52 protein-coding genes and 2 pseudogenes (2 of these 54 running past the window's edge) are annotated in these 55,397 nt (G+C 64.9%); 24 read left to right on the top strand and 30 right to left on the bottom strand.

Going from position 1 to position 55,397, the window contains the following annotated elements; genetic code table 11:
• The 3 genes in view from AC5RUM_RS20075 to AC5RUM_RS20065 are tightly spaced (at most 7 nt apart) and all read right to left on the bottom strand, a layout consistent with a single transcriptional unit that may run on beyond the window.
• Nucleotides 1-232, bottom strand: partial view of an aspartate ammonia-lyase gene (locus tag AC5RUM_RS20075; protein ID WP_494036597.1) — the 5' end (the start) only. The gene continues 1,148 nt to the left of window position 1, outside the view; 232 of the gene's 1,380 nt are visible here — the first part of the coding sequence; the start codon lies at nt 230-232; its stop codon lies beyond the left edge, outside the window.
• Nucleotides 229-1,629, bottom strand: coding sequence for an aldehyde dehydrogenase family protein (locus AC5RUM_RS20070; RefSeq protein WP_494036610.1), 1,401 nt, complete (start codon nt 1,627-1,629; stop codon nt 229-231). Before AC5RUM_RS20070 ends, AC5RUM_RS20075 begins: the two co-directional genes overlap by 4 nt.
• 7 nt (nt 1,630-1,636) lie before the next feature.
• Nucleotides 1,637-2,683: a homoserine dehydrogenase gene (locus AC5RUM_RS20065; protein ID WP_494036596.1), complete on the bottom strand. Its 1,047-nt coding sequence runs from the start codon at nt 2,681-2,683 to the stop codon at nt 1,637-1,639.
• A 465-nt stretch (nt 2,684-3,148) separates the two neighbouring features.
• On the opposite strand from AC5RUM_RS20065, the gene AC5RUM_RS20060 reads away from it, so the two are divergent.
• Nucleotides 3,149-5,311 carry an amylo-alpha-1,6-glucosidase gene (locus AC5RUM_RS20060; RefSeq protein WP_494036595.1) on the top strand — a complete coding sequence of 721 codons (2,163 nt, stop codon included), beginning with the start codon at nt 3,149-3,151 and terminating at the stop codon, nt 5,309-5,311.
• A gap of 141 nt (nt 5,312-5,452) precedes the next feature.
• Nucleotides 5,453-6,376, top strand: coding sequence for an ABC transporter substrate-binding protein (locus AC5RUM_RS20055; protein WP_494036594.1), 924 nt, complete (start codon nt 5,453-5,455; stop codon nt 6,374-6,376).
• 472 nt (nt 6,377-6,848) lie between these two features.
• Here the strand turns inward: AC5RUM_RS20055 and AC5RUM_RS20050 are convergent.
• Nucleotides 6,849-7,010 (bottom strand): annotated as a pseudogene (locus AC5RUM_RS20050) (helix-turn-helix domain-containing protein); the annotation flags it as partial.
• A gap of 75 nt (nt 7,011-7,085) precedes the next feature.
• On the opposite strand from AC5RUM_RS20050, the gene AC5RUM_RS20045 reads away from it, so the two are divergent.
• Both AC5RUM_RS20045 and metH read left to right on the top strand, forming a co-directional pair.
• Nucleotides 7,086-7,328, top strand: coding sequence for a hypothetical protein (locus AC5RUM_RS20045; protein WP_494036593.1), 243 nt, complete (start codon nt 7,086-7,088; stop codon nt 7,326-7,328).
• A 176-nt stretch (nt 7,329-7,504) separates the two neighbouring features.
• The gene (gene metH / locus AC5RUM_RS20040; protein WP_494036592.1) at nt 7,505-11,158 is read left to right on the top strand and encodes a methionine synthase; all 3,654 of its coding nucleotides are present in this window, start codon (nt 7,505-7,507) and stop codon (nt 11,156-11,158) included.
• Here metH and AC5RUM_RS20035 read toward each other — a convergent pair.
• Together AC5RUM_RS20035 and AC5RUM_RS20030 are read right to left on the bottom strand one after the other, a co-directional pair.
• Nucleotides 11,148-14,063 carry an ATP-binding cassette domain-containing protein gene (locus AC5RUM_RS20035; RefSeq protein ID WP_494036591.1) on the bottom strand — a complete coding sequence of 972 codons (2,916 nt, stop codon included), beginning with the start codon at nt 14,061-14,063 and terminating at the stop codon, nt 11,148-11,150. The two genes, metH and AC5RUM_RS20035, sit on opposite strands and share 11 nt — an antisense overlap.
• A complete protein-coding gene (locus AC5RUM_RS20030; RefSeq protein WP_494036590.1) occupies nt 14,060-14,617 on the bottom strand; it encodes a hypothetical protein in 558 nt (185 codons plus the stop codon). Before AC5RUM_RS20030 ends, AC5RUM_RS20035 begins: the two co-directional genes overlap by 4 nt.
• A gap of 396 nt (nt 14,618-15,013) precedes the next feature.
• Between AC5RUM_RS20030 and AC5RUM_RS20025 the strand changes: the two genes are divergently transcribed.
• Nucleotides 15,014-15,499 (top strand): phosphotransferase, encoded by a 486-nt coding sequence (locus tag AC5RUM_RS20025; protein ID WP_494036589.1) that lies wholly within the window; start codon nt 15,014-15,016, stop codon nt 15,497-15,499.
• 58 nt (nt 15,500-15,557) lie between these two features.
• Nucleotides 15,558-17,036 carry an HNH endonuclease signature motif containing protein gene (locus AC5RUM_RS20020; RefSeq protein ID WP_494036588.1) on the top strand — a complete coding sequence of 493 codons (1,479 nt, stop codon included), beginning with the start codon at nt 15,558-15,560 and terminating at the stop codon, nt 17,034-17,036.
• 157 nt (nt 17,037-17,193) lie between these two features.
• Here the strand turns inward: AC5RUM_RS20020 and AC5RUM_RS20015 are convergent, their stop codons facing one another.
• Nucleotides 17,194-18,117: a LysR family transcriptional regulator gene (locus AC5RUM_RS20015; RefSeq protein ID WP_494036587.1), complete on the bottom strand. Its 924-nt coding sequence runs from the start codon at nt 18,115-18,117 to the stop codon at nt 17,194-17,196.
• A 269-nt stretch (nt 18,118-18,386) separates the two neighbouring features.
• Between AC5RUM_RS20015 and AC5RUM_RS20010 the strand changes: the two genes are divergently transcribed.
• A complete protein-coding gene (locus tag AC5RUM_RS20010; protein ID WP_494036586.1) occupies nt 18,387-18,734 on the top strand; it encodes a CBU_0592 family membrane protein in 348 nt (115 codons plus the stop codon).
• 85 nt (nt 18,735-18,819) lie between these two features.
• Nucleotides 18,820-19,605, top strand: a complete 786-nt coding sequence (locus AC5RUM_RS20005; protein WP_494036585.1) for a GOLPH3/VPS74 family protein — start codon at nt 18,820-18,822, stop codon at nt 19,603-19,605.
• Nucleotides 19,606-19,828: 223 nt separating this feature from the next.
• Here AC5RUM_RS20005 and AC5RUM_RS20000 read toward each other — a convergent pair whose 3' ends face one another.
• The 5 genes from AC5RUM_RS20000 to AC5RUM_RS19980 all read right to left on the bottom strand — a co-directional run bounded on the left by AC5RUM_RS20000 (nt 19,829) and on the right by AC5RUM_RS19980 (nt 25,006).
• A complete protein-coding gene (locus tag AC5RUM_RS20000) occupies nt 19,829-20,725 on the bottom strand; it encodes a diacylglycerol/lipid kinase family protein (RefSeq protein ID WP_494036584.1) in 897 nt (298 codons plus the stop codon).
• 125 nt (nt 20,726-20,850) lie between these two features.
• Entirely contained in the window at nt 20,851-22,245 is a 1,395-nt protein-coding gene (locus tag AC5RUM_RS19995; RefSeq protein WP_494036583.1) for an LLM class flavin-dependent oxidoreductase, read from the bottom strand.
• A 24-nt stretch (nt 22,246-22,269) separates the two neighbouring features.
• Entirely contained in the window at nt 22,270-23,049 is a 780-nt protein-coding gene (locus AC5RUM_RS19990) for an ABC transporter ATP-binding protein (protein ID WP_494036582.1), read from the bottom strand.
• On the bottom strand, nt 23,025-23,888 hold the full coding sequence (locus AC5RUM_RS19985; protein ID WP_494036581.1) for an ABC transporter permease: 864 nt from the start codon (nt 23,886-23,888) through the stop codon (nt 23,025-23,027). Before AC5RUM_RS19985 ends, AC5RUM_RS19990 begins: the two co-directional genes overlap by 25 nt.
• Nucleotides 23,885-25,006 (bottom strand): ABC transporter substrate-binding protein, encoded by a 1,122-nt coding sequence (locus AC5RUM_RS19980; protein ID WP_494036580.1) that lies wholly within the window; start codon nt 25,004-25,006, stop codon nt 23,885-23,887. The genes AC5RUM_RS19985 and AC5RUM_RS19980 overlap by 4 nt, the downstream gene beginning before the upstream one ends.
• Before the next feature lie 548 nt (nt 25,007-25,554).
• On the opposite strand from AC5RUM_RS19980, the gene AC5RUM_RS19975 reads away from it, so the two are divergent.
• From AC5RUM_RS19975 to AC5RUM_RS19960, 4 genes are all read left to right on the top strand, one after another.
• Nucleotides 25,555-25,896 carry an ArsR/SmtB family transcription factor gene (locus tag AC5RUM_RS19975; protein WP_494036579.1) on the top strand — a complete coding sequence of 114 codons (342 nt, stop codon included), beginning with the start codon at nt 25,555-25,557 and terminating at the stop codon, nt 25,894-25,896.
• Nucleotides 25,897-25,906: 10 nt separating this feature from the next.
• Nucleotides 25,907-26,449 carry an SRPBCC family protein gene (locus AC5RUM_RS19970; RefSeq protein ID WP_494036578.1) on the top strand — a complete coding sequence of 181 codons (543 nt, stop codon included), beginning with the start codon at nt 25,907-25,909 and terminating at the stop codon, nt 26,447-26,449.
• A 95-nt stretch (nt 26,450-26,544) separates the two neighbouring features.
• Nucleotides 26,545-26,697: a hypothetical protein gene (locus AC5RUM_RS19965; RefSeq protein ID WP_494036577.1), complete on the top strand. Its 153-nt coding sequence runs from the start codon at nt 26,545-26,547 to the stop codon at nt 26,695-26,697.
• Nucleotides 26,685-26,963, top strand: coding sequence for an MFS transporter (locus AC5RUM_RS19960; protein ID WP_494036576.1), 279 nt, complete (start codon nt 26,685-26,687; stop codon nt 26,961-26,963). The genes AC5RUM_RS19965 and AC5RUM_RS19960 overlap by 13 nt, the downstream gene beginning before the upstream one ends.
• 78 nt (nt 26,964-27,041) lie before the next feature.
• On the opposite strand, the gene AC5RUM_RS19955 is transcribed toward AC5RUM_RS19960, so the two are convergent.
• Nucleotides 27,042-28,304, bottom strand: coding sequence for an amidohydrolase family protein (locus AC5RUM_RS19955; RefSeq protein ID WP_494036575.1), 1,263 nt, complete (start codon nt 28,302-28,304; stop codon nt 27,042-27,044).
• A gap of 148 nt (nt 28,305-28,452) precedes the next feature.
• Nucleotides 28,453-29,928 (bottom strand): DUF3100 domain-containing protein, encoded by a 1,476-nt coding sequence (locus AC5RUM_RS19950; RefSeq protein ID WP_494036574.1) that lies wholly within the window; start codon nt 29,926-29,928, stop codon nt 28,453-28,455.
• Between the two features lie 135 nt (nt 29,929-30,063).
• Here AC5RUM_RS19950 and AC5RUM_RS19945 point away from each other — a divergent pair, with 135 nt between their 5' ends.
• From AC5RUM_RS19945 to AC5RUM_RS19930, 4 genes are all read left to right on the top strand, one after another.
• Complete coding sequence (locus AC5RUM_RS19945; protein WP_494036573.1) at nt 30,064-31,551, top strand: amidohydrolase family protein; 1,488 nt, start codon at nt 30,064-30,066, stop codon at nt 31,549-31,551.
• Nucleotides 31,552-31,673: 122 nt separating this feature from the next.
• Nucleotides 31,674-33,011 (top strand): amidohydrolase family protein, encoded by a 1,338-nt coding sequence (locus AC5RUM_RS19940; RefSeq protein ID WP_494036572.1) that lies wholly within the window; start codon nt 31,674-31,676, stop codon nt 33,009-33,011.
• A gap of 88 nt (nt 33,012-33,099) precedes the next feature.
• Nucleotides 33,100-34,086, top strand: coding sequence for an ornithine cyclodeaminase family protein (locus tag AC5RUM_RS19935; RefSeq protein ID WP_494036571.1), 987 nt, complete (start codon nt 33,100-33,102; stop codon nt 34,084-34,086).
• A gap of 39 nt (nt 34,087-34,125) precedes the next feature.
• The gene (locus AC5RUM_RS19930; protein ID WP_494036570.1) at nt 34,126-34,794 is read left to right on the top strand and encodes a GntR family transcriptional regulator; all 669 of its coding nucleotides are present in this window, start codon (nt 34,126-34,128) and stop codon (nt 34,792-34,794) included.
• A gap of 103 nt (nt 34,795-34,897) precedes the next feature.
• Here AC5RUM_RS19930 and AC5RUM_RS19925 read toward each other — a convergent pair.
• The 4 genes and pseudogenes from AC5RUM_RS19925 to AC5RUM_RS19910 form a co-directional block, all read right to left on the bottom strand.
• Nucleotides 34,898-36,612, bottom strand: a pseudogene (locus tag AC5RUM_RS19925) (amidohydrolase).
• Nucleotides 36,613-36,897: 285 nt separating this feature from the next.
• Nucleotides 36,898-37,365: a carboxymuconolactone decarboxylase family protein gene (locus AC5RUM_RS19920; RefSeq protein WP_494036569.1), complete on the bottom strand. Its 468-nt coding sequence runs from the start codon at nt 37,363-37,365 to the stop codon at nt 36,898-36,900.
• A 166-nt stretch (nt 37,366-37,531) separates the two neighbouring features.
• Complete coding sequence (locus AC5RUM_RS19915) at nt 37,532-38,170, bottom strand: TetR/AcrR family transcriptional regulator (RefSeq protein ID WP_494036568.1); 639 nt, start codon at nt 38,168-38,170, stop codon at nt 37,532-37,534.
• Between the two features lie 10 nt (nt 38,171-38,180).
• Complete coding sequence (locus AC5RUM_RS19910; RefSeq protein WP_494036567.1) at nt 38,181-38,573, bottom strand: VOC family protein; 393 nt, start codon at nt 38,571-38,573, stop codon at nt 38,181-38,183.
• A gap of 158 nt (nt 38,574-38,731) precedes the next feature.
• Between AC5RUM_RS19910 and AC5RUM_RS19905 the strand changes: the two genes are divergently transcribed.
• The gene (locus tag AC5RUM_RS19905) at nt 38,732-39,538 is read left to right on the top strand and encodes a GOLPH3/VPS74 family protein (protein WP_494036566.1); all 807 of its coding nucleotides are present in this window, start codon (nt 38,732-38,734) and stop codon (nt 39,536-39,538) included.
• Between the two features lie 69 nt (nt 39,539-39,607).
• Nucleotides 39,608-40,393, top strand: coding sequence for an alpha/beta fold hydrolase (locus AC5RUM_RS19900; RefSeq protein WP_494036565.1), 786 nt, complete (start codon nt 39,608-39,610; stop codon nt 40,391-40,393).
• 98 nt (nt 40,394-40,491) lie between these two features.
• Here the strand turns inward: AC5RUM_RS19900 and AC5RUM_RS19895 are convergent, their stop codons facing one another.
• The 7 genes from AC5RUM_RS19895 to AC5RUM_RS19865 all read right to left on the bottom strand — a co-directional run bounded on the left by AC5RUM_RS19895 (nt 40,492) and on the right by AC5RUM_RS19865 (nt 47,094).
• Nucleotides 40,492-41,022, bottom strand: coding sequence for a gluconokinase (locus AC5RUM_RS19895; protein ID WP_494036564.1), 531 nt, complete (start codon nt 41,020-41,022; stop codon nt 40,492-40,494).
• Nucleotides 41,022-41,333, bottom strand: a complete 312-nt coding sequence (locus AC5RUM_RS19890) for a putative quinol monooxygenase (protein ID WP_494036563.1) — start codon at nt 41,331-41,333, stop codon at nt 41,022-41,024. Before AC5RUM_RS19890 ends, AC5RUM_RS19895 begins: the two co-directional genes overlap by 1 nt.
• 66 nt (nt 41,334-41,399) lie before the next feature.
• Entirely contained in the window at nt 41,400-42,596 is a 1,197-nt protein-coding gene (locus AC5RUM_RS19885; protein ID WP_494036562.1) for an ABC transporter ATP-binding protein, read from the bottom strand.
• Between the two features lie 2 nt (nt 42,597-42,598).
• The gene (locus AC5RUM_RS19880) at nt 42,599-43,492 is read right to left on the bottom strand and encodes a carbohydrate ABC transporter permease (RefSeq protein WP_494036561.1); all 894 of its coding nucleotides are present in this window, start codon (nt 43,490-43,492) and stop codon (nt 42,599-42,601) included.
• Nucleotides 43,493-43,496: 4 nt separating this feature from the next.
• Nucleotides 43,497-44,444 (bottom strand): carbohydrate ABC transporter permease, encoded by a 948-nt coding sequence (locus AC5RUM_RS19875; protein WP_494036560.1) that lies wholly within the window; start codon nt 44,442-44,444, stop codon nt 43,497-43,499.
• 26 nt (nt 44,445-44,470) lie between these two features.
• On the bottom strand, nt 44,471-45,745 hold the full coding sequence (locus AC5RUM_RS19870; protein ID WP_494036559.1) for an extracellular solute-binding protein: 1,275 nt from the start codon (nt 45,743-45,745) through the stop codon (nt 44,471-44,473).
• On the bottom strand, nt 45,742-47,094 hold the full coding sequence (locus AC5RUM_RS19865; protein ID WP_494036558.1) for an NAD(P)H-dependent oxidoreductase: 1,353 nt from the start codon (nt 47,092-47,094) through the stop codon (nt 45,742-45,744). Before AC5RUM_RS19865 ends, AC5RUM_RS19870 begins: the two co-directional genes overlap by 4 nt.
• A gap of 276 nt (nt 47,095-47,370) precedes the next feature.
• On the opposite strand from AC5RUM_RS19865, the gene AC5RUM_RS19860 reads away from it, so the two are divergent.
• Together AC5RUM_RS19860 and AC5RUM_RS19855 are read left to right on the top strand one after the other, a co-directional pair.
• Nucleotides 47,371-48,399 (top strand): substrate-binding domain-containing protein, encoded by a 1,029-nt coding sequence (locus AC5RUM_RS19860; protein ID WP_494036557.1) that lies wholly within the window; start codon nt 47,371-47,373, stop codon nt 48,397-48,399.
• A 213-nt stretch (nt 48,400-48,612) separates the two neighbouring features.
• Nucleotides 48,613-49,518 (top strand): NAD(P)-dependent oxidoreductase, encoded by a 906-nt coding sequence (locus AC5RUM_RS19855; protein ID WP_494036556.1) that lies wholly within the window; start codon nt 48,613-48,615, stop codon nt 49,516-49,518.
• Here AC5RUM_RS19855 and AC5RUM_RS19850 read toward each other — a convergent pair.
• Nucleotides 49,503-50,258: an SDR family NAD(P)-dependent oxidoreductase gene (locus AC5RUM_RS19850; RefSeq protein WP_494036609.1), complete on the bottom strand. Its 756-nt coding sequence runs from the start codon at nt 50,256-50,258 to the stop codon at nt 49,503-49,505. The two genes, AC5RUM_RS19855 and AC5RUM_RS19850, sit on opposite strands and share 16 nt — an antisense overlap.
• A gap of 251 nt (nt 50,259-50,509) precedes the next feature.
• On the opposite strand from AC5RUM_RS19850, the gene AC5RUM_RS19845 reads away from it, so the two are divergent.
• Nucleotides 50,510-50,917 carry a RidA family protein gene (locus AC5RUM_RS19845; protein WP_494036555.1) on the top strand — a complete coding sequence of 136 codons (408 nt, stop codon included), beginning with the start codon at nt 50,510-50,512 and terminating at the stop codon, nt 50,915-50,917.
• On the opposite strand, the gene AC5RUM_RS19840 is transcribed toward AC5RUM_RS19845, so the two are convergent.
• Nucleotides 50,914-51,180, bottom strand: a complete 267-nt coding sequence (locus AC5RUM_RS19840; RefSeq protein WP_494036554.1) for a hypothetical protein — start codon at nt 51,178-51,180, stop codon at nt 50,914-50,916. The genes AC5RUM_RS19845 and AC5RUM_RS19840 overlap by 4 nt on opposite strands.
• A 193-nt stretch (nt 51,181-51,373) precedes the next feature.
• Here AC5RUM_RS19840 and AC5RUM_RS19835 point away from each other — a divergent pair, with 193 nt between their 5' ends.
• Both AC5RUM_RS19835 and AC5RUM_RS19830 read left to right on the top strand, forming a co-directional pair.
• On the top strand, nt 51,374-51,967 hold the full coding sequence (locus AC5RUM_RS19835) for a DM13 domain-containing protein (RefSeq protein WP_494036553.1): 594 nt from the start codon (nt 51,374-51,376) through the stop codon (nt 51,965-51,967).
• Nucleotides 51,968-52,025: 58 nt separating this feature from the next.
• Nucleotides 52,026-52,397 carry a VOC family protein gene (locus AC5RUM_RS19830; protein WP_494036552.1) on the top strand — a complete coding sequence of 124 codons (372 nt, stop codon included), beginning with the start codon at nt 52,026-52,028 and terminating at the stop codon, nt 52,395-52,397.
• Nucleotides 52,398-52,415: 18 nt separating this feature from the next.
• On the opposite strand, the gene AC5RUM_RS19825 is transcribed toward AC5RUM_RS19830, so the two are convergent.
• Nucleotides 52,416-52,760: a DUF202 domain-containing protein gene (locus tag AC5RUM_RS19825; RefSeq protein WP_494036551.1), complete on the bottom strand. Its 345-nt coding sequence runs from the start codon at nt 52,758-52,760 to the stop codon at nt 52,416-52,418.
• A 3-nt stretch (nt 52,761-52,763) separates the two neighbouring features.
• A complete protein-coding gene (locus tag AC5RUM_RS19820; RefSeq protein ID WP_494036608.1) occupies nt 52,764-53,180 on the bottom strand; it encodes a YidH family protein in 417 nt (138 codons plus the stop codon).
• A 189-nt stretch (nt 53,181-53,369) separates the two neighbouring features.
• Here AC5RUM_RS19820 and AC5RUM_RS19815 point away from each other — a divergent pair, with 189 nt between their 5' ends.
• Entirely contained in the window at nt 53,370-54,293 is a 924-nt protein-coding gene (locus AC5RUM_RS19815; protein ID WP_494036550.1) for a DUF817 domain-containing protein, read from the top strand.
• A 62-nt stretch (nt 54,294-54,355) separates the two neighbouring features.
• On the opposite strand, the gene AC5RUM_RS19810 is transcribed toward AC5RUM_RS19815, so the two are convergent.
• On the bottom strand, nt 54,356-55,397 hold the 3' portion of the coding sequence (locus AC5RUM_RS19810; protein ID WP_494036549.1) for a winged helix DNA-binding domain-containing protein. It continues 149 nt past the right edge of the window; 1,042 of the gene's 1,191 nt are visible here — the last part of the coding sequence; its start codon lies off the right edge, out of view; its stop codon occupies nt 54,356-54,358.

The raw sequence follows: 55,397 nt of genomic DNA, 5'->3' as shown, positions 1-55,397 counted from the left end.
AGGCAATGGCTTGCCCGACGTCGGCAGGGATGAGTCCCAGTTCCGCATTTGTCAATGCGGCGGCCTTCTTGACGTAGGCAAGGGCGCGGACCAAGTGGCTGTGGGTTCCCAAATGTATCCCGCTGATGGGAAAATTCAGGATCGCTCGCTCTGTGTGGATCCCCCAGAGCGCCGATGCCGGCACGGCGACAGCTCCTAAGCTGTCCCTTTCGATACGAACACCGGCGTTCATGACGCGAGTGCAATGACTTTGGGCTGTGTCATCTCCTCGTAGGCGAACCTGACTCCCTCACGGCCCATGCTTCCGTACTTTGAACCGCCGAATGGCATGGCATCATGCCGATAATCCGAGGAGTCATTGATCATGACGCCGCCGGCGTCAATGGCCTTGGCGGTATCCAAAGCACGAGCGAGATCCCTGGTGAATACACCGGCCTGAAGGGCATACTCGCTGTCGTTGGCCAAGCCGATGGCCTCATCTTGCGTATCGAAGGGTTCGACCAAGACCACCGGAGCAAAGAGTTCCTCGCTCCATGCCTCGCATGAGCGGGGGACCCCGGTGAGCACGGCCGGAGTCAGGACTGAGCCGTTCAGAGTGCCACCGGTAAGCAGACGCCCACCTTGCGCCACCGCCTGGTCGATCTTCCTTTTGGCTTCTTCTGCCGCGGCCCGACTGATCATTGGTCCCAAATCGGTGCTTTCATTTGTCGGATCGCCTGCAACCAGCGCGCTTGTTTGGGCGACAAAAGAATCGAGGAAATCGTCGAAGATGGTGCGCTGCACCAGAATCCGCTGCGCGCCGATGCAGTTTTGTCCAGCCGCCCAGAACGCCCCCGAGACGCTCGCCTCCACCGCGGTAGGAATATCCGCGTCGTCATACACAATGACGGGGGCGTTACCGCCCAGTTCCATAGAAAGGCGCTTGATGCCAGCGCTGGCTGCAATGGCACTTCCGGTCTCGAAGCCGCCCGTGAAGGAGACCATTCTGACCAGCTTGGACTTGATTATGGTCTGCGCGATCGTACGGTCGCCAAGTACAACGATGACAAAGCCGGCCGGGAGACCGGCTTCCAGAAGCAGGTCTACCAAGAACATCGCCGAAAGGGGCGTCAGTTGGGAGGGCTTGAGAATGACGGTGTTCCCGCCTGCGATTGCAGGCCCAAGCTTGTGGGCGACCAGGTTCAAGGGATCGTTGTAGGGGGTTATCGCCGCTATAAGCCCAAGTGGCTCCCGGCTGAACCAGCCCAGCCGGTTCTCAGAACCGGCAAACGAATCGAAGGGCACAACTTCACCGGCATTCCGGCGCGTTTCGGCTGCGGAAAGCTTGAGGGTGTTGATTGCCCGGGAGATCTCCTTGCGGGCCTGCTGAATGGTTTTGCCGGCTTCAAGGACGATGAGGTCCGCGGCCTTGTCCGCCCGCTGCGTGAGCAGATCCGCCGCGGTATCCAGGATCCGGCCGCGCTCATGCCGCGGCATCGCAGCGGCGGATTTGGCAGCCGCTGCGGCGCGTTTGAGCTCCTGCTGCACCTCTTCCGTGGTTGATTGGGAAAGGCGGGCCAGAACCGTTCCGTCGAACTTGTTGTAAACGGACAGGTCGCCGGGAGCTTCCTCCGTCTCGGTACGGGTCATGGTGGTTTCAGACACGGACGCCTCCTTTGATGTATTCGTGAATCGCGATGATGTCGGAAACAAGGGCGTAAGCGGTTTCCGTGCGGCCCGCGCCAGGGCCAGAGACAGTGACGGCTCCGAGAAGGTCCGTGTTGAACGAGACCGCGTTGGTGGCTCCTGAAATGCCCGCGAGCGGGTGGTCCGCGGGGAGTGCGGCCGGTCGGACATTTGCCGTGATGTGGCCGTCTTTGCCGCGGCTGGCTTCGCCTATGAGCTTCCAGCGCTGGCCGTTGGCCAGTGCCTGCGCGACTTCGTCACTGGTAATGTCCTGGATCCCCGTGGTGTCGACTTCATCGGGGTGCAAGCTGGCGCCTAGAAGTTCGTTTGCCAGGATGGTGACTTTCAGCCGTACGTCGGAGCCGCCGATGTCTGCAGTCGGGTCCGCTTCGGCATAACCGCGTTCCTGAGCCTCTGCAATGGCCTCTTCCAGGCGCAATCCTGCTTCCATCCTGCCCAGCACGTAGTTGCTGGTTCCGTTGAGAATGCCTTGGACTCCGTTAAGTTCAAGTCCGTTAAGCATTTTTTGCGCCAGGCGCAGCACGGGCGTGCCGCTCATGACCGAGCCTTCGTACTCGAATTTGGTTTCATTTTCCCGGGCCAAAGCGTTGAGTTCGTGCCCGTAAAGAGCGACTGGTCCCTTGTTTGTGGTCACGACGTGCTTGCCTGAAGCGAGTGCCCAGCGTACGTGGGAGACGGCCGGCTCCCCGTCCACAGGGCTCGTGAAGGTCGCCTCGACGACGATGTCAGCAGAGCTGTTCTTGATGACTTCTTCGTTACGCGGTTCACGAGATCCGCCCTGGAGGCCTTCGAAGGAAGAACCTCGCGGCATGGCCAGTACGGCTGCCAGATCAATTCCGTCATCTTGAACAAGTGAACCGAACGCAAGATCCGTAATTGCAACTACGCGGAGCTCGAATCCAAGAGATGCGAAGCGGTGTGGTTCGTCTCGGATGAGCGCGGCCAGAGCTCGGTTGACTCCCCCGAAACCGATCAGGGCCAGGTTATACGTCGTCACTTGTTCTCCCTTGTTTGCTGTAAAACCTTGTCATTACAGCATCCGGCCGTGGAGTGTCAGCCAGCTATGGACACATCGCCCGCTGATCATGATGAAACGACCAAAACTGCAGATCCTTTAGAGCAAATGTTCCGATGAGATGGTGGGCCGGGGGATTTGGTCGAATTGGTCGCGACATCGCTTCGCGCGGACTGCGGGAGAGCGTCGCCATCGTGTTCGGCATCGAAAATGGATGGTCTTAGGGATAGCGGCCCGCCAGGCAGTTGTCCTGTTTGCGGGGGCTGGCGGTCGTTGCCGCGCTCTTTTTGGGGCAACGTATGCCCCTTCGCGAGGCTCTCCTGTGAGTCAACGAGACGTATGGCATACGAAGTCATTTGGGCGTAGCGTCGATTGGAGAATGGCTGCCGACCCGGAGTCTGTTGTCTACGGCCGGGCGGGCCAGTCTTGGTTTTCAAAGGGGCCGGGATGGCTGGATGGAATGCTGATACTGCGGCGGGCCCATTAGGAGGCGGAGCCGTCACTTTGGTGGAGGGCTCGTCCTTCTGTATTTCCATGCCAAACGGGGATATTCATCCAGCCCATCCACACGGTGTGTTCTTTCAGGACACCCGTATCCTGTCTGGTTGGAACCTGACCGTTAACGGGCAGCCACTGGAGCCCTTAGCGGCGCAAATGCTGGAACCATATCGGGCGCTGTTCGCGTGCCGCGTTACCCGCTCTGACGGGTATGCGGACAGCCCACTGATCGTGGAGCGGCTGCGCGAAGTGGGGGCTGGCATCCAGGAGCAAGTAACCGTTCGAAATTATTCGGCGGAGCCCGCGGAATGCATCCTATCTGTGCGGATTGAGGCCGATTTCGCCGATCTATTCGAAGTGAAGGAAGCGCGAATCCCGCGGCATTGGGACCAGACGCGCCAGGCTGAAGGGGGATCGCTGACTATCAGGGCTTCTTGGCAGGATGTCCGGAAGGGGATTATTGCCCAGGCCCCCGGCGGCGAGGTCGCCGTGGACGCTATTACATACAGGGTGTCAATCGCAGCGCACGGCGAGTGGAGCAGCCTTCTCACAGTGGTGCCGAGCATGGACAGAGCAGGAGCGGATACTACGTTTGTCCATACTGGAGGGGATGGGTTGTCTCCCCGGGACGTGCGGCGACGGGAGTGGGTGGCCAAAATTCCTGCGCTGCACATGGGCAACCGCTCCATCGAACGGACACTGCGCCGCAGCTACGACGACTTGGGTGCGCTACGCATCGAGGACCCCAATCACGCCGAGCGTGTCGTGGTAGCAGCCGGGGCTCCATGGTTCATGACACTGTTTGGTCGCGACGCGTTGTGGGCATCGGAGATGGCGATGCCCGTGGATCCGTCGCTGGCGTTGGGAACGCTGCAGACCCTGGCGGATCGCCAGGGCCGCGTGGTGGATGCGATGAGCGAAGAGGAGCCGGGCAAGATCCTGCACGAAGTCAGGCTCGATGTTTCCAGCGGGTTGTCTTTGGGAGGAAAGTCCGTTTACTACGGCAGCGTCGACGCAACGCCATTGTTTGTCTGCTGGCTCGGTGATGTCAGCCGTTGGGGGTTCGCACCGGAAACCATAGCCAGCCTGCTGCCTCATGCAGACCGTGCCATGGATTGGATACGTGATTACGGGGACAAGGACAGGGACGGTTTTGTTGAGTACGAGCGCCTCAACCCGCAGGGGTTGATCAATCAGGGCTGGAAGGACTCTTGGGATGGGATCAACTTCGCCGATGGGAAGCTGGCCGAGCCACCGATAGCCCTCTGCGAAGTACAAGCCTATGTCTACTCCGCGTACATGGCCCGTTCGTGGATGGCTTACGACACCGGCGATACGCCTTTAGCCAAGGAGCTCGCTGATCGTGCAGCGCAATTGAAAAAACGGTTCAATGAGCAGTTTTGGATGCCCGAGCGCGGGTACTACGCCATTGCGTTGGACGGAAAGAAGCGTCAGGTGGACGCGTGCGCTTCCAACATGGGCCAGTGCCTCTGGTTCGGCCTGGTGGATGAAGACAAGGCGCCGTTGGTGGCCGAACGGTTGATGTCCCCGGAGATGTTCAGTGGTTGGGGAGTACGGACCCTGGCTAACGACATGGGCGCCTACAACCCCGCCAGCTACCACAACGGATCAGTCTGGCCCCACGACAATGCGATTATAGCGGCTGGCTTGCTCCGCTACGGCTTCGTGGCAGAGGCGCAGCGGATTTCAACGGCTCTCTTCGAGGCGGCCGAGTTCTCTGACGGTCGCCTGCCCGAGCTGTTCTGCGGCTTCAGCAGGAAGCAGTTCCCCGAGCCAGTGCCGTACCCAACAGCCTGTTCGCCTCAGGCCTGGGCAGCGACCACACCAATCCTGCTGGTGACCAGCCTGATGAGATATGACGCCGATGTCTCCAAAGGGGGCCTCTGGATGGATCCTGTACTACCTAAGTCCTACGGGGACATGCACATCAGCAACGCCCCTATGGCAGGAGGCCGCATCACCATCGATATCGCCAATTCAGTACCAAGAGTACAAGGACTGCCTATAGGAATGACGCTCCATCGCGGGCATCGGCCGTGGTTTACGGAACTTGTAGAGAAAGCCGGTCGAGGCCAAGGACGGCAAGGCTAGGCAGGACTGTCCTGACACACCCTGATTTCCACACATTCCTGCCTTAGACCATCCAGTGGCTTGGAAATGTGTCAATAAAGAAGGTGTGTCCTCTCTTGCCAATAACCCCATCCCCTGCCGAAACCATTCCAAGGAAGCACCATGAAGACACGACGCAAGGTTTATGCGACCGCAGCTGCACTGGCCCTCCTCTTGACCTTGAGCGCTTGCGGCAATGAGGCCGCCGAGGCGCCGGCAACGGAGAGCGGCACAAACAACACGAGGGACATCTCCGAGGGCGTCCAGCCCGACCCCAAGGCCCTCAGTCTCCTGCCTCAGTCCTACAAAGACAGGGGCGAGCTCACGATCGCGATGGACCTGCACTCCCCGCCGACGAGCTTCCTCGCCGAGGACAACCAGACCCCGATCGGCCTTAATCCGGACATCGCGCGGCTCGTCGCGAAGAAGCTCGACTTGAAGCTGAAGTTCTTGGACACGAAGTTCGACACGATCATCCCGGGCCTCGACGGTGGCCGCTATGACTTCACAGTCTCGACCATGGCCGCCACCGAAGAGCGGCGCAAGGTCCTAGACATGATCGACTACTTCAAGGTCGGCAACTCCATCGCCGTGAACGCCGGGAACCCGCAGAATCTGACCAACGAGAGCCTGTGCGGCAAGAACATCGCCGTCGCCCAAGGCTCCACCGGTCAGCTGTTGCGACTCCCAGCCCTCAGCGAGCAGACCTGCACCTCCAAGGGAAAGCCGGCGATCAACCCCGTGACGCTGCCCAACATCCAGGAGGCCCTGGTCCAACTGCACTCCAAGCGCCTCGACGGCATCCTCTACGACACGACTGCGCTCTCATGGGCAAAGAAGCAGCAGCCGGGTTCCTTCGACATCCTTACACCCCAGCTCAACGTCGGCGGGACTGGCCTGACCAGCGTCGCACTGAAGAAGGGCTCGCGGCTGACCCCGGCCATGCAGGCTGCCATCCAGTCGGTCCTCGACAGCCCGGAGTACAAAGAGTCCCTTGAGACCTGGGGACTCGAATGGGGGGCCATCACCGAAGCCAAGCTCAACTAGCGGGGCTCCTCCATGGTCACGGCTATGAACAAAGGACGTAAAGCAACGATGGATAGCATTAATGCGGTCCCTGAAGCCACGGCTTCGGTTTCCGACTCCCTCCGAGTGGGAGCCGCGAAGCTGTGCCCGGGGAGTGGTTTCACAGCTCACGCGCACGTAGCCCTTACGAACCAAGCTTTACGTAACGGACTGTCTGCCCTATATCCAGTCGTGCGCGTGCTTGCTTTAGGAGTTCCGCTCCCAGGAAGCCCTGTCAGCAGTCGCTGACAGGCTTCCTAATTTTTGCCACCTGTTGCGTTCCATCGCCATTTGCGTTGTGGGATCCGTGCTCGGCAGAACGTTCCTGCCGAGCACGCAGAGGCCCGTTTTCGGCTAAGCTCGGCTGATTCCTTAAACGCCGATCTCCGTGATTCCGTCAACCTGCGCCTTTCCAGCTATGGCTAGCGGCTGGCCGGGTTGGCAGGGGAGGGCTTTAGGAAAGTTTGGCCTGGCGCAGGTACTGGTACACCGTCTCCCGGCTGATGCCGTAGTCGGTCGCGAGGACGGACTTGGGAGTTCCACTGGCGGCCCGCTGCACTAGCTCGGCCGCCCGTTCCGGCGTGAGGGTCTTTTTCCGTCCCTTGTAGGCGCCGCGGGGCGCCGGAGCCGCAGCCTACTGTATCCAGGCCTCACTGCCGTTCGACGCCGGCATCGGCTCCGGGGTCCAATATTGCCTCCGGGGCGCCTGCGCGGTTCCGCCGCCGACGCCGCCGACGCCGCCTACACAGCGTCCCAGCACGCCGTCGTCGGGCTGACCAAGTACTTGGCCGTGATGGTACGGGGCCACGGGCCTGCCTTTGTAGGCAGTGGCACCCGGCTCCCTCTATCACCTTCTTCCTTCCTCCGCAGTGACGACCGGCACCACATCAGCTGGGCCATCTTGGCCTCCGACGGTGGCTGGTCGGCGCTGTAAAGCACCCCACCAAAACGCCAGCGGACGACGGCGGGAGGTCCCGCCGTCGTCCATTCGGGCTTGCGCCTTAGCAGTTACCGCTGAGAGTCCCGGGCAGAACTGCACATCACCCCGCCGCCGTCGTAGTACACAGAAATACGAAGCAACATTTCGGGCCGCACCCGTAATCTGTTTAGATGCCTCGTTTTGCGCTTGATATTGAGTCCGTCCCCCGCCCTGCCCGTTCGCAGGAGCTGTTGGACGCGGTGAACCACCGCGTCGTCATTGCCGATGGCGCGATGGGCACCATGCTGCAGGGGCGGGAACTTTCACTCGAGAAGGACTTCCTGGGGCTCGAAGGCTGCAACGAGATCCTGAACGACACCCGCCCGGATGTGCTCGCGGACATCCACGACGCCTACTTCGCCACAGGCATCGATGCCGTGGAAACCAACACCTTCGGCGCCAACTGGTCCAACCTCTCTGACTACGGCATCGACGACCGGATCGAAGAGCTCGCCCGGAAGGGTGCGAAGATCGCCCGCGACCGCGCCGAAGCGGCCGAAAAAACAGACGGACGGATGCGCTGGGTCCTGGGCTCGATGGGACCGGGCACCAAGCTCCCCAGCCTCGGGCACACCAGCTACGACTACCTCAAGCAGACCTTCGCCCTGCAGGCCGAGGGCCTCATCGACGGGGGAGCGGATGCCTTCCTCATCGAGACCAGCCAGGACCTCCTGCAGACCAAAGCCGCGGTCAACGGCTGCAAGCATGCCATCGTGTCCCGCGGCGTAAGGCTCCCCATCTTCGTCGAGGTGACCGTCGAGACCACCGGAACCATGCTGATGGGCTCAGAGATCGGCGCGGCGCTCACCGCACTCGAGCCGCTCGGCGTCGACGCCATCGGCCTGAACTGCGCCACGGGGCCGGACGAGATGAGCGAGCACCTGCGCCACCTGTCCAAGCAGTCCTCCGTGGCGATCGCCTGCATGCCCAACGCCGGCCTGCCGGTGCTTGGTCCCAACGGCGCGCACTATCCGCTGTCACCCTCCGAACTCGCCACCGCACACGAGCAGTTCGTGCGGGAATTCGGCCTGGGCCTGGTGGGCGGATGCTGCGGTACGACGCCGGAACACATGGCCGCCGTCGTCGAACGGCTTGCGCCCTTCCGCAACGGGGCCTCGGTGGCCAGCGGCGGGAGGGCCGCCGATGGTTCCCGCGTTCCCACCGAGAGGGAAGCCGGTGTCGCCTCCCTCTACCACCATGTGAATTTCGACCAGGAGTTGTCCTACCTCGCCATCGGTGAGCGCACCAACGCGAACGGTTCGAAGGCATTCCGCCAGGCGATGCTCGAAGAGCGTTGGGACGACTGCGTCGATATCGCTCGCGAGCAGGTCCGTGTTGGCGCGCACCTGCTGGACGTTTGCATCGACTATGTGGGGCGCGACGGCGTGGCCGACATGAAGGAGATCGTCTCGCGTTTCGCGTCGGCCTCCACGCTCCCACTGGTCATGGACTCGACCGAACCGGCCGTACTCCAGGCCGGGCTCGAACTCATCGGCGGGCGTCCGGTGGTCAACTCGGTCAACTATGAGGACGGCGACGGCCCGGCCAGCCGCTTCGCGCGCATCATGCCGCTCGTGAAGGAACACGGTACCGCCGTGATTGCCTTGACCATCGACGAGCAGGGCCAGGCACGCACCACCGAGGGCAAGGTCGCCATCGCCTCCCGACTCGTCGACGCACTGGTGGGCGAATGGGGGATGCGCGTCGAAGACATCATCGTCGACGCCCTGACCTTCCCCATTGCCACCGGCCAGGAAGAAACCCGCCGGGATGGCATCGAAACCATCGAGGCCATCCGCCAGATCACCACGAAGTACCCCGGCATCAACACGACGCTGGGTGTCTCGAACGTGTCTTTCGGCCTGAACCCGGCCGCGCGCATGGTCCTGAACTCGGTGTTCCTGCACGAGGCCGTACAGGCGGGCCTTTCCAGCGGCATCATCGACGCGGCCAAGATCGTGCCGCTCGCGTCGCTCCCGGAGGAACAGCGCAAGGTGGCGCTGGACCTCGTCTGGGACCGCCGCGAGTACGACGCCGACGGCAACGTTACGTACGACCCCCTGGCCATCATGCTGGACATGTTCGCCGGCGTCGACACTGCAGCGCTCAAGGACCAGCGCGCCGCTGAACTTGCGGCCCTGCCAACCGGTCAGCGCCTGGAGCGGCGCATCATCGACGGCGAGGGCAAGGGCCTTGAAGAGGACCTCGACCTGGCGCGAAGCGAAGGCATGACCCCGCTCGGCATCATCAACGACAACCTGCTCGAGGGCATGAAGGTGGTGGGCGAGCGCTTCGGCGCCGGCGAGATGCAGTTGCCGTTCGTGCTGCAGTCCGCCGAGGTGATGAAGAACGCGGTGGCACTGCTCGAGCCGCACATGGAGAAGTCGGATTCGTCGGGCAAGGGCACCATGGTGATCGCCACTGTGCGCGGCGACGTGCACGACATCGGCAAGAACCTGGTGGACATCATCCTCACCAACAACGGCTACAAAGTCGTCAACATCGGCATTAAGCAGGGGATCGCCGAGATTATGGCCGCGGCGGAGGAGCACAACGCCGACGTGATCGGCATGTCTGGCCTGCTGGTGAAGTCCACCGTGGTGATGAAGGAGAACCTCGCCGAGCTGCAGTCCCGTGGCCTGGCGAAGAAGTGGCCGATCATCCTCGGCGGTGCAGCCCTGACCCGCGCCTACGTGGAGCAGGACCTGGCGGAGCAGTTTGATGGCGTGGTGCGCTACGCCAAGGACGCTTTCGAGGGCCTCTCACTCATGGAACCGCTGGTCCGCGTTGCCCGCGGCGAGTCGCCGGACGACGTCGGCCTTCCGCCGCTGAAGAAGCGGATCCATAAGGGAAGCGGCGCAAAGTTTACGGTGACCGAGCCGGAGGCGATGCCCGGGCGGTCCGACGTGGCCGCCGACAACGCCGTGCCTGCGCCGCCGTTCTGGGGCACGCGGATCGTACGCGGCGTGGCGCTGCACGACTACGCGGCTTTGCTCGACGAGCGTGCCACGTTCATGGGGCAGTGGGGGCTCAAGCCCGGCCGCGGCGATGACGGCGCCTCCTACGAGGAACTGGTGGAACTCGAGGGCCGGCCGCGCCTGCGGTACTGGCTTGACCGCATCCTCGCCGAGGGAATGCTTGATGCGTCCGTCGCGTACGGCTATTTCCCCGTGGTCTCCGAGGGCGAACAGGTGGTGGTGCTGCACCACGGAGAGGATCACGACGGCGTCCTCGGCACTGCGGGACTGCTCGCCCCCGACGGCGGTTCAGGCGGTCCGATCGGCACCGAGCGTCTGCGTTTCGACTTCCCGCGCCAGCGCCGGGACCGGCACCTGTGCCTCGCCGACTTCGTGCGCTCGCGCGAATCGGGCCAGATCGACGTGCTGCCGATCCAGCTGGTCACCGCCGGTTCAGCGATCGATGAGGTGACAGCGGAGCTGTTCAAGGGGAACCACTACCGCGACTACTACGAGCTCAATGGCCTGGTCATGCAGCTCACCGAGGCACTCGCGGAGTTTTGGCATGCCCGTATCCGCTCCGAGCTGGGTTTCGCAGCCGAGGAGCCCAAGGACAAGGCAGGGTACTTCAAGCTCGACTACCGCGGTGCGCGCTTCTCGCTCGGATACCCCGCGTGCCCCGACATGGAAGACCGCCGCAAGGTGACGGAGTTGCTGAAACCCGAGCGTATGGGCGTAATCCTCAGCGATGAGCTGATGCTGCACCCCGAACAGTCCACCGACGCGTTCGTGTTCCACCACCCGGAGGCAAAGTACTTCAAGGTGTGAACTGAAGCCGGTCTTTGGTCTGGGCGGATTGAGTCTTCGCGACTTGCCCGCTCCCGCTGGAGACCGGCTTCACCCGTCTGAAAGCGGCGAGAATGGCCCGGCCCACCACGGCGATTCCGACGATGGTGGTGATAGCACGCAGGGTGTCCCAGCCCGCCGTCGACGTCACCAGCGAATAAAGCAGGAAGCTGCTGAGGTTGGTTGCCAACGGCGCGCCGGGCACGTAGGAGATGCCGGTGCCGGCGCCGACCGCGAAGGGCCAGAACCACAGATTGGTCAACAGGCCGAACAGGTAGGACGCCACGGCGCCGTAGCCGCACAGCATCCACAGCTCTGCTTTGCCGCGCACACGGCGGGGCAGCAGGCCGGCCCCGGCGCCCACCCACGCACAGGCGAAGATCTGGAACGGTGTCCAAGGCCCGATGCCACTCCACAAGGCGCTTGAGACGGCGATGGTGGCGGCGCCGAGGAGCAGGCCGAAACGGGCACCGAAGGCCCGGCCGGCCAGGATCAGCAGGATAAAAACTGCCTCTACGCCCCCGACGCCGGTGCTTGCCACCCGGACTGCCGAGCCGACGGCGGCCAGGACGCCGAGCAACGCCACCGTGTGTGCGGAGCGGACCGAGCCGTCGAGGGACACGACGATGGCAACGACGGCGATCGGTGCAATAGACAGGGCCGCGTACGGGAGGGCCGCGGCGGCATCCTCGGGGAGCGCCGCGGCGAGCAAAGGCCAGCAGAATGCAGCGAGGGCCAGGAGGTTTGCTGCGGCGAGAATTGCGAGCTCGACGCCCCGCGGCATCCGGATGTGGTGCTTTCTTTCCGCAGCCGGAATATCTGTTCGTCGCTCGGTGAACCGTGGTGCAACTATGCGGTGCGCTGTGGCGGCACTGGTTGGGACGGCACCGGCTGTGGCGGCACCGGCCGGGACGGCCTCTGACACGGAAGAGGGGGCGACGCCGTCATGCATCGGGAGGATCCGGGCGCCGAGGCCGTGGGCAAAGTCGACATCGTGTGTGGCGATCAGGACTGCCGTGTCGGCGTCCGCTGCGGCCCGCAGCGCCGCCGAGACTGCTGTGCGCGCCGCAGGATCGAGTCCGCGGGTGGGCTCATCGATCAGGAGCACCTGGGGGTCGTCCATGGTCTGCAGCGCGATGGCAAGTATCCTGCGCTCCCCTGCAGAAAGGTCCCGGGGATGCTCGTGTCCAATGGGAATCCGGACGCCTCCCCGCAACCGGGCAAGGCGCGACTCAGCAGACATTGGGACAAGCTGGTCACTGCCTGGGCGGCGGTCTTGGTGGCGCCGGCCTGAGCGAGGCCGGCCCGATTGACGCGCAGCGCGCGCTAGGCGCCGGTCGGCCGCGCGGAGCTCTCCCGCGACCGTATCCCTCGTGAAGAGGTCGTCCGAGGCGTCCGGCACGAGGGCGACGCGGCGGCCGTCGACCGTGCCGCCGTCGACCATTCCTTCACCGCCCGTTCCTTCACCGAGGGCGAGCGCCACGAGGAGGGACGACTTTCCGGCGCCGTTCGGCCCCACCAGGGCGACCACTTCACCGCGGTGCAGGGTCAGGGATGCGTCGCGCACGAGCGGCTTGCCCTTGCGGTGCACCGCGAGCTTGGTCGCAGTCAGTACGGGCACTGGCTCCGCTGGCTGTGCCGGCGTGGGACGGGCAACGAGAGGGGGCAAAGGCGGTGATGGCGCAGCGCTCGGCACCAGGGCGCCGTCGTCGATGGTCCACCACGAGTCGGCAACCGGTGTGAGCGCTTCCGCCCGGTGCTCCGCGACGATGACGCAGACATCGGCATCGCGGGCGAGGGCGCTGAGCACCGCGATGACATGTCCGCGTACTGCGGTGTCAAGATCGGCCAGGGGCTCGTCAACCAGGAGCAGGGCCGGTTGCTCCACCACCGCGGCGGCGATGGCTACGAGCGTTGCCTCACCGGCCGAGAGGGTGCTGACATTCCGGTCCAGCAGCGCCGACACCCCGATGCTCTCGGCGACCTCCAGCACCCGGGCCTTGGCAGCATCGGATGGCACGCCGCGCAGCTCGAGTGCGAGCCCGATTTCGTCCCGGACGCGGGTGCTGGCGAATGCGGCGCGGGGATTCTGCAGGACGACGCCGATGAGGCGGGCGGTGTCGCGCGGCGGTGTGGCGGCACGGTCCGTCCCGGCAATGCGCACGGTGCCGGAAATTTCTCCGCCGTCAACGTGTGAGAGGAGGCCGGCGATACCGCGCAGGATGGTGGACTTGCCCGAGCCTGTCGGCCCGGTAATGACCGCAATTGACCCGCTCGGCGGCGCGAAGCCGGCGACACGCACCTGGGCGTCGCCGATGCGGAAGTGTGCATCCCGGACGACAACCGGTGCTTCCGTGCCGCCGGGCTGCTGTGCTGCCCGGCTCCCAAAGCCGCGCAACTCCAAGGCCGCGGCAACCCGGCCAGCGTGCTCAAGGGTGCGCTCGAGCACGGGAATAAGGGCGCGGGCTCCGAAGCGTTCACCCCGCAACCGGAACGCCAGGCGCACGGAAGTCACGGCGTCGGCAAGCGCCGGAAGCGCCGCCCACGCCACCACAAGCATCCGGGCAATGCCCTGCATGGGCCCGCGTCGGGCCAGGTGAACGAAGCCGCGGGCTATGTCCACCCAGGCGTTGAGGATGCCGAAACCGAGGATTATTCCGGCAATCGGCAAGGCGGACAGGACCGCCTGCCACATGCCGTGTCCGGTTACCGGGCCGAGGAGGACAACATGGGCGTACGGGGCAGGCAGCGGTACCGCCGGCAGGTCGAGCAGAACCGGCTCACCGATGCCCGCCCCGTTAAAGAGGATGCGGTAGATGACCCGCGCCGCGATGAATACGACGGCGAGAGCCGCCGCTGCGCGTAACGGCGCGGGTCGAAAGGTCATGCCGTGGGCGTGGCCGGTGCGCCGTCGACCGTGAAGAGCAGCTCCAGGCTCTGTCCGGGGCTCACCTTCAGGGTGCCGAGGCCTTCCTGGGCATATGCCCAGGCACCGGAGGCCGGCTTAACCCAGAGAGCCCAGTAGGCAAAGGCGGCGGGCATCTTCTTGCACTCTTCCCGGTACGTGCCGCCCTTGTGGGCGATGTCGAAGTCAGCGGCGGGCACACCGTTTACACGGCACACCAGTTCCTTGGGGTATTCGGCGGTGCCCTCGGTTTTCACCTTTGCCTCGTCGAGCACCTTGGAAGCGAGGGTCGGCGCGTCCACGGGCACGCAAACTGACGTATCAGCGGCGGCCTGCTTCAGGGCGCCCGAGTCGACAATGACCTTCACACCGGCGCAGGGCCCGGAAGCGGCGCTGGATGAAGTCGTTGCCGGGGAAACCGGTGCGGAGGTTGTTGGCTGGGTGGCGGCCGGCGCGGAACAGGCGGCGAGAGTAAACAGGAGACCTGCGGCGGCGAGGGAGCTCGCGGCGGCGGTGCGGATCTTAGTCAAAGTCACCTGTCAAGGGTAGGACGTTGTTTATCCGGATCAGGATGGCGCCGCGTTGTGTGACGTTAGTTCTCCACTACATTGCACGTTTTCCGCGGGTATCCAGTGCGCTGGTCGAAGGCCTGGTCCGGGACCATCGGCCCGACCTCGGCGATCGTTCTTTAGCGCGGGGGCCAATGGCTCGGGACAACGCGACCTTCCGGCTCGGCGACGATCTGGCCGTGCGGCTGCCGCGCAGGCCGGAGGCCGTTCCGCTGATCCTGCGTGAGCAGCGCTACCTTCCCGACATAGCCCGCCGCTCCCCGGTTGCGATTCCGGTCCCGTCCATGCCGGCCGGCCGACGTCGGCCCAGCAGATCGCGGGCCAGCCGCGGAAGGCCTCGCCGAGTTCCTGCTGTCCCTCCATGTGCCTGACGAAACCGGCATCCCGGTGAATCCTTTCCGCGGCGTGCCGCTGACGGACCGTGACGCCGCGGTGGCGGATCGGCTCGGGGACTCCGGACGCTACCCGCAGGCAGCAGCGCTCAGAGCGGTGTGGGCGCAGACCTGTGCCGCCGAAACCTGGGACGGCCCGGCGATCATGCTTCACGGCGACCTTCACCCGGGCAATATCATCCTGGCGGACGACGGTTCGCTGGCCGGCCTCATCGATTTCGGCGACGTCGGGGCAGAGGACCCGGCTGTCGATCTTGCGGCGGGATGGCTGATGTTCGACGCCGGTGCCCGCCACCGCTTCATGGACGCCTTTGGCTCCGCAGTGGATGAGGACACCTGGTTGAGGGCCCGCGGCTGGGCTCTCATCCTCTCCACCGCAAGGCTGAGCCACTCAGACGACAATCCGCGGATGTTCGCCCTCGGAGAGTTCGGGATCAGGCAGATCCTGGAATTCTGACTTTGCCTGCAACCTTGAAGCCCCGTTAATTGTCGGTGCCTGCTGACATGCTGTGGGTATGGAAAGCAGAGCAGTCGCGGAGACGTTGGAGGCCATGGAAGCCTCCCTTGCTGCGCTGCGGTCATTTGTCGGTCACGGCGCAGGCACCGTGTCCTCGACTGATACTGACCCATTGCAGGGCGAAGCTGGCGCATGCCTGGACGGTCTGGCCGAGCTGGCCAGTATGGACGCCAGGCTGGCCGCATTGAAAGTGCACTTCGCCGCTGGATACGCCCACGCTGCCGCTGCCCTGGCGGCCCCGGCTTCTTCCCCGCAGGAGCGCACCGCCCAGGCGATGGCCGTGACAGCAGAAGTGGCCTGCGTCCTGACCCTGAGTGAAAGATCCGCAGCGGCATTGCTGGCGGAGTCAGCCACACTGACCACCGGGTTGCCCCTGACATTGTCCGCACTGCGGTCAGGAACCATTTCGTGGCAGCACGCGCGAGTGATGTGTGATGAAACCTCCGGTTTGGACCCCGCCGCAGCTGCTGCCTTGGAGGCCCATTTCCTGGACCCCAAAGCTCCCTTTGCCGCGCGTGGCTGCCCGGCGGGGGAGCTGGTGCCGGGCAGGTTCCGGGCGAAAGCGCGCAGCTGGCGTGAGCGGCACCATCCCGTCAGCATCGAAGCGCGGCACCGCAAGAGTGTGAAGGACCGCCGGCTGGAATATGTGCCGGACCGGGACGGCATGGCCTGGCTATCGGCCTACGTGGCTGCCGACGTCGCAGCCGCTGTTTGGTCCCGTGCCACGGACGCTGCGCGTGCCCTGCAGGGGCCGACCGAATCCCGGACTCTGACCCAGCTCCGCACGGACGTCGCTTCTGACTGGCTGATGGCGGGGGAAGCAGAAGGAACCCCGTCACCAAAGGCGCAGGTCCTGATGACCGTTCCGGTGCTGTCACTCTTGGGCGCCGTGACGGAACCGGCCATCCTGGACGGGTACGGTCCCGTTCCGCCGAGTATGGCCCGACGGCTGGTCGGCGATGGTGCCGGTTCGTTCCTGCGTGTACTGACCGATCCGCGCAGCGGAGCGCCGCTGGAGATCGGACGGACCAGCTACCGGGTTTCGAAATCGATGCGCCAATGGCTGCGGCTTCGGGATGGCCGGTGCCCTTTCCCTGGCTGCAACAACCATTCCCTGGATAATGAAGCGGACCATCTGCTGGCCTGGTCAGAGGGAGGTGGCACCGGCGTCAGCAACCTGGCCCAACCATGCCGGAGGCACCACAGACTCAAGCACACCACTGCTTGGAGGCCGACTGATGCCACCCGGGACCAGCCTCCCGGCTGGATTTCACCCGCGGGACGCTCCTATCCCAGCGAACAACAAGACTGGGAACCACCATACTGGCCGGACCACCCCGCCCTTGTGGGCGAAGCCCTCGGGTGGGAACCGCCTGACTGGATGGACGTAACGGACGGTCCCGCCGCTTTCCGAGATACCGGGCCGCCATTACCGGTGGATCCCCTGCCTGACTGGGCACAGTTCACCGCGGCGTAGGATCGACTCCCTACGGCCACCTCATGCTCAGCGGACGACGGCGGCTGGTCGGCGCTGCAGTACCTCACCGAAACGCAGGCGGACGACGGCGGGAGGTCCCGCCGTCGTCGGCTCACCTCACGCCGCTGGTCAGCGGGATCATCCCGAACGGGGCAGTTCAGGATGCCGAGCGCGTGTCGAACGCTGCAGCCGATTCCCGCAGAAGGCGTGCGACTGTGTCCGCAGGCATACTGGTCGACCGCCGCCGGTCGAACCGGCGCAGAACGATGCGCCGCGTACCCAGTCCGGGGACGTCCAGGATGTCGACGCCATCCTGAACGACGCCGCTCAACGCCAGGGTGGGCACGATCGCAATCCCCTCGCCCGCAGCGACGAGTGCGAGGGCGGTCAGCGTCTCCTGGTACTGATGCACAGTCTCCATCTGGGCACCCGCTGACTGGCGAAGCCGGCCGAGCACCGAAGAGTTGGCGGCTGACGGCTCGACGCCGAGCCACGGAAGTGGCAGTCGCGCAAGGTCAACATTCTCGGTGGTGAGCAGGGCACCCGAGGGAACCACCAGCTTCCATGGCTCGTCCAGCAAGGGCTCCTCGGTCATGCCGGCGGAAAGTGAACGCTGCTCGGCAGTCGTCGAATCGAGCTCGACCACGACCGCGTCGAGCTCGCGCTGGCGGAGCAACCGCATCAGGGCAGGGAAGTCGTCCTCGACGATCCGGATCTGTAATTGCGGGTACTGGCTGCGCCACTCGGGCAGGCGCGGGATCACCACCGTCCGAACAAAGCTGGTGAATCCGCCCACCCGCACGACTCCAGCGACCTTGGCCCCTCCCTCGATCCGGGCGCGGGCGACGCTGAGTGCGCGTTCAATCTCCTCACCGGCTTCTGCTATTGCCAGGCCGGCGGGCGTCAAAACTGAGCCTTTGGGCGTGCGCACCACCAAGGCGTGCCCCGTCTCGTCCTCCAGTTTGTTGAGCTGCTGTGAGACGGCGGAGGCCGTTATTCCCAGCTCGTCAGCGGCGGCGAGCACCCCGCCCGTGCGGGCAACCGCCAGAAGCACGCGCAGCCTGCGCGGATCAATGTCCATGTTAAGTAGTTCTAAACCATGTCTTCAGTGGAATGCAATTGCCCTACATCAGTTCCGTCCTGATAATTGCTGGTGAACCGGCTAGGCCCGCGGGAGTAATCCAAGCAGGCCGTCCAACGAAGGAGGTTCTCGCCGACAGGTGAGCAAAACGCTGGTCCAGCCGATGCCTGGTCCATTCCGCAATAGCCTCTTCCGAAACACGCACCTCCAGCCCGCCATCTACACTCCGCCCAGCGGATGGCAGCGGGCATAACTTCTGAAAGGACATCATGGAACTGCTGTGGGAAATCGCAGGTTGGGCAGGCGCGGTTGCGATACTCGGTGCCTACTTGGCCGTGTCCATGGGCTGGCTGAAGGCCGGCAGGGGCTTCCAGACCGCGAATCTCCTCGGTGCTGGCGCCTTCATAGTCAATGGCGCATTCCACGAAGCATGGCCGTCCGTGGTCACGAATGTCGCGTGGTGCCTCATTTCCGCCGTCGCGCTTTTTCGCATGCGTGGGGCGGGCCAGCCGGCAGCGGCAGCCGCTGATGCTCCGCAGGTTCAATTTCCGGGCGTCCCCGACACCACCGGCCAGCTGGCAATTGTTGAAGCGCCGCGGGCACGTCGATTTACATAACCCCGTGTGGGGTCCCGTTGCAGGCCTCTTGCTCCCCTTAAATCAGCCGTTGTGGCGGCGGCCCAAACGGGTCCACCATGATCCCATGGATGCTGAAACACCCAAGGCGGTGGAACTGAACCTCCCGCAGGCTTTCCTGCTCTTGGCCACAAACGACAAGGACGGCAAACCTGAAGTGCCGGTCTTCGCACTCAGGACCAGTGTGGCGGGGGCAATATTGGCCGAGCTGGACCTGATCGGTGCCATCGGGCTGGAGGGGAAGCACGTCAAAGCGACCGGCGCCGCCCCGAAAACAGACTTCCAGCACGAGCTGGACCTCATCCGTGGCAAATCCCGCCCTCACACTCCCAAGCAGTGGGTCTCGATACTAGAGAGCCGCGCCGAGGTGCAGCGTGTCTATGAGGGGATGGCGTCGCTGGGCATCGTGGAACACGTCGGCGCGAAGCATCTGGGCCGGTTCCGGGCCGTGCGATATCCGGAGAGGGACCACGGCCCGGAGGATGCGCTCCTGAAAAAGATCGAGGCCGCACTTTACGGTGCGACCACTGATGCCGGGGCCCCTGCCCCTACAGCGACGGATGCCGCGGCGCCTGATGCCGGGGCGGCCGGGGCGCCCGATTCCACGGCGTCCGATGCCGGGGCACCTGGGGCCGGGACGCCTGATCCCGCGAAGCCTGATGCCAAGGCTCCCGATCCCAGGACCACAGCGCTGATCGCCCTCCTTCAGGCGGCTGGGCTGTTTGGCAAGCTCTTTCCGGCAGCGGATCGAAGCTGGTCAAGTGAGCTGTCGAGGGACTTTTGGCCATCCCGAGCGGTGGAGGACGAACTTCGCCTGATCAGACTGGCGGAGGAAGAAGCCGCAACCCTGTAACGCTGCCTGAATTCGCAGGTGCGGCCTCGTCGGTCTGCGTGGACTCCAGGAGTCCGCCGCCAGCCAGCCGCCTCAGAGTGCGGTAAGTCCGTGCTTTGCAAGGTAACCGCGCCCTGAATCCCTGCAGACGCGCGCTGATTGGCAGTTTGCGTCAGCGCGCTGCACAGGCGCATACACGGCACGGTGGTCATCCGCACCAGCCACGCAGCCCCGTGACCGTCCGTCAGATAGTGGCAAGTGCGCCCTTGGCGCTTTCCACCAGAACATGGGTGCCTGCGGGTACGTGTACGACTTCGCCGTCAATCTGGCAAGGAACAGCGTCCCGCGTCGTGAAGGCGTAACTGTTGACGCTGGGTTGATGCCCCAGCCCCAGGGTGACGGCCCGAAGGGTCATCAGCGCCATCTTCCAGCGCCCAGCATGGGGCAAGGTCACCACCTCGAACTGACCGTCGTCGGGGTGGTTCGACTCGCTGACCGTTCCGTACTTCGCCATCCGTGAGATGTTGGCCAGGATCAGGCTGTCGAACCGGGCGGTGGCCCCGTCGGCCCTGACGAGCTCAAACGGCTTCAAATGAGAGAGCGTCCGGGCGACGGAGAGGAGTTCGAGGATTTTCCCTTTTCCGCCCTTTTCGATTCCGATCGCCATCAACGGGGTGAGCCCGAACCCTACATAGGAGTGGGCGTATTGGACTTGGCCCCGATGCGCCCCGCCGAAGGTTATCCGCAACAGGTCGATACGATGCACCCTGCCTTCGCGGATGGCCTCCGTCAACGGTCTTGCCGTCATGCTCCTGTGATGATCATTGGCGTTGCCCGCAGGGAGCACAGTGCACACCGCCCTGCTGGCGGGAACGTCCATCACCCCGTTGACGACCTCGTTGTACCCGCCGTCGCCGCTGACCGAGATTAGGAGCGCGGCGCCTCGCGCGGCCACGGACCGCGCAAGATCTCGGGCGTGCCCCGCATACTCCGTCGGCAGCAGGTCAATCTGCAGATCCGGCAGTTCGGCGGCCAGATCCCGCTGTACATCGCCGATCCGGTCGGCCATATCGGCCTTGGCAGGATTGAAGACCAGGACTACCCGGTCAAATGGGGCGGCAGGTGCCCGGTCATCAGCCATGGTGCGCATCCTCCAGACCCTGTTGCGGTTAAGTCCAGCCTAGCCGGTGGCACCCTCGTCCCAAAGGTTCCGGAGGGGGTGGCCGCCTGGGTAAATGAAGAGGTTGAGCTTCAGCCCCCGGCCCATTACAACGCCGATCCGATGGAGGCCAGCTCCGCTGAACCCGCGCCGGAATAGCGGTTCTTCGGCCGCGCCAGGCCATAGTGTTCACGCAGGGTCCGGCCGGTGTACTCGGTGCGGAACAGCCCGCGCTCCTGCAGGATGGGCACCACGCTGTCCACGAACGTCTCCAGCCCCGAGGGCAGCACCGGCGGCATGATGTTGAAGCCGTCCGCTGCCCCGGCGTGGAACCATTCCTGGATGGCGTCCGCCACCTGGAGCGGTGTGCCGGTGAAGGTCCGGTGTCCGCGGCCGCCGCCCAGCCGGCCGATCAGCTGACGGACCGTGAGCTTCTCCCGGCGGGCAAGCTGGACGATCAATGTGTAGCGGCTCTTGGCCCCCTCGATCTCGTCCTCACTGGGCAGATTGTCCGGCAGCTGGCGGTCAAGGGGCAGGTCCTCGGGGGCAACCCGCAGGGTCTTGGCCAGCTGGATCCGGGCGTACTCAGGTTTGATCAGCCGGTCCAGTTCCCGTTCCAGCGCCAGGGCTTCCTCCTCGGTTTCCCCGATGACGGGGACGATGCCGGGGAGGATCTTGATGGTTTCCGGATCCCGGCCGGCGGCGGCGGTGCGGGCCTTCAGGTCGCGGTAGAAGGCCTGCGCATCCGCCAGGGTCTGGTGCGCGGTGAATACCGCATCCGCGTACCGGGCGGCGAGGTCCTTACCGTCCTCTGAGGAGCCGGCCTGGACGATCAACGGGTGCCCCTGCGGTGAGCGGGGCACATTGAGCGGACCGCGGACCTTGAAGTGCTTGCCTACATGGTCGATGGTGCGGATCTTCCCGGCGTCGCCCCACACGCCCTCGGCCTTGTCCGCGAGCACGGCGTCGTCCTGCCAGCTGTCCCACAGCTTCTGCGACACCTCGATGAACTCGGCGGCGCGCTCGTACCGGACGGCGTGGGCGGGCTGGTCGTCCACGCCGAAGTTCCGGGCGGCGTCGGGGCCGGCGGTGGTGACCACGTTCCAGCCGGCGCGGCCGCCGCTGGCCCAGTCGACGGACGCGAAGCGGCGGGCCAGGTTGAACGGCTCGTTGTACGTGGTGGAGGCCGTGGCGATAAGTCCGATGCGCTCGGTGGCCCCTGCGATCGCGGTCAGGAGCACCGTGGGCTCCAGCTTTCCAGCCGGACGGCGGCCCACCTCACCGAACAGGACGGGGGAGTCGGCGAAGAAGATGGAATCGAGCTTGCCACGCTCGGCGGTGCGGGCCAGTTGCTTGTAGTGCTCGACGTCGGTACTGGACTGCGGGTCGCTTTCCGGCAGCCGCCAGGACGCCTCGTGGTGGCCGGTGCTCATCAGGAAGGCGTTGAGGTGGAGCCGGCGGTGGCTGGATTCACTGTTCGATGAGATGTTTTCAGAAGACATGGGATGGTCCTTCGGGTGAGAGGGTTAGTGGCTGGAGCCGACGACGCCGAGATCGGCCAGGAGGTCGCGGCGCAGGGCGTCGTGCCCGGCTGCGTCTGTGTGGGTTCCGGCAGCGGATGTTCTGAATGCCGGCGCCACGGTGCGGACAGTGGCGATGCGGCCGTGGTCGAGGACCACGATCCTGGACGCCAGTGCGATGGCCTCGTCCACGTCGTGGGTCACCAGCAGGACGGCCGGGCGGTGTGCGGCCACCAGGTCCTGGAGCAGTCCGTGCATTTTGATTCGGGTCAGGGCATCGAGCGCGCCGAATGGCTCGTCCGCCAGCAGCAGCTGCGGTTCGCGGACCAGCGACCGGGCCAGCGCCACGCGCTGCTGCTCGCCGCCGGAGAGCTCGTGGGGCCATGACTTTTCCCTGCCGGCAAGCCCCACTTCGGCGAGGGCTTTGCGTCCCCGGGATTCGGCGTCGTGCTCCCGCAGGCCCAGGGTGACGTTGCCAAGCACGGTGTCCCACGGCAGCAGCCGCGAATCCTGGAAGACCACGGACACGCGCTCGGGGACGCTGATCACGCCGCTGCCGCGCACATCATGGTCCAACCCGGCGAGGGCGCGCAGCAAGGTGCTCTTGCCGCAGCCGCTGGGTCCGAGGAGGGCCACGAACTCGCCGGGGGCAATGTCCAGGTCCACGCCGTTCAGGACGCCCTTGGGCCCGAAGCTGCGGATCAGGCCCCGCACCGAGACGGCACCGGCGGACTCCGTTTCGGGGGAAGATACGACGGCGGTCAGCCCGCCAAGGTGCGCTGCCATGAGAGGGCCTTTCGTTCGATGAAGCGGACGGTGCCGTCGGACAGCAGACCAAGGATGCCGTAGACCGCCAGTCCGAGGACGATGATGTTGGTTTGGCCATAGGTGCGGGCGAGCTCCATCATGTAGCCGATGCCGCTGGTGGCGTTGATCTGCTCCACCACCACCAGGGACACCCAGGCTCCGGTGACCGCGAAGCGCAGGCCCAGGAAGAACCCGGGGAGTGCTCCGGGAAGAACCACCTTGCGGATGAAGGCCGCTTGGCTAAGGCCGACGGTCTGCGCCAGCTCGACGTACCTCAGGTCGATTCCGCGCAGGCCGGCGTGCGTCTGCAGGTAGACCGGGACGAAGACGCCCAGGGTGATGGTGAGGACCTTCATGGTCTCGTCGATCCCGAACCACAGGATGAGCAGCGGGATCAGGGCCAGCCCGGGGATGGCTCGTTTGATCTGCACCGGTCCGTCGATCAGCGCCTCGCCCACGCGGCTCAGCCCGGAAAGGAGTGCCAGGACCGCGCCCACGAGCGGGCCGAAGAACAGTCCCAGGCCTGCCCGCTGGGCGGAGACGGCGAGGTTTTCCTGCAGCCTGCCGTCTGCGATCAGTTCACCGGCCGTGGTAACCACCGTCCATGGCTCGGAAAGGATCCGCGGATCCAGGAGCCCTGTTGCCGAGGCAATGGTCCATAGCCCCAACAGGGCCGACGGGCCCAGCAGCCAGGCGAGGCGCCGCCGTCGTCCGGGACCCAGCCTCCTGCCGGTGGGTCGCAGGTCCTCACGTGCGGCGAATGCAGGGTCCAGGTGGGGTTCGACGACGGGACGTTCCAGAACCGGGGCGGCGCTCACGCTGAACCGCCCTTGCCTGCCGAGGCGAAGGCGGTGCCGGCGATGGCCTCGAAGCGGGTGTCGTAGAGGTCCGCCGCGTTCAGGCGGGGCTTTTTCTGTTCCCGCGCCAGCAGGTCGATTGTCTGCTGGTGCCGGGCGATGCCCTCGGCCCAGGACGTGGGCAGGTCCCGCTTTCCCGCCGCCTTAATCAGGTAGAGGCCGTCCTCGCGGGAGAGGCCCTGGTCCTTGACGTAGTAACCCTCGAGCCATTCCTCGGGGTGGTCTTGGATCCACCGCTGGGCTTTGCCCCAGACCTTGACATAGGCAGCGAGTGCGGCGGCCTTGGCGGGGTCGGCCAGGACCTTGGCGGGGGAATAAAGGTGGCCCGGATCGTCGCGCAGGCCATGCCGGAGTGTTGTGGCGCCGTCGGCCTTGTACTTGGAGAGATAGCGCTTGATCTGCACACCACCCAGCGGCGCCGCGTCCACTTGCTTGCTGGCGAGCACGGTGGAGTAGGTGTCGCCGGTGCTGGGCAGCTCCACCAGTTGTACATCGTCCTGCGTCAGCCCTGCCTTTTCGAGGATTCTCAGCACCAGCGCACCTTGGGCCTGGCCTGGGCTGTAGGCGATTTTCTTGCCTCGAAGGTCCTCCAGCTTGGAGATGCCGGAGCCGGGGGCGACGCCGAGTTCGTACAGCGGGTGGTTCACGGCGTCCTGCCGGTAGGCGCTGGCGATGATCCGGACTTCAAGGCCGGTCCAGGTGGCGTGGATCGGTGGGATGTCGGCCACCGATCCCACGTCCAGGGCGTTGGCGCGGAAGGCTTCTGTGGTCTGCGGACCGCCGGAGATGTTGGCGAACTCCACGTTGACGCCGTCCAGTTCCTTGATCAGGCCGGAGAGCTCCAGAGCCACGTGGATGGTGGGATCGCCCACCTTAATGGTGGTTCCGGCGGGTACGGAGGTGGCGAGAGGTGCCGTGGCCGCGAGTGAGCCCTGCCCGCCGCCGGCCGTGGCGTTTCCGCCGCACGCCGTGAGGAGGCCGAGCGCTGAAATGGCCAGGAGACTTCCCAGGGCACGGCGGCGGGTGAACGATGGCACGCGTGTTGTTCGAGGGGGCAGGGTGGAATCAGCGGGGGACATGCTTGACCTTTCGGAAAGGGTTGAGCGAGGTGTCGGATAAGAAGGCACAGCAGAGCTGGCCCTAAAGAGAGCCTGGAAGGGAAGAAGACCGGCGGTGTTGGCCGCGGTTAGAGATCAGCAGTCGACGGAGGGGAACACTCCGGACAGGAACGCGGCAGGCGGCACATTCGGCCTGCCCGGCAGGACAAACCTGAAGAGCGGCGGGTGCCTTGCACGCGGGCGGCTGTCGCAGTCATCGGTTCCTCCTGTTCGCTTGCGTCCTGGTATGGCCACGGCCTTGACCGTGGAAACACCTAATCACGGGCCCCAGCCCCGCGGCGAGCGCTGCGCAATGGAAGCGAAACAGGACGAAACGGCGCTACTCATGGCGCCATCCAGCCGGCACATCAGGAAACGAGGCGCCACGATCCGCAATGCGGCTTAACAGATACGTCGTGGGTGGGGCCGCCGTCTGTGCTCGAGGAACACGCGCCCCGGTGCTTCTTTAACCAGGGAGAAACCTACGGAGAACCTTCCAATGCATATACATATGGGTATATAATTTCGGCATGGCAAGGGCTGCAACAACAACGGATGCGTTCAACGCGGTGGCCGAGCCCCGCCGTCGGGAGATCCTCGATGTCCTGGCCGGCGGTGAGCGGCCGGTCGGCGACCTGGTTGATCTTCTGGACCTGGCCCAGCCGCACGTATCCCGGCACCTGCGGGTACTGCGGGAGGTGGGCGTGGTGGACGTGCGCGACGCAGGCAGGCAGCGGCTCTACCGGCTGAATCCGCTTGCGCTGAAGCCCATGCACGACTGGGTTGCCAGCTACCAGCACCTCTGGGAGGAGCGGTTCGAAGCCCTGGAGGGCATGCTGGAGGACCTCAAGGATCAAGAAGACCAAGCGTAGGGATAGGGCAATGGCACAGACAAGCAGCGGCACCATGAAGGTCGACTTCCCCGGCGATCAGGAAATACTTATCACCCGGACACTAAACGCACCCCGGCACCTCGTGTACAAGGCCTGGACCACACCCGACCTCGTCCGGCGCTGGTGGCCGGGCCGGCGCGGCGAGATGACCATTGTTGAGATGGACTTCCGGGTGGGCGGGGCGTGGCGGTACGTCATGGTGGCGAACGGTGGGTTCGAGGTCGCCTTCCACGGGACCTACACGGACATTGAGCCCAACGAGCGGATCGTGCACACGGAGGTCATGGAGCTGCCCGGCAGCGCGACTGGGAGTGAGGCTGCGCCTGGGAGTGAGGGTGCGCCTGGGAGCGAGGAGGGGGCAGTGGTCAACACAGTCACCTTTGAGGATGCCGACGACGGCGCCACTACGGTCACCATCCACACCAATGCGGGCAGCAAGGAAGTCCGGGACATGATTGCGCAGTCCGGCATGGAAGGCGGCGTCCGCGAGCAGTTCGAATTCATCGAGGAACTGGCGGCGGCGTTGGCCTGACCTCAAGCCAGCAGCCCGGCGGCGCCCCTGCGGGCGCCGCCAGACTGCATTCTCCTGGTTCAGGCGGTCTGGGTCGCTTTGATGGCCTGCATGACGTGCTGAATGCCGGGGCCATCGTTGGTTCGGTGAGCGCTTCGGTCATAGCGGACCGGATTGGGATCAAGAAGGTCGTCACAGCGTCATTTGTGGTGGCCTTCGTGGCCATCCTCATGCTGACCCTTCAGCTGCCGCTGGCATGCTCCTGGTGATTGTCGCCTTCGCCGGTCTTGGCTCGGTAGGCACACAAATCCTGGTCGGCGGCTACTGTGCAACCCACTACCCGCAGTCCCTCAGCGCAACCGCCCTGAGCTGGTCGCTGGGAGTCGGCAGGGTCGGGGCAATCTGCGGCCCGATCATCGGAGGTGCGGTTGCCGGCCTGGCACTCGGCTGGCAGCTGAACTTCTACATGTTCGCGATCTTTGCCGTCATCGGTGCGGTGGTCGTGTTTTCCGTCCCGCGCAGGCTACGGCCTTGATTTAACTGCGCGTCCTAGCGTGGCGAAAGTGTGGCAGGCAGCATTCGATGCCTGCCACACTTTTCCATGTGCCCTGGCCTATCCATCTGACGGAAGCACGGCCAGCCCGTCGGCTACCAGCCTCCCGTCGTGGATCACGGTGCGGTCGGAGCCACGGTCCATGACGGTGCTCGTGATCGTTTCGCCGTCGACCAGGACGACGTCGGCCCGGTCGCCAAGAGCCAGGCCGGGCCGGTCGTCGGTGCTCGTGAGGCGCTGGACGGTGCGGTCCATGATCGACGCACCTCCGATGGTGGCGATCGCCGCGCAGTGCTCGATCAGCCGGTCCTTGCGCAGCCGGTGGGTAAAGGCCAGCTGCCACGTGCGGTCCAGCATGTCGCAATTGCCGTACGGGCTCCAGTAGTCCCGCTGGCCGTCCTCGCCCAGCCCGACACGGATCCCGGCCTCGGTCATCTCGGCCAGGTTAAACTGCGTGCCGCCACTTGCCGGGGCCACCGTTGCCCAGGCCACGTCGAGCTCGGCCATCTGTTCCACGATCCGGGCGGTGACATCGGGGTGGACGTTTGCCAGATCGTAGGCGTGGGACAGGGAGACGCGCCCCTGCATGCCCAGAGCGCGGGTGCGTTCGAAGACAAGCTCCGCGCTGAAGACCCCCATGTGGCCGGGCTCGTGCAGGTGGATGTCGATGTCGACCCCGTACTTCTCGGCCAGACCGAAGACGATATCCAGATGGCGGACCGGGTCGCGGTCCAGCTGGCAGGGGTCAATGCCGCCAATCGTCGTCGCACCTGTGCGGAGGGCCTCCTCGAGGAGCAGCACGGTGCCCTCCTCGAGCAGGAGGCCTGCCTGCGGGAAAGCCATGACTTCTACCGTGGCGGCGTGGGCGAAGCGTTCCTTGGCGGCCATGACTGCCTCAAAGCGCTCAAGCTTGCAGTCCACGTCGATCTGGGCGTAGGAACGGACGCGAGTGGTGCCCCGCGCAATCATCCGCTCCAGCGTCCCGGCGACCACATCCCGGTAGGGGATCGGCGTGTCGCGCCAGTTCTCCCTGTCGTTACGCATCATGTTCCACACGCCGGGCGAGGCCGTGTGCTCCCGGAACGGCAGACCGATCCGGGTCGAATCGAGGTGGACGTGCACGTCGGTGAACGCAGGGAGGGCGATCCGGCCCCGTCCTTCGACGGATCCGCCGTCGGATGGCCCCCTGTCGACTGGCCCGCCGTCGGCGTCTGCACGCCCAACGGCGGCGGTCCCCGCAGGGTGAATGGCGGCAATCCGTCCCTCCCGAACCTCAAGGTCGACGGCGTCTCCGCCCCAAGGGCGGACGTTGGTGATGAGCATGGTCATTCCTTTCGGCTGGGCTGCGTCGGACAGTGCGGGGAAGTCGGACGGTGTGGTGAAGTGGGACTCCAGTGAACGACGGCGGGAAGGCACCGATCACATGGACCGGCGCCTTCCCCGCAGCAGCGTTGATTAAGTGCAGCGTGTATCAGAAGTGGAAAGCAACCTGGGCGATGACTGCCGCGGCCACGAAACTCGCCGTGAATGTCATGAGGGCGACGATGACGACCTTCCAGCTCAGTGAGCGCAGCGCCTTGACGTCGCGGCCCAGCGACATGCCGATCAGGGCGATCATGGGCAGGCCCGCGAAGAGGACGTTGATGTTCTGCGCGGCCGAGGCGACGAACGGACCGATGGGGATGAACGTTGCGGAGGCAATGGTGGCCAGGGCCAGGACCCAGATGCTGGATGGGACCACCGGGACCAGCTTCGCGAGCACGAGCGCGACGGCGGTGAGGGCCAGGAGGATGAGCACGCCGACAACGTCCAGCGGCCGCGCTGAACCGGTGCCCAGCGCGTTTAGCAGGATGCCGGCGATCCCGGTCGCCGCGAAGGCGATCAGCCACGTCCTGGGCGTCCGGACAACAGTGGGATCCTCTTCGATGCCGTCGACGTCCACTGCGTCGATGCCCGACGCCTCATCAGAATCGGCCTCCGCCCGGCCCAGGTCTTCCGAGTTTGTGCGGCCTGCCGGGTTTGAACGGCCCGCCGAAGCTGCACCCGCAGCACCAACGAGGGCGCCGCGGCGGACGCGGCGGCCGAGGTCGTCCCGTCCGAAGATGCGGGACCACATCTTGTAGAGCTTCTGGCACATCGGCAGCGCGATAAAGACACCGGCATAGAAGCCGACGATGTTGGTGACGAGGTTGGACAGTGCGGCGAGGGCCATGATTTCCCCGGCCATCTCGGGATACAGGATGGACAGGGCGCCCACGCCCCCGAGCATCATGGAGGCCGAACCCAGGCCGAGGCCCAAAGCGAGGGCCCGGGGATCAAAGAAGTCGAGCCCGCCGAGAAGCCCTGCCAGGAGGGAGATGAACACGGCGCCAAAGACGCTGCCGAGCACCCATACGGCGAATACTCCGCGGTATTCGGGGGAGCGGACGCCGAAGCGCTGGATGGCGAAAGCAAGGTAGGACTCGCGGTCGATCGACCATGTGGCGCCGATGGCTGAGCGGCCCAAACCAAGGGCAACGGCGACCGGCAGTGCCAGGATCACTGTGCCGACGACGTGCCCCACCTCCTGCAGGAGAATTGCCGGGCCCATGTCGGTGAACTTCGTCAGCGACGGGCCAATCTGGGTTCCGAGGCCCGCCAGGAAGAAGACGATGGCCACGTCCATCAGGTGCGTGGACACGGCACGGGAACGCCCTCCGATTGGCTTCCATTTCTGGACGCCGAGGAACCCGCCGATAAGCACTGTCCACAGGATGGGCATCAGGACTATTGCGGCCGGGCCGAGCTGGAACTTATGGGTTCCGATCATGATGGCCACGGCACAGATGGCGGTGGAGAGCGCGATCATCGCGGCCCACGTGGCGGGGCGTGCACGGAAAGGAGGGGCAGGGGGCGTGTCCGCCAGGGCGGTGATGGAGCCGTCTGTGGTCTTCGCTTCATTGCGCATGACGCAGGCCTTTCGAGAAGGATCAGGTATCAGAACAAACGAATCTCGCCGTATCGCGGGATCTTGTGTTTGGTATACCAAATGACTGTATACTCGTACCCATTGAGAGGCAAGTCACATTTTTTGGGAGGCGCGTTGTACAGGAAAATTTCTGCCCGGTACGTTCTGGGGTTCGACGGAACAGGGCACACGCTCATCGAGGACGGCGAGGTGGTCTTCGACGGGGAGTCCATCGTTTTCGTGGGACGCGACTACGGGGGACCGGTCGATGAGGAGCGCGACTATGGCCAGAGCCTGGTCATGCCCGGCCTGATCGACCTCGACGCCCTCGCCGACATCGATCACCTCATCCTGGACTCGTGGCCCTCGCCCGATGTAGCGGCCGGCCACCTGTGGTCGGATGACTACTTCGCGCACCGCCGCCGGGACGTGTTTACTCCAGCGGAGCGCGCCACGGTCCGCGAGTTCGCCTTGGCGCAGCTCGCCATGCACGGCATCACCACCTACATGCCGATCGCCTCGGAGATCCACAGTTCGTGGGCTGAGAGCCTCGATGAGCTGGTGGACATGGCAGAGACAAGCCGGCGGATCGGGCTGCGCGGCTATCTTGGCCCCGCGTACCGGTCCGGGGTCCATGTCACCACCGCCGAAGGGGGCCGGGAGGTCCACTTCAACGAAGCCCTGGGGCTTGCCGGCCTCAGCGACGCAGAGCGCTTCATGGACTACGCCGCCGAACTGGCAGACCCGCTCGTCACCGGGGTGTTGCTGCCCTGCCGCATTGAGACCCTGTCTGAAGAGCTCATGCGGGAGACGGCGCGGATCGCCCGGGAGCGGAACGCGCTCGTCCGGCTCCACTGCCTTCAGTCCCCGCTTGAAGACGGGCTCCTGCAGCATTCGGCCGGGCGCGGCGTCCTGGAATTGCTCGAGTCCACAGGACTGTTCGGCACCCGCCTCCTCATCCCGCACGGCGTGGTGATTGACGGAAAGGACCCGGCGGCGACGGCGCCGGGCGGCCCGCTGGACTTGCTCGCCCGCCACGGCGTCAGTATTGTCCACTGCCCGCTGACGTCGTTCCGCTACCAGAAGCAGCTTGTCTCGTTCGATCGGTTCCGAGAGGCAGGCATCAACGTCTGCCTGGGGACCGACTCCTTCCCGCCGGATCTTGTGCGCGGCATGGACGCCGGCATGCACCTGACCCGGATGGTCGAAGAAAGGCCCGACGCCGGAGCCCTGGCCGACTACTTCGACGCCGCCACCCTCGGCGGTGCCCGGGCCCTCGGGCGGGCCGACCTCGGAAGGCTTGCCCCCGGCATGCAGGCCGACATCACGGTTCTCTCCCTGGGCAGCTTCGGCGACGGCGTGGTCGAGGACCCGCTGCGCACGCTGGTGCTCAACGGGACGGCGCGGCAGGTGACGGACACCTTTGTGGCAGGACGCCCCGTGGTTGTTGGCGGCGGCCTGCCCGGGGTCGACGTCGACGCACTGCGGGCTGACGGCCAGCGGCTATTCGATGAGATGCGGGCGGCCTACTCGGAACGGGACGTTCGGCGCCGTGAGGCCGACGAGCTGTTTCCGCCCACTTATCCGCACGCAAAAGTCCCCAGCCCGGTTGTCATCCCATAGGGGCAACCCACCGGAACACCTAAATACTCGCTCTTCTCTTGGTATACCAACCACGCGCGACCCTTCACCTTTTGCCCGGCCGAGCATTGCTTCGGCAGGGCCCATTCCCTTGGAGAAAACAAATGTGCCTGCACGATCACACCCCCGCCGCCCCGCCTGCAGCCGCGCTTCCCCGCCGCGGCATCCTGGCCGGAGCTGCCGCACTGGCCGGAATCTCGGTGGCAAGCCTGGCTGCCCAGCTTGGAACTGCCCCTGCCGCACATGCGGAGGACACTCCTTCCGGCGCCGGCTACCCTGACCGCCCCGCTTCGCCGCAGCCCATGATCATCGAGGGCGGCACCATCGTGGACCCCAAGACGGGCAACGCGGTGGAAGACGGCGTCCTTGTGCTGGAAGGAGGCAAGATAGCCGCCGTCGGAACCCGTGACGAAACACGGCGCGCCGTCGCCGCTCTGGCCGGCCGCGCTCGCATCATCAACGCGTCCGGGCGCTGGGTCCTTCCCGGCCTCATTGACGTGCATGTGCATGCGAACGCACTGTCCGACGCGCGGGCCATCCTGCAGGGCGGCGCGACCAGCGTCCGGAGCGGGTCGAGCAGCTTCTATCAGGACGTCGCCCTGGCTGCCCTGCCCGACTGGGCCGCCGGAGCCTCGCCCCGGATGAGCCCGGCCGGGCTGTTCATTTCACCGGAGCTGGGGGACTCGCTTCTCGCAGATCCGGACCTTGCCCCGCTCGCGTCCGTGGCCGGGGGAGTCACGGAGCCGGCGGACCTTGCCTACCTCACGCGCGTCAACCTAAAACGCGGCGCGAAGGTGATCAAGACCCGGGCCAACCCCCGGGCGGGCCTGCCGGAACAGGACCCCCGCGAACTCGTCTACAACTACGAGCAGCTCTCCGCGGTGGTCAAGGCGTCGGGCAAAGCGGGCGTGCTGTGCCACGCCTACAGCGCAGAGGGAATCGACGGTGCCGTCCGGGCCGGTGTGCGCAGCATCGAGCACGGCGTCTTCGTCACCGAGGAGACCATCTCCCGGATGGCCAGCCGTGGCACGTACTTCACACCCACCCTGGACGCGATTACCAGCATGGCGCGCTCGGCCAACCCGGTCCTTGCTGCCCGCGGCAAGGAGTACACGCCGATCATCAAGGCTGCGGTGAAAGCTGCGCATGAAGCCGGTGTGACGGTGGTGGCGGGGACGGACTCGTTCGGCTCTGATGTGACCCCGATCGGCACAGAAGTACGTCTCCTTGGAGAGGCAGGGCTTTCCCCACTGGACGCGCTCAGGGCCGCGACAGTAAATGCCGCCGCGCTGCTCGGGTGGGGTGAGCGTGCAGGACGCCTGGTGCGTGGTTCCTTTGCAGACGCCGTCATCGTGGACTCTGATCCCTTGAACAGCGCCTCGGCCCTGGAGCAAATCAGCGTCGTGGTGGCGCAGGGAGCCCTCGTCCGGAATGGCCTCTGACCGGACGTTACAGACAAGGGCGACGCCGCCCGCTCCCCACTTCGTAAAGCGCGGTCAAACGCGCCCTCCCACCTAGAGAGAGCCACCCATGACCCTGATTCTTAAAGCCTCGGAGCTCGAGGCCCTGGCCGACATGCCCGGGACGATCGCCGCCGTCGAACGCGCCTTTGCCGGCCTCAGCCGTGGCACCGCTGTCCAGCCCGCGCCGGATTCCCTTCTCCTGCCGTCGTCGGATGCGAGGTTCCTGCCGATGGCAGCACTGTCCGGCGCCGAGGAGCTGGCATCCGTGAAACTGCTGGCGGACATCCCCGCGAACCGGGAGTCGAGCCTGCCCACGCAGCGCTCCACGATCATGCTTGTCTCCCAGCTGACCGGAGAAACCCTGGCCATCCTGGACGGCAAAGTCCCCACCCGGGTCCGCACTGCCGCCGCCAGCGCCGTGGCGACGAAGCTGCTCGCGAGGCCCGGCAGCACCACTCTGGGACTGGTGGGTGCAGGCGCTTTGGCAGTGGCGCACGTGGAAGCGATGGTGGCCGTCCTTCCGATTGAAAACGTCGTGGTCTGGTCCCGTTCCGCGGACACCGTGACGGCCTTCTGCGAGGAGATTTCCCATCACGGCCTGAGCGTCAGCCGGGCGTCCACCGTTCAGGAAGTTGTCGAGGCCGCCGACGTGCTGTGCACCCTCACGCCGGCCGTTGAGCCCCTGGTGAAGGGGGAGTGGTTCAGGCCAGGACTGCACGTGAACGCCGTCGGATCCCGTCCCCGGGCTGATCACCGGGAGATTGATTCGGCGGGCATGCTGAGGGCGAGGGTCTTCGTGGACAGCCTGGCCACGGCCAAGGCCAAGTCCGGCGGGCTGATCATCCCGGTTGCCGAAGGTGTCATGGGCTTTGAGGACGTGGAAGCAGAGCTTGGCGATGTGGCGGCCGGGACACGGGCAGGGCGCCTTGGCGATGAGGACGTAACCTTGTTCAATTCGGTAGGTATCGGTCTGCAGGACCTTGCCATCGGCCGGCTCCTGTACGACGCTGCGCTCAGTCAGGGGGTCGGCATCCACGTGGAGCTGAATAACTGAGCGGGACGTACGATGCTGCAGCAATAACGGGAGGAACGAATGACAGCCCAAGCGGAATCTCCCGCGTCCTCGGCTGACACTGCCCGGGAACGGATCCGGGAACTGATCATCTCGGGCGACTTCGCGCCAGGGTCCCGGCTCAGGGAACGTGATCTGTCCCAGACGCTGGCTGTCTCCCGGGTGCCTGTCCGGGAAGCCCTTCAGCAGCTCGAAGCCGAAGGGTTCATAGACACCTCCCCGCGGCGCGGTGCCACCGTCAAACAGATCACGCTGCGCGATGTCAACGAACTCTTTGATGTGAGGCTCAGCCTGGAAGTCCTCGCCGCGCGCCTTGCTGCCCAGGCTGCGGCAAGTGGACGGTCGCCGGCGCGGCTGCAGCAGATCATGGACCAGGCGGAAGAGGCAACCCTGCGCCACGACCACGCGCAGATACCGCTCAGCAATACGGCCCTGCATGCAGAGATCGTGGCGATGGGGGGCAACTCGCTGTTGGAGTACTCCATGAAGCCGCTGCTGGGGAGGATGCAGTGGCTCTTCACCCTGACGGGGCACCGTGACCCCCTGGTTCAGTGCGCGGAGCACCTGAGCCTGTGCAAGGCCATCTATGACGGCAAGGCAGAACTGGCGGCGGCGCTGGCCTTCGCACATGTGGAGCTGGGCCGCGAACCGTCGCTCCAAGGACTGGCCGGGCGCCTGCCGGAGGGCTGACGGTTCGCCGTAGGGGAGCGGCACCAAACGCAAACGGACGACGGCGGGAGGTCCCGCCGTCGTCCGCGCTTCTTGCCTTTGGTCAGGATTTATGGGACGGGTACTACGCTCTTGCTGCCGCATTAGTGTCAGCCCGGTGGACAATGGCGCCATCCACCATGGTCATGACCACGCGCATATGCGGCATGTCATGCGGGTCGATGCTTTCCAGGTCGGCGTCCAGGACACACAGGTCTGCGACCTTCCCGACCTCAAGTGACCCCTTCCAATCCTCGGCAAAGTCCTGCCAGGCAGGATTGCTCGTGTAGGTGCGCAGGGCATCTTCCAGCCCAATACACTGGTCGGGGCCGCTGACCTTGCCGCTGGCCTTTCCCTTACGCAGGATCATGGTTGACATGCCCTGTCTCCAATCCGGTGAAGTGACGGGGGCATCGGAGCTGCTCATCAACATCACTCCAGACTCAACCGCACTGCGATACGGCCACTCGTAGGCGGCGCGTTCTGCGCCAACTACGTCAACCTCCAGGTCAGCAATTGTCCATTTGATGGTGGGGTTCATGTTCACACCAATGCCATGATCTGCCATGCGCTTTAGAGTCGATTCACTGACAAAATCACCATGGATGAGGTAGTGGCGGGCGTCGGGACGGGGTAAGCCTCTTGTGCTGCGATGATTGCGTCGACCACAGTGTCTATGGCGCGATCACCGGTTACATGGACACCGACCTGATGCCCGGCCTTGTGTCCGGCGAGAATCATTCCACTGACCTCCGCCACGCGCTGCTCATCAGTATCGCCGCTGACGCACAACGATCCGCATCCTCCGCGAACATATTCTTCGTGCATCCAAGCCGTGCCGCTGGGCGGGATACCATCAGCGAAAACTTTCACCCCAAGTACTTGGAAACGTCGGTGATCCCGGATGGCAGGAGTCTGAATTTGCTCTAGATTTTGTTCAAACTCGGCCGCTGTTCCAGACATCCCGGTGGGAAGAATAAGGGTGCTGACGCGGACGCCCAGTTCCCCTCGTTCCGCCAAGTCGGCGTAGATCTGCAGCCCCTCCGCACCCATGGCGCCCCCGGCCAGTGATTCTCCGCCCGGTCCCAGGGCTGGATCCGTGAAGCTGGTGATGCCAAGTTCCCGGAGTTTGGCCACGGCAGAGCGGATCGCCTGTTCACGGCGCTCCTTGGTCAGCGAAGGGAGAGCGCTTTGCACGAGGGCCTGCGCTCCCTCCCGCAGTACACCGGTGAGAGATCCGTCAGGGTTGGTGTCAGCCACCCCACCATCTGGTATTTCTGATGATTCATCCACGCCGGCGATCTTCAGGGCAACGGAGTTCACCCACGAGGTATGCCGTGAGTAGTCCTGCAGGAACACCGGGTTTTCGGGAGAGACATCGTCGATATCTGCCCGCTGCGGCATTCGTCCCGGCTCAGCCAGACATTCTTCGAGATAACCGTCATCCCAGCCGGTGCCGATGATCCACTCGCCGGGTTCGGCATTGGCCGCGGCGGCGCGAACACACTCCCGGATCTCAGCGAGAGACTTCACTGCGGGATAGGAAAGATCCAGCGACAACGGCGGAGTATCCAGCCCAAATGCAATGGCATGCAAGTGGGAGTCGTTAATCCCGGGGATGACGGATCGGCCGTCGAGGTCGAAGACTTCAGTGTTCGGACCCACATACTGGGCCACCTCCTCCGAGGTGCCGACAGCGAGAATCGAATCTCCGCTTACAGCCAGTGCCTCGCCTACAGTGAACTGGTCGTCGACGGTGAAGACCTTTCCATTAGTGAACACAAAATCCGCATTGAGCATAGTTTTATCTTTCTCTGACTGAACTCGGTACCCTGAAGCGACCGCGAATTGGCCGGGGACTCCTCGCAGCAGTGCCGCGAGAGTCATCCTCAGCTTCGGCCGAGTTGCTGGCATCTGGATAGGACCTGAGAGCTTCGGGCTTGTCTATTCGTGCACGATCTCATTGACACGGGCGGCGGAGCCCATTCCCGGCTCGTCGCGGCATGAGCAGCGGGCAGACGGCACGAGGGGCGGAAAAGCTCCAGCTGGGTCGACCGGAACAACGGGTCAACCCTGCTCGGGCACTCAGGGCGCGACAGGGAAGGCGCCGCTGATGGCGATGCGGTTGTAGGCGTTGATGACCATGACGACCCAGGTCACGGCAGAGACCTGTCCGGACGTCAGATGCGCGACCGCGGACTCGTACAAGCCGGTGTTGCGGTGGGAGTCCTGGATCAGGGTGAGGTACTCGGCTAGAGCGAGGGCCGAGCGTTCCTGCTCGTCGAAATACTCGCTTTCGCGCCACGCCGACAGTACGCTCAGCCTGACGGGGCTCTCACCCTTGTCGAGGGCGTCTTTGGAGTGGATACGCAGGCAGAATGCGCACCCGTTGATCTGGGACACACGGAGCTTGACGAGTTCGATGAGCAGCGGGGACAGCCCCTCCTCGAGCCCTGTCGTGTCCGCCAGCTTGGCGACCGGCGTCAGCGCCCGGTAGAGCTGCGGGTGCCTACTGCCGACGTTCGTTCGCTCAACTTTTTCCTTCGTGGCCATGGCCTTCATACCTCCGGTGAGTAGATGTCTCAACGCTTCCTGCGTTGCTCCCACCATCCCGCCATGCGCAGCGGAAGGGCGAAGGAATGGAACGAAGTGGCACCGATCGTTCCACCACCAGACAGAGCTCCGCTGGACCAAAAAGGCGTGCAGGTCCCGTTTCCTGCTAGCTTCGAGCGCGGTAGCTCTTGAGGTACGGGGACGAGGCAGTCCCATCGACCGCAAATTGCGTCAGTTGGCGCAGGAACGGCCCATCGATGTCTTGCCCCGTGGCAATCAGTCGGTGATGGATCGAGCCGTATAGGGCATCAATGACCATCACGAGGTCGACGTCGTCGCGGACCTGGCCGCGGCGTTGACCGCGCCGCAGGATTGCAAGGAACCCCTGACGGCGCTCCCGCAGCAATGTCTGGCGGAACTGGACCGCGAACTCCTCGCTGCGGATTGCCTCGGCCAGCAGGTTCGCCACCGTGGAGGCAGCACCGCCGACCTTTAGGCAATAGGTCAGTGCCACGAGGTAGGCATGTAGATCCCGTCCGAAGTCTCCCGAGTCCTCCAAGTTCGTCAGAAGATTCGTCTTGTAGGTGAAAGCCTCCAGCACCAGAAGCTGACGCGATGGCCAATACCGGTACAACGTCGACTTGCTCACCCCGGACGCCCTGGTTACCGCGTCCATAGTCACCGCGTCATACGTCAGCCGATCAATAAGAACACTTGTGGCCTTCAAGACCCGCAACCGCACCTCCGCCTCACGGGAAGCGATCAACGGATGAGCAGGATCAGCCCGACTGCGCGGCATGCCCATGCTTAATCCCCTAGTGAGCGGCGGGCTGGAACAGCTCGACGACGTTGCCCGCGGGATCCTCCAGCAATATCTGCTGGCCGCCCGGGCCGGTGACAATGTCGTTTCGGAACGTGAGCCCGGCGGCGCGCAGCCGGTCCACCTCGGCGGCGATGTCGTCCACGATGAGGTGGATGCGGTTCCATCCACCCGGTTCCGGCCCGGCGCCGTCCGGCATCGACCGGCCGGCCGAGCTGGTGGGTCCGCTCAGCAGGAGCCGCAACCGGCCGCGTGCGACGTCGGCGAACCCCGGTGCGGCGCTCATCCTGAGGGTGAATCCGAGGTGCGTCGTGTAGAAGTCGACGGCCGCGTCGACGTCGTCCACCATGTACCGGACGCTGACCATGTCCGTACCGTCGTCAGCCATTGCCAAGTCCTTTCCGAACACGTCTGGGGCGTCGATTCAGTTCTCCCAGCACCCGTTATAGCCCACCGGCGCAGATTTGGATGCACCCTTCCGCTTTCTTCCCGCGGACGAACTCCTGCACCGTTGTGGCGGCTACCCAACTGCGCCACCATGAAGGTATGAACGCGGAAACACCAAAGGCGGAGGAACTGAGCCTTCCCCAAGCGTTCCTCCTTCTGGCCACGAATGACAAGGACGGCGAACCCCAGCTGCCGGCCTACGTGCTCAGGACCACGCTGGCAGGGGCGATACTCGCCGAGTTGGACTTGCTGGGTGCCATCGCTCTCGAGGGGAAGCACGTCAAGGCCACCGGCGCCGCCCCGGAGACGGAATTCCAGCGCGAGCTGGACCGCATCCGGGAGAAATCGCGGCCCCACACACCCAAGCGGTGGGTCTCCATGCTCGAGGGCCGCGGCGAAGTGCAGCGTGTGTATGAACGGATGGCGTCACTGGGCATCGTGGAGCATGTCGGTGAGAAGCACCTTGGACTGTTCAAGTCTGTGCGCTATCCGGAGAAGGACCACGGTCCGGAAGCGGCGCTGATGCAAAAGATCCGCGCGGCAATCAGCCCTGCGCCGACCCCTGCTGCGCCCCCCGCGGCCGCGGTGGCACCTGGTGCGGTGCAGCCGGGGGCCACGCAGCCTGAGACGGTTCAGCCCGGGGCCACGCAGCCTGAGACGGTTCAGCCTGAGACGTCTCAGCCCGGCGCCGAAGTGTCCGGCGCTGCACCGTCTGTCGCAGCACCGCCCGATGCCAGGACCACAGCACTGATCGCCCTCCTTCAGGCCGCCGAACTGCTCGGCACCCTTTTCCCGGAAGCCGATCTCAGCAGGGCGCGGGAACTGGCCAAGAACCATTGGCCGTCCCGGGCGGTGGAGGACGAACTGCGCATGATCCGGCTGACGCTCGTCGAGACCGCACCCTAGAACCCAGTTCGCCGAAACCCTGCTCGCCGGAACCCTGTTCGCCGAAAGTGCCCGGGGTTAGGATGCCGTGTGACCTTCGCCCACGGCTATGCGGACAACGACGGCCTTCGTATGTACTACGAGGTCCACGGCCCGGAGGTGACCGGACAGCCGCCGCTGCTCCTCATTCCGGGCGGCGGCTCCACCATCGGCACCAACTTCAGCAAGCTCATCCCGGTGCTGGCCGGACACCGCCAGGTGATTGCCGTGGAGGAGGAGGGCCACGGCCGCACCCAGCCGACCAGCCGGCCCCTCACCGCCGAGAATTCCGCCGGTGACATCCTCGCTGTTCTGGGCCAGCTCCATGTGGAATTTGTGGATGTTTTGGGTTTCAGCTCCGGCGGCCACACCGCGATCGCGCTGGCACTCGGGCGCCCCGCCACAGTCCAGCACCTCATCGCCGCGTCCACCTTCGCAAGCCGCGATGCCGTGCCGGCCGAGTTCTGGGACGGCATGGCGAAGGCCACTCTCGATGACATGCCGGACATCTACAAAGACGCCGACCGCCGCCTCAACCCCGAACCCGGCCACGTGGAGCGGCTCTTCGAGCTGGACAGGCAGCGGATCCTGGAGTTCCCCGGCTGGTCCGACGACGAACTGGGCACCATCACGGCGTCCACGCTGGTGGTGAGCGGCGACCGCGACATTGTCGCACCCGCCTATGCCGCGCGGATGGTGGGGGCCATCCCGGGCGCCCGCCTGCTCATTGTCCCCGGCGGCCACGGTGACTACCTCGGCGAGCAGGCGGCCAGCGGCGGGGACGTGCGGACGCTCCACGCCACCGTCCCCCTGCTGCTGCGGTTCCTCGGGGAATAGGGGCGGGTCAGCGCACGGGTGCGGCACCCAACGCCAGCGGACGACGGCGGGAGGCCCCGCCGTCGTCCGCTGGTTAACGCCCGCATCACCCGCTCAAGCTACCGGTCCGCGTACTGACGCGCCCCAGCAGCGTCACTCGCCAGGTGGGCGTAAATCCGGTCGACGATGGATTCGACGCCTCCCTCTGAGGTGAGGCACAGGCCGGCTTCGTCTGTTTCCAGGGGTTCGAGGGTTTCGAGCTGTGAGGTCAGGAGTGATGCCGGCATGAAGTGACTCGGGCGCTGGGTCAGCCGTTTCTGCAGCACGGCGGGGTCCGCGTTCAGAAGGATGAACCGGGTTGCCGGTTCCGTTGCGCGGATGGCATCCCGGTACGCCCGTTTGAGGGCTGAGCATGCGACCACGGTTCCTTTTTGCTGAGACGCCGCGAGCTGAGCACCAACGAGACGGAGCCAAGGCCACCGGTCCGCGTCGGTCAAAGGAATGCCCGCGGCCATTTTTTCTACGTTGGCGGGTGGGTGCAGGGAATCGGCGTCCACGAATGTGGCACCCAGGCGGGCGGCCAGCGCGGCCCCCACGATGGACTTGCCTGCCCCTGAGACACCCATGACCACGATGGGGTGGTGGAACATTAAAGTGCGCCCTGGTGGGAAGTGCCGGCGGGAATCGGCACGAGGCGGGTGACTTCCACAGGCCTTTCCAGGAGCCCCTCGAGTGAAGCGTTGAGCCGTTTGACGGCGTGGCCCTCGCCGTGGGCGTCGAGCAGTTCGGCACTTTCCCACTTTTCAATCATCATGATCTGGCCGCTGGGTGATTCGTGGATGGCGTACAGCAGGCAGCCCGGCTCTTCATGGACTTCTGCAATGGCGGGGGAGAGCGCGGCGACGACCTGGTGGTAGGCGCCGTCCTTGGGAGTGAATGCTGCGGTGACAACGATGGTCATTGGTGTTTTTTCCTTGTGTGTGAAATGCGATCAGGCCTGGCCTGCCAGAGTTTGGGGTGTCGCAGGTCAGCCGCGCATCGGCAGAATTCCGGCGTCTGAGATCAGACCGGATGATGCCAGGTTCAGCCCGGTTTCGCTGGCGAAGTAGCTGGCCATTCTGGCCTCGGGCGAGACCATGCAGGCATCTCCTGCCATCAGGCGGGTTTGTCCGGTCTGACGGACCCACAGGAGTTCGTCCTGGTTCAGCTCCCACAGTTTCAGGTCCAGGGTGGGGTCCGGCTGGACTCCGATGAGGGTGTCCGCGCCAAGGTCCTCGATCCTCCGGACCGTTCCCGCGAGACCGGGCCCGCCGACGTCGGCGGAGACCGTCAGGTGTTCCGGCCGCAGGCCCAGCGTCGTGGTTCCGGTCCTGAGCCGGAGCCCTTCCGGCGCCGGGAGCCGCAGCCCTCCGAGGGCGGGGAGCCCGTCGGTCACCGTGGCCGCCATCAGGTTCATGGGCGGGCTGCCGATGAACCTGGCGACGTACGTGTTGGCGGGGCGGGTGTAGATCTCCTGCGGCGTGGCGTGCTGCTGCACGATGCCGTTGTGGAGAATGACGATCTGGGTGGCCATGGTCATGGCTTCAACCTGGTCGTGGGTGACGTAAATGAAGGTCTTCCCGGTCAGCCTGTGCAGCCGGACGATTTCGCCCCGCAGTTCAGCGCGGAGCTTGGCGTCGAGGTTGGAGAGCGGTTCATCGAGCAGGAACATTGAAGGGTTGCGGATTAGGGCGCGCGCCAAGGCCACACGCTGCCGCTGGCCGCCGGAAAGTCCTCCGGGCTTGCGGTTCGCGTACTGGTCCAGTTCCAGCATCGACGAGACACCGGCGACGCGTTCGGAGATGTCCTTGGACGAGCCAAAGATGCGGCGTGCGATCGTGCTGATGCCCGGGATGTGGTGCCAGGCCTTGAATTTGTCCAGCGCCAGGGGGAAGGCGATGTTGTCGCGGACTGTCAGGTGCGGATAGAGCGCATAGGACTGGAAGACGAAGGCGATGTCGCGTTCGCGCGGGCTTTGGCGGTTCACGCGGAGGTTGTCGAAGATGATGTCGCCAGCGCTCGCATCCGTGAGTCCGGCAATAATGCGGAGCAGCGTCGACTTTCCTGATCCGGACGCGCCGAGCAGGACAAGGAATTCTCCATTGTCGACGTCGGCGCTGAAGTCGTGGATGACCTGGGTGTCCCCGAACCGCTTGCTGATGTTGCGTAGTGAGAGCTTTGCCATGATCAACCTTTGACTGAGCCGGCCGTGAGGCCCGAGACGATTCGACGTTGGACAAGGAGGAAGAAGATCAGCGCCGGCAGCGTGAACAGCAGGGCGGCGGCCATGACGGAGTTCAGCGAGGTCAGGTACTGGCCGATGAAGGAGGCCAGGCCCACCGACGCCGGCCAGAGGTCACGTTCGGCGATGAAGGTCTTGGCCAGCAGGAATTCGTTCCACCCGTCGAAGAAGTTGATAACGGCGGCCGCGGCGATGCTGGGAAGGATCAGCGGGGTGAGGACCAGCGACAGGATCGTGACGCGGGGGCACCCGTCGACGGCGGCCGCCTCTTCGATTTCGTAGGGGATCGCATCGATGGCTCCTTTGATGATCCAGACGCTGACGGGCATTGTGAAGGCAACGTTGGCGAGGATCAGGCCGCCCATTCCGTTAAGGAGTCCCAGCGAAGCGAACAGCGCGTAGATCGGGACGACGAGCAGGGCCTCGGGCAGCATTTGGGTGGCGAAGAGCAGGAACCCTGCGGCGCCCTTGCCATGGAACTTGAATCTCGACAGCGCGTAGCCGGCCAACACCGCGAAAATGAGGGAAAGCAGCGTGGTTCCGCCGGCGATGACCATGGAGTTGCTGAGCCATTTGAAGATGGGGACGCTGCCGATGACGTCGCCGAGGTCCGCGAGGCGTTCCCAGTGCGGCCACCAGCCTTGGGCCTGGCCGTAAAGTTCGGAGTCTTGGCTGAGCGCCGTGTTCAGCATCCAGTACAGCGGGAAGCCCGAGAAGAGAACCAGGGCTGCCAGCATGAGGTAGCGGACTGGCCTGCTGAAGTTTCGTGTGCCAGGTGCTTTCAGGCGCCGCCTTGCAGGGGATGTCCGTGCGATTGGTGGTGCTTCTTTCGTTGTCATTGGGCTAGGCCTCCTTAGCGGCGTTGCGCCGTTCCATCATGAAGTAGACAACCGTGACGAGCAGGGACAGAACCAGGCCGAGGGCGCCGATTGCCGCCGCGCGGCCCAGTTCCTGGTTGCTGAAGGCCTGCCGGTATACGTTGACGACGAGGGTGTTGGTGCTGTCCACGGGGCCGCCGCCGGTCAGGAGGTAGATGATCTCGAAGCGGCGGATGGACCAGATCGTCATGAGGAGCGTGACTACCCTGACGGTGGGGGCGATGTGCGGCCAGGTGACGGCCTTGAAGGTTTCCAGCGCCCCGGCGCCGTCCATGCGCGTGGCCTCGTAAAGTTCGCTCGGGATTGATTGGAGCGAGGCGAGGACAACGAGCATGACCAGGGGCATGACCTTCCAGACGGAGGTCAGGACGACGGCGGCCATGCCGTACTTTGGATCGACCAGCCAGCCCTGCTGGCCGACGCCCAGCACTCCGACGACTTCGTTCAGCACACCGTCGGACCGGTTGAAGATCCAGCTGAAGATGAGGGCGGTCGCCACTGTGGGGACGGCCCAGGGCAGGGTGATGACGGCCCGGACGATGGTGCGTCCCTTGAAGGCCTGGTTCAGAAGCAGGGCTGATCCTGCGCCGATGGCGACGGCGAAGATGACCGTCGCCGCCGTGTACAGGATGGTGGCGCCGAGGGAGTTGTAGAACTGGGGGCTGCTGAGCAGGCGGGAGTAGTTTTCCAGCCCGATGCCTGTTCCGCCGTCGGGCTTGACCAGCGGGGTCTTGGTGAAACTGAGCTGAACGCCCTGCACCACGGGGATGATCATGAAGATGATCAGGTAAATGACAGCGGGGCCGATGTAGAGGTAGGGGGAGATCCGCTGCCACATATGGTGCCTGGAGGGAGCGTCCTGTATCTGGTTCTGTGCCACGGCCGGCGGGGAGATCGAAGTTCGGAGCGACATTGCCCTGATCCTTTGCTTTGGTCCACTCAGCCGAGCAGCTGAGTTACTTGTTTCTGGGCGGTGGAGAGCGCTGTTGCGGCGTCGCCACCGTCCACGAGGTAGCGTTCCACCTGGGTCATGACTTCCCGCATGATGGCCTTGGTTTGCGCCTCATATCCCTTGATAAGGGGACTTCTCGACTCCGAGGCGAGGTCGATAAAGGCCTTCGCCCACGGGTTCGCGGCGGCGTAATCAGGAGCCAGCGGGACGTCCGTGGCGAGCGTCGACGGGCCCATGGCCTTCCGGAGTGCTGCCTGGCCGGCATCGGAACCCACCCAGCCGACAAAGTCGACGGCCAGGTTCTTGTTCTTGCCGTAACCGTTGACTGCCAGCACGATTTCCTGGTGCGCCGACGGCTTCGGGAGCGGGATCCGGTCGGCGAAGCCGATGTCGGCCGATTTGAGCGTCTTGGAGGAGCGCAGGATACCGGCGACTGTGGACGAGACGTCGACCATCATGCCGAGACGGCCCTCGCGGAACTTGGTGCGCATGGTTGACGCGTCATCACCGATCGGCATGGCGCCCGAGCGGTAGATCTCCCCGAACGCCTCCACGCCGGCGATGTTCTCCGCCGAATCGATGGTGGGCCGAGAGCCGTCCGACCAGGATCCGCCGTGCCCGTAGGTCCAGACATCGAAGTCCATGAACCAGGAGTCGAATTCCGTCATCTGGTGGCGGACGCCGAAGCCGTCCAGCCCGGTGGCGGAACGGATCTGGGTAGCGGCCGAGATCAGTTCCGCGACATTGCGAGGCGGGGTGACGTTGGCTTTCTCCAGGATGTTGCGGTTCCAGAAGAAGTTCCAGTTCAGCCGTTCCCAGGTGATCCCGTACTGCACCCCGTTGACCAGCCCGGACTCGTTCGTATGGTTGAACGGCCGGCCCTTGTGCGTTGAGATGACAGACGTGAGCGGGGCCAGAATGCCGGCGTCGGCCAAGGGGTAGAAGTTGACGTCCTGAACGACGAAGACGTCCGGGCCGCCCTTGCCGCCAAGCTCTGTGTTGAGCTTGTCCGCGAAGGACAGGAACGGTGTGGTGCTTTGGGCCAGGCTCGCGGAGGGGTTGGCTTCCTTGTAGGCCTGAATGGCCTGCCACATCGCCTCGCCGCGGCCCGGCTCGAGCCACTGCCAGCTGCCAAACTTCAAGGTGCCGCCGGCCGATGCGGCACGGTTCGGGTCAATTCCCGGGGCAGCGCCGCAACCGGCCAGGACCATACCGGCTGCAGCAGCGCCGGCAACCCCGAAAAAGCTACGCCGGTCCATCATGTCGCAGGCACCACGTCGAGTGCGAGGGCCTCCGTCTCGCGCCGCAGCTTCAGGGCCTCTTCCAGGGACGTGTCGATTTCGACGTCGTCCCAGCCGACGATGCCGCCCTCGGGAACATCATTGACGAGCTTCACGTGGTGGGCCATGGCGACGGGAAGGGCGCGGTCCCGGACCGACTTTTCCGCGGAGATGAGCTTGCCCCAGACTGTGAAGCCGCCCTCGCCGTCGAGGATTTCCCCGGCGTGCAGGTCCTTTTTGGCGCAGGCGACGACGTCGGCGTGGAAGCCTTCCGGCGCGCCGGTGGCGACGCCGCGAAGCACGGCGTTGGCGATGGAGACGTTGAGCTCCAGCCCGACGTAGTGGTAGGGGCGGTAGAGCGCGGCGTACTGGCCGGTGGGGTCCGGGTGCCAGGGGTATTCCTGGAAGCAGCCCGAGACGTATTCATTGGTTGCCTTCACGACGACGAAGACTCCCTCCTGCGTGTTGTGGGGAATCCAGTCTCCCTCACGGGTCACGCTTGACATGACGTCAACGCTGCCTGCGTTGGCGAGCACGCCGCCGTCGGCTGCCGGTCGGCAGATCGTGGCGATCTCTTCCACGTCGCCGGGCGTGAAGGTCAGTCCCTCGTCCGACGGGCGCAGTCCCGCGGCGTTGGCCACGGCCGCCATTTCGATGGCGGCCTTGGTACCGTCGCGGAAGGAGGTGTGCATGTAGGGATTGAGCTGACCGGATTCTGTCAGTTCCTTGGAGAACTCCCAGTTCTCCCACACATTATCCGGGTTCATCTGGTGGTAGTGGGACAGGTATTTGGCGCCCTTGCCGGCGCAGACGACGTCGAAGCCCGACGTCCGGGCCCAGTCCACGAGCTCCCAGATCAGCGCCGGCTGGTCGCCGTAAGCCAGGGAGTATACGACGCCGGCTTCCTCGGCCCGCTTCGCCAGTGCGGGTCCGGCGAGGGCATCAGCCTCGACCGTGACCATGATGATGTGCTTGCCTGTCTCGATGGCGCGCACGGCGTGGTTGATGCCAACGATCGGGTTGCCGGTGGCTTCGACGATGACGTCCAGGTCGGTGTCGAACAGGACGGAGGCGTCGGTCACCACGGCCGTGGACCGCGCTGCGATGGCCGCGGGGATGTCCGCGGCGAAGGCTTCTTCGGGCCAGTCAACCAGCTTCAGGGCGCCCTTGGCGCGTTCGGCGTTGATGTCGGCGATGGCCACGACGTGGATGCCGGGAATGTTGCGGGCCTGTGCCAGGTACATCGTGCCGAACCGTCCGGCGCCGATCAGCCCTACGCGGATGGGGGCGCCCTCGGCCTCGCGTTGGGTCAGAAGTTTGTGCAGGTTCATAACTACCTTTCAGTGGGTCCGGCTCCATCCCGAATGGAGGGCCAGCGGAAAACTTGGGGTCTGCCGCAGCGTTGCGGTGAACGACGCTCAGGTGGCTGGCTGGGGTGTGCTGCCTCGGACCCTGGCGGTGCTGTGGTAGACAACCGGCGCCGAAGTAAACATAATGGAACCGGTTACACTTTTATGTCATACCTGCTCGACGAGGTCAATACCCTAGTCTGAAAAAGTTCCTGCCGGGGGTTCCGGGGAGCCGCAGTAGCCGATTGAGGAGTACACGTGCAGAAGCAGCCGACCATACGCGATGTTGCCGCGGCTGCGGGGGTGTCCGTTGCCGTCGTCTCCCGGGTCCTCAATCCGGGCTCGGGGCCGGTGGCGGCGGCGACTCGCGGCCGGGTGAACGACGTGATGGAATCCCTTGGGTACCACCCCCGCACTGCGGCGAGGGAACTGAAGCACGGCCCGCCCACCACGCTGGGGCTGCTCTTGGCCGACGTCTCCAATCCCTTCTTTGCCCGGCTGGCGGACCAGGTCGTCCAAGAGGCCCACTCCCGCGGAATCCAGGTGCTTCTCATGACGACGCAAGAGGACGACCAGCTTGAATCGGAGCGTCTCGCCACGCTCATTGAGCGCAGGGTGAGCGGGATCATCGCCACTCCCACGGGGAACAATCTGGAAACCTGGAAAAGGCTCCAGGATATGGGGACCGATGTGGTCTTCGTTGACCGGTCGATCCCGTCGCTGCCGGCGGTCGATGTGGTCGCCATCAACAACACCGAATCTGCGCGCTCGGCCACAGCCCTGCTGGCTGCCCATGGGCACCGCCGCATCGCGATAATCTCCGGCCCGGCGTCATCGACAACCGGCCGGGACAGGATCGCCGGCTACCGCGAAGCGCTTGAAGCCGCCGGATTGGATCAGGATGACCTTCTCATCCGGTCCGTCGCGTTCCGTGGCGGGGCTGGGGGCGATGCCGCGACGGCGTTGCTCAATCTTGCGGATCCGCCCACTGCCCTCGTGGTGGCCAATACCGCACAGGTGACGGCCGTACTCCGGCGCCTCGTGCATGCCGGGGTTTCGATTCCGGAGGAACTGTCGGTCATCGTGTTCGAGGATTCCCCTTGGACGGAACTCATGACCCCACCGTTGACCATCGTCCGGCAGCCTATCGATCTGCTGGCCCGGCACTCCGTCCGGCTGGCACTGTCCAACCCGAGCGGCAAGACCTCCGGAAAACCGACTGTTGTCCGCGTCGATGCCGAGCTCGTCGAGCGCTCCAGCGTTGCCCGGCCAAAACCGCCCGCGTAGTCATCCCGGCGCCCGGCTGCCTCCCGCCGCGCGTGAGTAGTCGGAGGGTTTCCATTTACACCTGGACGCCCTGCATGGTACAAAAAGTGTACCGGTTCCACCTGTTTCCACTCCTACCTATATTGCCCTCGGCGTCCTGCTGCTTGCTGCTCCCGCCCAGCCGCAGGCCACCGGCGACCGGCCGTCGGCCGCCTCAAACGTAAGGACTTGATCATGACGGAAACCACGCGACGCTCGCTCGCACTGCTGGGACTCGGCCCCATGGGCGGGCTCATGGCCCGCCGGCTGCTGGACTTCGACGGCGGTCTCACCGTCTGGAACCGGACGTCCGCCAAAGCGGAACAGCTGGTTGCACTGGGTGCGCGCGCCGCCACATCGCCGGCGGATGCCGCGTCCGAGGTCGTCCTCACGGTCCTGCCCGATCTGGACCAGGTCGAATCCCTGCTGCCGGGACAGGACGGATTGCTGTCCGGCTGGGCGGCAAAGGGCATCACCCGCCCCCTCCTCGTGGTGCACGGGACAGTGTCACCGATCGCCGTGGCCGACTTTGCCGAACGTTTGTTCCGCGAGCACGGGGTCACGGTCCTTGATGCGCCAGTCAGCGGTGGCACAGTCGGGGCGGAGAAGGGAACGCTCAGCATCATGGTCGGCGGAGATGAGAACGCGGCCGTATCCGTGGAGCCCGTACTCCGGGCCATGGGCACCACCGTCCGGTACATGGGCCAGAGCGGTTCAGGTGCTCTCGCCAAGGCCTGCAACCAAGTCGTCGTCGCAGCCACCGTGACCGCAGTTTCCGAAGCCATGCTCCTGGCGCGCAATGGAGGCCTGGACCTGGCGGTTATGCTCGAGCTGCTGCAAGGCGGGCTGGCCGATTCAGCTGTCCTACGGCAGAAAGGTTACAGGTGGATCAGCAACGACTTCGACGGCGGGGGCAGCGCTCAGAACCAGCTGAAAGACCTCAGATTCATTTTGGATGCGGCAAGTGCGGAGGGCCTTGAACTGCCGCTGAGCAGCACCGTGACAGGGCTGTTCGACGACATGGTGGCCCGAGGCGACGGCGCTCTCGACCACACGGGCATCCACCGCACCCTCGCCCTTCGCTCTCACCGAGTCGCCTGACGCAGGCGCACCGCCTGCATGCCGCCGTCGACGGCTATGGAGGTACCCGTGGTGGACCCGGAGAGCGGGCTGACCAGGTAGGCGACGGCGCCCGCCACCTCGTCCGCCGAAACCAGCCGGCCATGGGGCTGGCGGGCTTCAAGGGCGGCGCGTTCCGCAGCAGGGTCCGGGGCCGCCTCAAGCAGGCGGGAGACCCAGGGAGTGTCAGTCGTCCCGGGATTGACGCAGTTCACCCTGATTCCTTCACGGAGGTGGTCCGCCGCCATGGCTCCGGTCAGCGACAGCACAGCACCTTTTGTGGCTGAATACAGGGCCCGCTGCGGGAGACCGGCCGTAGCGGCAACCGAGCACATGTTCACGATGGCGGCCGAGGGCGACTTCCGCAGCGCCGGAAGCGCCGCTCGGCTGACACGCACCATGCCTACGACGTTGACGTCCCACACGCGGTGCCATTCGTCGTCGTCGTTGTCCGCCACGGTGCCTTGGGCACCGATGCCCGCGTTGTTCACCACGATGTCCAGCCGGCCGAAGTGCTCCAGGACGGAGCCGACGGCGGTACGGACGGAGGCGTCATCGCTCACGTCGCAGATCGCAGGGAAGGCGCCCCGCGTTGATCTCGTTGGATGACGGTCCAAGACCGCGACGTCAGCGCCCAGGGCCTGAAGCCTGCCGACGATCGCATCGCCAATGCCGGATGACCCTCCGGTCACGATGGCCACCAGGCCCTGCAACTCCCTCATGCGCTCAAGGTCCTGCTCCACAGAATCAATGTAGCCCTGTCCGACGTGAAAGGCCGCGGACGGCACCAGCGTTTTCCGGACTTCACGGGTCGCCCCCAGGTCGCCGGGCTCACGGATACCCGCTCAGGGCAGCACCAACGGTCTATTCCGGGGAGCCTGTCCGGCGCCTACCATGAGCGCAGGGCGCGTGCCCGCCGCGGGGCGGCCCGGCGCAGGTGGTGCGCCCTGTCCAACAGAAAGCAGGGATTCCCATGTCAGGCCGTAAGTTGTTGAACCCGCCCGGTCTTTACACCGCACCCGGATTTACGCACATCGTCATTGCACCACCCGGCGCCCGCCTGGCCTTCCTCTCCGGGCAGGTTGCGTTCGACAACGACTTCGCCATCGTTGGCGGTGATGATCTCGCAGAGCAGACCAAAGCAGCCATGCGAAACATCAAGACAGCCCTCGATGCCATCGGCGCTTCTTGGGAAGACGTGTATCGACGGACCATTTACACCCTGCAGCCCACCCAATACGAAACGATCACGGCCGCCATGGAGGAAGTCCAGGGCTCTTCGGACCATCCGGCCACGACGATCGTAGGCGTCACCGGCCTCGTCATGGACGGGCTCTTGATTGAAATCGAGGCCACCGTCGTCCTGCCTGAATCGATTTAGTCATCCTCCAAGAGTCCCGGCTTGGGGTAGTGGTACTTGGGCTCTTGTCTGTTGACCATCTGGCCGGGCAGCAGCACCCAGCTCACCGACGTGCCGCCGTCGGAGGGCATGAGGCTGCCTTCATTGATGAAGCGGCCTTCGGTGGGATTCGTGGCAGGCGCCCACCACCCGTTAAAAGGGCAGTGGTCGCCCGTCCGCGGGCCGGTTTTCGAAGTCTTGTACTTGCTGGTTGCGGTCCTGGTTTTGGGGATGCGTTTTCTCATGTTCAATCCTTGGTGATGGCGTTTCACCAGTATGTGAGTCCGGATGATCCATGAAAAGCGATCATTTTCAACTGATATGCATTGGGTATTCTGTGCTTTTCCAGCCCATTGCCCGAGGTGGCACGCAAGCGGAGGATGGATTCATGAGCGCAGATGTGTTCGCACCCGTCGTCTCGTCACTGCGGGGTGCCGGATGGTCAACGTGAAGGCCACTGGGCGCAAGCGGGGGTGGGTCATCGCTGCTGTGGCGGCTGCCGCCGTCGTGCTCGCTGCTGGGCTGGCGCTGTTCAAGCCGTGGTTGCTGTTTGTCGACGTAAAGGTGGATGAAGCGCTGCCGACCGTTGCTGTGTCCCCCGAACGGGCGGCACCGTCTCCTCCCGCGGCTTCAGAGGTACCCTCCCCGTCCGCGACCCCTACACAGAACACCCCCGCCGGCCCGGTCCAGCTCGCCTCAGGCTCCCTCATCAGCCACGAACACGCGACGACCGGGACCGTCCGGATAATTAAGCAGCCGGACGGCACGCGGGTGCTTACCCTGGAGAATCTCGACACCTCCAACGGGCCGGATGTGCACGTCTGGCTAAGCGCCGCCGACGTGGTGGAGGGAACCGCGGGGTGGTTCACGGCCGGTTCGGCGGCTCATCTTGACCTCGGTCTGATCAAGGGAAACCAAGGCAACCAGGTGTATGCAATTCCCGCCGACGCTGATCTTTCGAAGTACAAGTCCGTTGATTTGTGGTGCGTGCAATTCGCCGTGTCATTCGGAGCGGCCCAGCTTAAATTCTGAGGCACCACCTCGCGAGTATCATCGGAACATTCCGGCCTTCTCGAGAGTGGAGAAACACATGCAGCTCGGCGCCTTTTCCCTCAGCCTTAGCGTCAAGGACATTGCGGCGTCTGCTGCGTTTTACGAGAAGCTTGGATTTAGCAGCTTTGGGGGCGACATTAGCCAGAACTGGCTGATCCTGAAGAATGGCGACACCGTCATCGGGCTCTTCCAGGGAATGTTTGAGAAGAACATGCTGACGTTCAACCCGGGCTGGAATCAGGACGCTAAGCCACTCGATTCATTTACCGATGTGCGCGAGCTGCAGCGGGAACTGAAAACCAAGGGCACGCAGTTCGTGTCGGAAGCAGACGAGGGAACCACGGGGCCGGCGAGCTTCATTGTGCTGGATCCGGATGGAAACCCGGTCCTTGTAGACCAGCACGTCTGAGCAGCTGGGCGCTGCTTCCTACTCGAGCGGCAGGAAGAGGACGGTGTAGATCCCCAGGACGGCGAGAAGGACGACGCTCGCCGCGACGGCCGCCGTCGAAGCGATGTCCGGGGCCATCACATCCTGCTGGATGCCGCGGATGGCACGGCGGAGGCGGCGTCTGCGGGTGAGGTTAATGGCCACGGCGGTCAGGACGGCGGCGGCCACCAGGGTGCCGGCGAACCAGCCGTGGTGCGGCATCCAGCGCAGGAAGATGGCGGCGGCCACCACCATGGACATGGTGGTGCGGCCCCAGGCGAGGTCCGTGCGCTCAGGCTGCAGGCCAGCGTCGCCGTGTGTTGGTGTATCGCCCTGTACCGGCACGGGTCAGGCGGTGCGGACGAGGACGAAGACGACCATGATGGCCGCGACGAGGGCCCCGCCGGCGGCGAGGATGGGTGCGATCCAGGGCAGCGGCAGCGGGGTCTTGTGCCGCATGGAGCGTTCGACGTTCAGCCAGCGGAAGAACGATCCGCCGCCGATGACGAGGGCGAGCACGAGCAAGAGCACCGCGATGGATTTGCGGAGTTCCGGGGCGAAGAGGTCGGCCATGAAGGCTTCGACGGCGACGCCGCCGGCGAGCAGGGCCAGGGAGGTGCGGATCCACGCCAGGAAGGTGCGCTCGTTGGCCAGGGTGAACCGGGGATCGGGTTCGGTTCCGCCGCCAAGGATCCGGGCGGAGAAACCGCTTCGTCCGCCACTCCGGGGGTCTGTATCTGCCACTTGGGTTCCCTTGATCGTCATCGGTGCCGGTTCAGTTGCCACGCTACCCTTTCAGATCGCACCTCTGCGGACGACGGCGGGACGTCCCGCCGTCGTCCGTTGCGTTAAGGTGGATTCTTCGTCACCACGCCGATTCGGCCGCACAAAGCGGGCTCCTGGGTGGTTCGGAAAAATACACAGTGCCACTCGTGGCGGGGGAACGAGGTAACAATGCGCAGCTTCACGTCTGTCGAGCGTCGAATCGATGAACGTGCACATCGGATTCTGGACCGTGCTGCTGCCGATGGCGTCCGTTCGAGGCTCCTCGAGTTTGCCGTCTTCGGTTTGAAGCAGGCATGGGCGTGCATCTTTGGCGCCGCGCTCCTCGCGGTGATCCTGGCGGCCCGCCTCTGGTATCCGGACGACGCCGCGCTGGCCAGGAACGATTTCCTGACGCTCGCCGCCGTCGCCATCCAGATCCTGATGGTCGCCTCGCGGCTGGAGACTGCCCGTGAGCTCCGGGTGATTGTTCTTTTCCACCTGGTGGGCACGGTGATGGAGCTGTTCAAGACCGACGTTGGATCCTGGTCGTATGAGGCCGAGGGCTTTTTGCGGATTGGGTCGGTTCCGCTTTTCAGTGGCTTCATGTATGCCGCGGTCGGGTCTTATATGGTCCGGGTCTTCCGGCTCTTCGACCTGCGCTTCGCCAGATATCCGCGCCGGTGGGTCACGGCGATCCTGGCCGCAGCCATCTACGCGAACTTCTTCACGCACCACTACATCCTTGATGCCCGCTGGGTTCTGCTGGCCGCCGTCGTGGTCATCTTCGGCCGGTGCCTGATGCACTTCCGCGTGTTCCGCCGGCAGTTCCGGATGCCCCTGGTCCTGGCGTTCCTGCTCGTGGCCATGTTTATTTGGATCGCCGAGAACATCGCAACGTGGTCCGGAGCCTGGCTCTACCCCAACCAGCTGGACGGCTGGCACATGGTCTCACCCGACAAACTCGTCTCCTGGTTCCTGCTGATGATCATTTCGGTGGTGCTCGTGGCGTGGGTCTACAAACCGTCCCCGCCGAACCAGCCAGAGGAGGTCAGCGGCGCTGCGGCCGAAGCCGGCACGTCACCCGCCTCCCCGGCGGCCACAGCGGAACGCTAGCGGACGACGGCGGGACCTCCCGCCGTCGGGCGCGGTCGCGCGGGCACTCGTGGCCGGGAGGGTCAGTAAGTGTCGAATTCGACGTCCACGGTCGAGGCACCTCGCAGCGGCGCGACTTGCTCGGCCTCACCCTGCAGCGACCTCTTGTCCCGATCTGATAGCGAGTCGAACGACTTGACGGTGATGGTCAGCTTCCGGCCGCTCTTGCGTGGACGCCATGTGCCGGTGATTCTGCCGTCCACGAGGACCGTGCCGGGTTCGCCGACCATCATCCACACTTCCCGGTGGTACTTCCTGTCGACGATCATTTCGCGGTCGCGGATCTGGGTATAAGGGTCACGTGGCGGGAGCAGGCGCACGCCCTTCGGCATCTGCGCCGACTGCAGTGCATCGAGGTCCTCGGTGAGGATCCATGACGTGCCGCCGAACTCGACCTCTGTCAGCTCGTCCTCGAGCAATCTCCACCAGGGGCCGGTGTCACCGGCATGGATCCCCGCCCATGCGGCGAAGCCTCCGCGTGTCGACGGTCCGTAGCAGTGCAGGTAGCGGCGAAGCAGCTCGGCGCGCGCGAGGTCGGGGTCGACGTCCGGAATCGGATGGCCCAGCCACTCGTCGACCAGGACGAGCGGTGCTGTGTTTCCGACGCGCGGCGCGAAGCAGACCACCCGCTGCAACGTGAGGATGCGGACGCAGAAATGCACGACGCCCTCACCGAGCGGTTGCCCCGGGGCATAGGGGCCTGCTTCCTCCCAGATGTCGCGTTGTCGCTTCGGCAACCTGCGGGCAATCCGTTTGCTGATCTCGGCGCCCAGCTGGTTGATGGCGAGCCTGCGCCCGGACAGCACATCACCGATCTCGGCGCCGGTCAGCCCGACCGTCTCGACCAGGCTCAGGCCAAGTTTCTCCAACGCCTGCTCCACACCGGGAACGAGATGGCGCATCGCCTCCTCGGTCGGCGGCAGCACGCCGGTGGTGAATACCGGTGCGTCAGAGGCCGGAATGTAGAACGGCGAGCCGCGCATGCACCAGGTCTGCAACAGGCTCTTGTCCTCGTCGACTGCTCTGGCCATGTGTTCCGGCGTGAGGCTTCGCACCCTGGCGTGC

The sequence above is a fragment of the Arthrobacter sp. B2060 genome, from assembly GCF_059090445.1.
Note: the sequence above shows the minus strand (reverse complement) of the source record. Positions and strands in the feature narration are given on the sequence as shown.

What these genes read in the sequence shown, in the direction of transcription:
- AC5RUM_RS19850 (WP_494036609.1), bottom strand. Translation starts at nt 50,258, where the DNA reads ATGAGGGAGTTGCAGGGCCTGGTGGCCATCGTGACCGGAGGGTCATCC.
- AC5RUM_RS19975 (WP_494036579.1), top strand. Translation starts at nt 25,555, where the DNA reads ATGGCAAGGGCTGCAACAACAACGGATGCGTTCAACGCGGTGGCCGAG.
- AC5RUM_RS19840 (WP_494036554.1), bottom strand. Translation starts at nt 51,180, where the DNA reads ATGAGAAAACGCATCCCCAAAACCAGGACCGCAACCAGCAAGTACAAG.
- AC5RUM_RS19820 (WP_494036608.1), bottom strand. Translation starts at nt 53,180, where the DNA reads ATGACGATCAAGGGAACCCAAGTGGCAGATACAGACCCCCGGAGTGGC.
- AC5RUM_RS19910 (WP_494036567.1), bottom strand. Translation starts at nt 38,573, where the DNA reads ATGGCTGACGACGGTACGGACATGGTCAGCGTCCGGTACATGGTGGAC.
- AC5RUM_RS19815 (WP_494036550.1), top strand. Translation starts at nt 53,370, where the DNA reads ATGCGCAGCTTCACGTCTGTCGAGCGTCGAATCGATGAACGTGCACAT.
- AC5RUM_RS19950 (WP_494036574.1), bottom strand. Translation starts at nt 29,928, where the DNA reads ATGCGCAATGAAGCGAAGACCACAGACGGCTCCATCACCGCCCTGGCG.
- AC5RUM_RS19905 (WP_494036566.1), top strand. Translation starts at nt 38,732, where the DNA reads ATGAACGCGGAAACACCAAAGGCGGAGGAACTGAGCCTTCCCCAAGCG.
- AC5RUM_RS20010 (WP_494036586.1), top strand. Translation starts at nt 18,387, where the DNA reads ATGGAACTGCTGTGGGAAATCGCAGGTTGGGCAGGCGCGGTTGCGATA.
- AC5RUM_RS19970 (WP_494036578.1), top strand. Translation starts at nt 25,907, where the DNA reads ATGGCACAGACAAGCAGCGGCACCATGAAGGTCGACTTCCCCGGCGAT.
- AC5RUM_RS20070 (WP_494036610.1), bottom strand. Translation starts at nt 1,629, where the DNA reads ATGACCCGTACCGAGACGGAGGAAGCTCCCGGCGACCTGTCCGTTTAC.
- AC5RUM_RS20055 (WP_494036594.1), top strand. Translation starts at nt 5,453, where the DNA reads ATGAAGACACGACGCAAGGTTTATGCGACCGCAGCTGCACTGGCCCTC.
- AC5RUM_RS19855 (WP_494036556.1), top strand. Translation starts at nt 48,613, where the DNA reads ATGACGGAAACCACGCGACGCTCGCTCGCACTGCTGGGACTCGGCCCC.
- AC5RUM_RS20035 (WP_494036591.1), bottom strand. Translation starts at nt 14,063, where the DNA reads ATGACCTTTCGACCCGCGCCGTTACGCGCAGCGGCGGCTCTCGCCGTC.
- AC5RUM_RS19885 (WP_494036562.1), bottom strand. Translation starts at nt 42,596, where the DNA reads ATGGCAAAGCTCTCACTACGCAACATCAGCAAGCGGTTCGGGGACACC.
- metH (WP_494036592.1), top strand. Translation starts at nt 7,505, where the DNA reads ATGCCTCGTTTTGCGCTTGATATTGAGTCCGTCCCCCGCCCTGCCCGT.
- AC5RUM_RS19835 (WP_494036553.1), top strand. Translation starts at nt 51,374, where the DNA reads ATGGTCAACGTGAAGGCCACTGGGCGCAAGCGGGGGTGGGTCATCGCT.
- AC5RUM_RS19880 (WP_494036561.1), bottom strand. Translation starts at nt 43,492, where the DNA reads ATGACAACGAAAGAAGCACCACCAATCGCACGGACATCCCCTGCAAGG.
- AC5RUM_RS20060 (WP_494036595.1), top strand. Translation starts at nt 3,149, where the DNA reads ATGGCTGGATGGAATGCTGATACTGCGGCGGGCCCATTAGGAGGCGGA.
- AC5RUM_RS19890 (WP_494036563.1), bottom strand. Translation starts at nt 41,333, where the DNA reads ATGACCATCGTTGTCACCGCAGCATTCACTCCCAAGGACGGCGCCTAC.
- AC5RUM_RS20015 (WP_494036587.1), bottom strand. Translation starts at nt 18,117, where the DNA reads ATGGACATTGATCCGCGCAGGCTGCGCGTGCTTCTGGCGGTTGCCCGC.
- AC5RUM_RS20020 (WP_494036588.1), top strand. Translation starts at nt 15,558, where the DNA reads ATGGAAAGCAGAGCAGTCGCGGAGACGTTGGAGGCCATGGAAGCCTCC.
- AC5RUM_RS19995 (WP_494036583.1), bottom strand. Translation starts at nt 22,245, where the DNA reads ATGTCTTCTGAAAACATCTCATCGAACAGTGAATCCAGCCACCGCCGG.
- AC5RUM_RS19990 (WP_494036582.1), bottom strand. Translation starts at nt 23,049, where the DNA reads ATGGCAGCGCACCTTGGCGGGCTGACCGCCGTCGTATCTTCCCCCGAA.
- AC5RUM_RS19875 (WP_494036560.1), bottom strand. Translation starts at nt 44,444, where the DNA reads ATGTCGCTCCGAACTTCGATCTCCCCGCCGGCCGTGGCACAGAACCAG.
- AC5RUM_RS19870 (WP_494036559.1), bottom strand. Translation starts at nt 45,745, where the DNA reads ATGATGGACCGGCGTAGCTTTTTCGGGGTTGCCGGCGCTGCTGCAGCC.
- AC5RUM_RS19865 (WP_494036558.1), bottom strand. Translation starts at nt 47,094, where the DNA reads ATGAACCTGCACAAACTTCTGACCCAACGCGAGGCCGAGGGCGCCCCC.
- AC5RUM_RS19955 (WP_494036575.1), bottom strand. Translation starts at nt 28,304, where the DNA reads ATGCTCATCACCAACGTCCGCCCTTGGGGCGGAGACGCCGTCGACCTT.
- AC5RUM_RS19940 (WP_494036572.1), top strand. Translation starts at nt 31,674, where the DNA reads ATGTGCCTGCACGATCACACCCCCGCCGCCCCGCCTGCAGCCGCGCTT.
- AC5RUM_RS19960 (WP_494036576.1), top strand. Translation starts at nt 26,685, where the DNA reads ATGCTCCTGGTGATTGTCGCCTTCGCCGGTCTTGGCTCGGTAGGCACA.
- AC5RUM_RS19845 (WP_494036555.1), top strand. Translation starts at nt 50,510, where the DNA reads ATGTCAGGCCGTAAGTTGTTGAACCCGCCCGGTCTTTACACCGCACCC.
- AC5RUM_RS20005 (WP_494036585.1), top strand. Translation starts at nt 18,820, where the DNA reads ATGGATGCTGAAACACCCAAGGCGGTGGAACTGAACCTCCCGCAGGCT.
- AC5RUM_RS19930 (WP_494036570.1), top strand. Translation starts at nt 34,126, where the DNA reads ATGACAGCCCAAGCGGAATCTCCCGCGTCCTCGGCTGACACTGCCCGG.
- AC5RUM_RS19920 (WP_494036569.1), bottom strand. Translation starts at nt 37,365, where the DNA reads ATGGCCACGAAGGAAAAAGTTGAGCGAACGAACGTCGGCAGTAGGCAC.
- AC5RUM_RS19830 (WP_494036552.1), top strand. Translation starts at nt 52,026, where the DNA reads ATGCAGCTCGGCGCCTTTTCCCTCAGCCTTAGCGTCAAGGACATTGCG.
- AC5RUM_RS20000 (WP_494036584.1), bottom strand. Translation starts at nt 20,725, where the DNA reads ATGGCTGATGACCGGGCACCTGCCGCCCCATTTGACCGGGTAGTCCTG.
- AC5RUM_RS19915 (WP_494036568.1), bottom strand. Translation starts at nt 38,170, where the DNA reads ATGGGCATGCCGCGCAGTCGGGCTGATCCTGCTCATCCGTTGATCGCT.
- AC5RUM_RS19935 (WP_494036571.1), top strand. Translation starts at nt 33,100, where the DNA reads ATGACCCTGATTCTTAAAGCCTCGGAGCTCGAGGCCCTGGCCGACATG.
- AC5RUM_RS19980 (WP_494036580.1), bottom strand. Translation starts at nt 25,006, where the DNA reads ATGTCCCCCGCTGATTCCACCCTGCCCCCTCGAACAACACGCGTGCCA.
- AC5RUM_RS19895 (WP_494036564.1), bottom strand. Translation starts at nt 41,022, where the DNA reads ATGTTCCACCACCCCATCGTGGTCATGGGTGTCTCAGGGGCAGGCAAG.